At 71.1% G+C, this 55,493-nt stretch carries 51 protein-coding genes and 1 pseudogene; 26 read left to right on the forward strand and 26 right to left on the reverse strand.

From position 1 onward, the window contains the following. Positions 1-104: 104 nt before the first annotated feature. Positions 105-1,085 carry an ornithine carbamoyltransferase gene (argF, locus tag MKK67_RS04515; RefSeq protein WP_243962469.1) on the reverse strand — a complete coding sequence of 327 codons (981 nt, stop codon included), beginning with the start codon at positions 1,083-1,085 and terminating at the stop codon, positions 105-107. Positions 1,086-1,263: 178 nt separating this feature from the next. Continuing rightward, positions 1,264-2,454, reverse strand: a complete 1,191-nt coding sequence (locus tag MKK67_RS04520; protein ID WP_243962470.1) for an aspartate aminotransferase family protein — start codon at positions 2,452-2,454, stop codon at positions 1,264-1,266. 373 nt (positions 2,455-2,827) lie between these two features. On the opposite strand from MKK67_RS04520, the gene MKK67_RS04525 reads away from it, so the two are divergent. Both MKK67_RS04525 and MKK67_RS04530 read left to right on the forward strand, forming a co-directional pair. Continuing rightward, a complete protein-coding gene (locus MKK67_RS04525; protein ID WP_243962471.1) occupies positions 2,828-3,301 on the forward strand; it encodes a RidA family protein in 474 nt (157 codons plus the stop codon). Between the two features lie 2 nt (positions 3,302-3,303). After that, positions 3,304-4,053, forward strand: coding sequence for a glycerophosphodiester phosphodiesterase family protein (locus MKK67_RS04530; RefSeq protein WP_243962472.1), 750 nt, complete (start codon positions 3,304-3,306; stop codon positions 4,051-4,053). A gap of 54 nt (positions 4,054-4,107) precedes the next feature. On the opposite strand, the gene MKK67_RS04535 is transcribed toward MKK67_RS04530, so the two are convergent. The 5 genes from MKK67_RS04535 to MKK67_RS04555 all read right to left on the reverse strand — a co-directional run bounded on the left by MKK67_RS04535 (position 4,108) and on the right by MKK67_RS04555 (position 12,030). Then, on the reverse strand, positions 4,108-5,151 hold the full coding sequence (locus MKK67_RS04535) for a cytochrome-c peroxidase (RefSeq protein WP_409568365.1): 1,044 nt from the start codon (positions 5,149-5,151) through the stop codon (positions 4,108-4,110). A 143-nt stretch (positions 5,152-5,294) separates the two neighbouring features. Further along, positions 5,295-7,439 (reverse strand): penicillin-binding protein 1C, encoded by a 2,145-nt coding sequence (gene pbpC, locus MKK67_RS04540; RefSeq protein WP_243962474.1) that lies wholly within the window; start codon positions 7,437-7,439, stop codon positions 5,295-5,297. Positions 7,440-7,518: 79 nt separating this feature from the next. After that, positions 7,519-7,731: a hypothetical protein gene (locus MKK67_RS04545; protein WP_243962475.1), complete on the reverse strand. Its 213-nt coding sequence runs from the start codon at positions 7,729-7,731 to the stop codon at positions 7,519-7,521. Between the two features lie 163 nt (positions 7,732-7,894). Then, positions 7,895-11,308, reverse strand: coding sequence for an acyl-[ACP]--phospholipid O-acyltransferase (locus MKK67_RS04550; RefSeq protein ID WP_243962476.1), 3,414 nt, complete (start codon positions 11,306-11,308; stop codon positions 7,895-7,897). 461 nt (positions 11,309-11,769) lie between these two features. Beyond that, positions 11,770-12,030 carry a hypothetical protein gene (locus MKK67_RS04555; RefSeq protein WP_243962477.1) on the reverse strand — a complete coding sequence of 87 codons (261 nt, stop codon included), beginning with the start codon at positions 12,028-12,030 and terminating at the stop codon, positions 11,770-11,772. A 189-nt stretch (positions 12,031-12,219) separates the two neighbouring features. Between MKK67_RS04555 and MKK67_RS04560 the strand changes: the two genes are divergently transcribed. Next, entirely contained in the window at positions 12,220-13,239 is a 1,020-nt protein-coding gene (locus MKK67_RS04560) for an SDR family oxidoreductase (RefSeq protein WP_243962478.1), read from the forward strand. A 142-nt stretch (positions 13,240-13,381) separates the two neighbouring features. Beyond that, positions 13,382-14,257, forward strand: coding sequence for an MBL fold metallo-hydrolase (locus tag MKK67_RS04565; RefSeq protein WP_243962479.1), 876 nt, complete (start codon positions 13,382-13,384; stop codon positions 14,255-14,257). Here MKK67_RS04565 and MKK67_RS04570 read toward each other — a convergent pair. Genes MKK67_RS04570 through nthA form a run of 3 tightly spaced genes read right to left on the reverse strand, consistent with a single transcriptional unit; the run spans position 14,245 to position 15,880 of the window. Next, the gene (locus tag MKK67_RS04570; protein ID WP_243962480.1) at positions 14,245-14,568 is read right to left on the reverse strand and encodes a nitrile hydratase accessory protein; all 324 of its coding nucleotides are present in this window, start codon (positions 14,566-14,568) and stop codon (positions 14,245-14,247) included. The genes MKK67_RS04565 and MKK67_RS04570 overlap by 13 nt on opposite strands. Then, on the reverse strand, positions 14,565-15,224 hold the full coding sequence (gene nthB, locus MKK67_RS04575) for a nitrile hydratase subunit beta (protein WP_243962481.1): 660 nt from the start codon (positions 15,222-15,224) through the stop codon (positions 14,565-14,567). The genes MKK67_RS04570 and nthB overlap by 4 nt, the downstream gene beginning before the upstream one ends. Further along, entirely contained in the window at positions 15,221-15,880 is a 660-nt protein-coding gene (nthA, locus tag MKK67_RS04580) for a nitrile hydratase subunit alpha (RefSeq protein WP_243962482.1), read from the reverse strand. Before nthA ends, nthB begins: the two co-directional genes overlap by 4 nt. 196 nt (positions 15,881-16,076) lie before the next feature. Here nthA and MKK67_RS04585 point away from each other — a divergent pair, with 196 nt between their 5' ends. Beyond that, positions 16,077-16,778: a sigma-70 family RNA polymerase sigma factor gene (locus MKK67_RS04585; protein ID WP_243962483.1), complete on the forward strand. Its 702-nt coding sequence runs from the start codon at positions 16,077-16,079 to the stop codon at positions 16,776-16,778. Positions 16,779-16,900: 122 nt separating this feature from the next. On the opposite strand, the gene MKK67_RS04590 is transcribed toward MKK67_RS04585, so the two are convergent. Both MKK67_RS04590 and MKK67_RS04595 read right to left on the reverse strand, forming a co-directional pair. Further along, positions 16,901-18,292 (reverse strand): amidase, encoded by a 1,392-nt coding sequence (locus tag MKK67_RS04590; RefSeq protein WP_243962484.1) that lies wholly within the window; start codon positions 18,290-18,292, stop codon positions 16,901-16,903. A gap of 5 nt (positions 18,293-18,297) precedes the next feature. After that, positions 18,298-19,899: an ABC transporter substrate-binding protein gene (locus MKK67_RS04595; protein WP_243962485.1), complete on the reverse strand. Its 1,602-nt coding sequence runs from the start codon at positions 19,897-19,899 to the stop codon at positions 18,298-18,300. A gap of 208 nt (positions 19,900-20,107) precedes the next feature. On the opposite strand from MKK67_RS04595, the gene MKK67_RS04600 reads away from it, so the two are divergent. The 5 genes from MKK67_RS04600 to MKK67_RS04620 are packed head-to-tail and all read left to right on the forward strand — an operon-like array spanning position 20,108 to position 27,568. Continuing rightward, positions 20,108-21,652 carry an acetolactate synthase large subunit gene (locus tag MKK67_RS04600; protein ID WP_243962524.1) on the forward strand — a complete coding sequence of 515 codons (1,545 nt, stop codon included), beginning with the start codon at positions 20,108-20,110 and terminating at the stop codon, positions 21,650-21,652. Beyond that, positions 21,649-24,006: a penicillin acylase family protein gene (locus MKK67_RS04605; RefSeq protein WP_243962486.1), complete on the forward strand. Its 2,358-nt coding sequence runs from the start codon at positions 21,649-21,651 to the stop codon at positions 24,004-24,006. The genes MKK67_RS04600 and MKK67_RS04605 overlap by 4 nt, the downstream gene beginning before the upstream one ends. A gap of 33 nt (positions 24,007-24,039) precedes the next feature. Continuing rightward, on the forward strand, positions 24,040-25,521 hold the full coding sequence (locus MKK67_RS04610) for a M81 family metallopeptidase (protein WP_243962487.1): 1,482 nt from the start codon (positions 24,040-24,042) through the stop codon (positions 25,519-25,521). Next, positions 25,518-26,660 (forward strand): M20/M25/M40 family metallo-hydrolase, encoded by a 1,143-nt coding sequence (locus MKK67_RS04615; RefSeq protein WP_243962488.1) that lies wholly within the window; start codon positions 25,518-25,520, stop codon positions 26,658-26,660. Before MKK67_RS04610 ends, MKK67_RS04615 begins: the two co-directional genes overlap by 4 nt. Positions 26,661-26,671: 11 nt before the next feature. Then, positions 26,672-27,568: an NmrA family NAD(P)-binding protein gene (locus MKK67_RS04620; protein ID WP_243962489.1), complete on the forward strand. Its 897-nt coding sequence runs from the start codon at positions 26,672-26,674 to the stop codon at positions 27,566-27,568. A gap of 2 nt (positions 27,569-27,570) precedes the next feature. Here the strand turns inward: MKK67_RS04620 and MKK67_RS04625 are convergent, their stop codons facing one another. Continuing rightward, complete coding sequence (locus MKK67_RS04625; RefSeq protein WP_243962490.1) at positions 27,571-27,735, reverse strand: hypothetical protein; 165 nt, start codon at positions 27,733-27,735, stop codon at positions 27,571-27,573. 75 nt (positions 27,736-27,810) lie between these two features. Further along, positions 27,811-29,208 carry an amidase family protein gene (locus tag MKK67_RS04630; protein ID WP_243962525.1) on the reverse strand — a complete coding sequence of 466 codons (1,398 nt, stop codon included), beginning with the start codon at positions 29,206-29,208 and terminating at the stop codon, positions 27,811-27,813. 317 nt (positions 29,209-29,525) lie between these two features. Here MKK67_RS04630 and MKK67_RS04635 point away from each other — a divergent pair, with 317 nt between their 5' ends. Beyond that, entirely contained in the window at positions 29,526-29,687 is a 162-nt protein-coding gene (locus tag MKK67_RS04635) for a hypothetical protein (protein ID WP_243962491.1), read from the forward strand. A 73-nt stretch (positions 29,688-29,760) separates the two neighbouring features. Here the strand turns inward: MKK67_RS04635 and MKK67_RS04640 are convergent, their stop codons facing one another. Together MKK67_RS04640 and MKK67_RS04645 are read right to left on the reverse strand one after the other, a co-directional pair. Next, positions 29,761-30,669, reverse strand: a complete 909-nt coding sequence (locus MKK67_RS04640; protein WP_243962492.1) for a metallophosphoesterase family protein — start codon at positions 30,667-30,669, stop codon at positions 29,761-29,763. Between the two features lie 65 nt (positions 30,670-30,734). Further along, a pseudogene (locus MKK67_RS04645) lies at positions 30,735-31,229 on the reverse strand (VIT1/CCC1 transporter family protein); the annotation flags it as partial. 288 nt (positions 31,230-31,517) lie between these two features. On the opposite strand from MKK67_RS04645, the gene MKK67_RS04650 reads away from it, so the two are divergent. From MKK67_RS04650 to lpxK, 3 genes are read left to right on the forward strand one after another with little or no spacing between them, the layout of a single operon-like run. After that, positions 31,518-32,300 (forward strand): lysophospholipid acyltransferase family protein, encoded by a 783-nt coding sequence (locus MKK67_RS04650; RefSeq protein ID WP_243962493.1) that lies wholly within the window; start codon positions 31,518-31,520, stop codon positions 32,298-32,300. After that, positions 32,297-33,628 carry a 3-deoxy-D-manno-octulosonic acid transferase gene (locus MKK67_RS04655; protein ID WP_243962494.1) on the forward strand — a complete coding sequence of 444 codons (1,332 nt, stop codon included), beginning with the start codon at positions 32,297-32,299 and terminating at the stop codon, positions 33,626-33,628. Before MKK67_RS04650 ends, MKK67_RS04655 begins: the two co-directional genes overlap by 4 nt. After that, a complete protein-coding gene (gene lpxK / locus MKK67_RS04660; RefSeq protein WP_243962495.1) occupies positions 33,628-34,626 on the forward strand; it encodes a tetraacyldisaccharide 4'-kinase in 999 nt (332 codons plus the stop codon). The genes MKK67_RS04655 and lpxK overlap by 1 nt, the downstream gene beginning before the upstream one ends. Here the strand turns inward: lpxK and MKK67_RS04665 are convergent. Then, a complete protein-coding gene (locus MKK67_RS04665; protein ID WP_243962496.1) occupies positions 34,604-34,822 on the reverse strand; it encodes a DUF2093 domain-containing protein in 219 nt (72 codons plus the stop codon). The two genes, lpxK and MKK67_RS04665, sit on opposite strands and share 23 nt — an antisense overlap. 52 nt (positions 34,823-34,874) lie before the next feature. Further along, positions 34,875-35,861 carry a bifunctional riboflavin kinase/FAD synthetase gene (locus MKK67_RS04670; RefSeq protein ID WP_243962497.1) on the reverse strand — a complete coding sequence of 329 codons (987 nt, stop codon included), beginning with the start codon at positions 35,859-35,861 and terminating at the stop codon, positions 34,875-34,877. A gap of 292 nt (positions 35,862-36,153) precedes the next feature. On the opposite strand from MKK67_RS04670, the gene MKK67_RS04675 reads away from it, so the two are divergent. From MKK67_RS04675 to MKK67_RS04700, 6 genes are all read left to right on the forward strand, one after another. Continuing rightward, positions 36,154-36,537, forward strand: a complete 384-nt coding sequence (locus MKK67_RS04675) for a response regulator (RefSeq protein ID WP_007560016.1) — start codon at positions 36,154-36,156, stop codon at positions 36,535-36,537. Positions 36,538-36,662: 125 nt separating this feature from the next. After that, positions 36,663-37,196 carry a protein phosphatase CheZ gene (locus MKK67_RS04680; protein ID WP_243962498.1) on the forward strand — a complete coding sequence of 178 codons (534 nt, stop codon included), beginning with the start codon at positions 36,663-36,665 and terminating at the stop codon, positions 37,194-37,196. Positions 37,197-37,607: 411 nt separating this feature from the next. Continuing rightward, positions 37,608-38,402, forward strand: a complete 795-nt coding sequence (locus MKK67_RS04685; protein WP_243962499.1) for a creatininase family protein — start codon at positions 37,608-37,610, stop codon at positions 38,400-38,402. A 70-nt stretch (positions 38,403-38,472) separates the two neighbouring features. After that, a complete protein-coding gene (locus tag MKK67_RS04690; protein ID WP_243962500.1) occupies positions 38,473-39,189 on the forward strand; it encodes a DUF1223 domain-containing protein in 717 nt (238 codons plus the stop codon). A gap of 110 nt (positions 39,190-39,299) precedes the next feature. Beyond that, on the forward strand, positions 39,300-39,857 hold the full coding sequence (locus MKK67_RS04695; RefSeq protein WP_243962501.1) for a sigma-70 family RNA polymerase sigma factor: 558 nt from the start codon (positions 39,300-39,302) through the stop codon (positions 39,855-39,857). Next, complete coding sequence (locus MKK67_RS04700; protein ID WP_243962502.1) at positions 39,857-40,513, forward strand: NrsF family protein; 657 nt, start codon at positions 39,857-39,859, stop codon at positions 40,511-40,513. The genes MKK67_RS04695 and MKK67_RS04700 overlap by 1 nt, the downstream gene beginning before the upstream one ends. A gap of 69 nt (positions 40,514-40,582) precedes the next feature. On the opposite strand, the gene MKK67_RS04705 is transcribed toward MKK67_RS04700, so the two are convergent. Then, positions 40,583-41,074 (reverse strand): YcgN family cysteine cluster protein, encoded by a 492-nt coding sequence (locus MKK67_RS04705; RefSeq protein WP_243962503.1) that lies wholly within the window; start codon positions 41,072-41,074, stop codon positions 40,583-40,585. A gap of 170 nt (positions 41,075-41,244) precedes the next feature. Here MKK67_RS04705 and MKK67_RS04710 point away from each other — a divergent pair, with 170 nt between their 5' ends. Genes MKK67_RS04710 through MKK67_RS04720 form a run of 3 tightly spaced genes read left to right on the forward strand, consistent with a single transcriptional unit; the run spans position 41,245 to position 44,868 of the window. Continuing rightward, positions 41,245-43,545, forward strand: coding sequence for a transglycosylase domain-containing protein (locus MKK67_RS04710; protein ID WP_243962504.1), 2,301 nt, complete (start codon positions 41,245-41,247; stop codon positions 43,543-43,545). A 4-nt stretch (positions 43,546-43,549) separates the two neighbouring features. Continuing rightward, positions 43,550-44,254 (forward strand): DUF1214 domain-containing protein, encoded by a 705-nt coding sequence (locus MKK67_RS04715; RefSeq protein ID WP_243962505.1) that lies wholly within the window; start codon positions 43,550-43,552, stop codon positions 44,252-44,254. Then, the gene (locus tag MKK67_RS04720; RefSeq protein WP_243962506.1) at positions 44,242-44,868 is read left to right on the forward strand and encodes a hypothetical protein; all 627 of its coding nucleotides are present in this window, start codon (positions 44,242-44,244) and stop codon (positions 44,866-44,868) included. Before MKK67_RS04715 ends, MKK67_RS04720 begins: the two co-directional genes overlap by 13 nt. Positions 44,869-44,875: 7 nt before the next feature. Here the strand turns inward: MKK67_RS04720 and MKK67_RS04725 are convergent, their stop codons facing one another. Together MKK67_RS04725 and MKK67_RS04730 are read right to left on the reverse strand one after the other, a co-directional pair. Further along, complete coding sequence (locus MKK67_RS04725; RefSeq protein WP_243962507.1) at positions 44,876-45,721, reverse strand: hypothetical protein; 846 nt, start codon at positions 45,719-45,721, stop codon at positions 44,876-44,878. A 43-nt stretch (positions 45,722-45,764) separates the two neighbouring features. Continuing rightward, on the reverse strand, positions 45,765-45,965 hold the full coding sequence (locus MKK67_RS04730) for a hypothetical protein (protein WP_243962508.1): 201 nt from the start codon (positions 45,963-45,965) through the stop codon (positions 45,765-45,767). A 401-nt stretch (positions 45,966-46,366) separates the two neighbouring features. Between MKK67_RS04730 and MKK67_RS04735 the strand changes: the two genes are divergently transcribed. Together MKK67_RS04735 and gshB are read left to right on the forward strand one after the other, a co-directional pair. After that, positions 46,367-46,660 (forward strand): hypothetical protein, encoded by a 294-nt coding sequence (locus tag MKK67_RS04735; protein ID WP_243962509.1) that lies wholly within the window; start codon positions 46,367-46,369, stop codon positions 46,658-46,660. Positions 46,661-46,706: 46 nt separating this feature from the next. Then, positions 46,707-47,663, forward strand: a complete 957-nt coding sequence (gshB, locus tag MKK67_RS04740; RefSeq protein WP_243962510.1) for a glutathione synthase — start codon at positions 46,707-46,709, stop codon at positions 47,661-47,663. A 217-nt stretch (positions 47,664-47,880) separates the two neighbouring features. Here the strand turns inward: gshB and MKK67_RS04745 are convergent, their stop codons facing one another. Together MKK67_RS04745 and MKK67_RS04750 are read right to left on the reverse strand one after the other, a co-directional pair. Further along, positions 47,881-49,416 carry a cation:proton antiporter gene (locus MKK67_RS04745; RefSeq protein ID WP_243962511.1) on the reverse strand — a complete coding sequence of 512 codons (1,536 nt, stop codon included), beginning with the start codon at positions 49,414-49,416 and terminating at the stop codon, positions 47,881-47,883. 46 nt (positions 49,417-49,462) lie between these two features. After that, on the reverse strand, positions 49,463-50,914 hold the full coding sequence (locus tag MKK67_RS04750; protein WP_243962512.1) for a carbohydrate porin: 1,452 nt from the start codon (positions 50,912-50,914) through the stop codon (positions 49,463-49,465). A 121-nt stretch (positions 50,915-51,035) separates the two neighbouring features. Here MKK67_RS04750 and MKK67_RS04755 point away from each other — a divergent pair, with 121 nt between their 5' ends. After that, a complete protein-coding gene (locus tag MKK67_RS04755; protein WP_243962513.1) occupies positions 51,036-52,631 on the forward strand; it encodes a gamma-glutamyltransferase family protein in 1,596 nt (531 codons plus the stop codon). 12 nt (positions 52,632-52,643) lie between these two features. On the opposite strand, the gene MKK67_RS04760 is transcribed toward MKK67_RS04755, so the two are convergent. The 3 genes from MKK67_RS04760 to MKK67_RS04770 form a co-directional block, all read right to left on the reverse strand. After that, positions 52,644-53,498 carry a class I SAM-dependent methyltransferase gene (locus MKK67_RS04760; protein ID WP_243962514.1) on the reverse strand — a complete coding sequence of 285 codons (855 nt, stop codon included), beginning with the start codon at positions 53,496-53,498 and terminating at the stop codon, positions 52,644-52,646. A 13-nt stretch (positions 53,499-53,511) separates the two neighbouring features. Next, positions 53,512-54,021 carry an OsmC family protein gene (locus MKK67_RS04765; protein WP_243962515.1) on the reverse strand — a complete coding sequence of 170 codons (510 nt, stop codon included), beginning with the start codon at positions 54,019-54,021 and terminating at the stop codon, positions 53,512-53,514. Positions 54,022-54,093: 72 nt separating this feature from the next. After that, positions 54,094-55,227 (reverse strand): aminotransferase class I/II-fold pyridoxal phosphate-dependent enzyme, encoded by a 1,134-nt coding sequence (locus tag MKK67_RS04770; protein ID WP_243962516.1) that lies wholly within the window; start codon positions 55,225-55,227, stop codon positions 54,094-54,096. Positions 55,228-55,493 lie beyond the last annotated feature (266 nt).

Raw genomic sequence — 55,493 nt, forward strand, 5'->3', positions numbered from 1 at the left:
CCCTCCCCCGCAGAGGGGGGAGGGAGAGGGCGCGCAAAGCCGGCCACAGAAGTGGCCCGCCGCCGCCTATATGGGGCGCAGTCCAGAAAAGCGCGAGCCCGGGATCAGGACTCGCCCGCGCCCAGGCAAAACGCCAAAATCCCCTTCTGCGCATGCAGGCGGTTCTCGGCCTCGTCGAACACCACCGAGCGCGGCCCGTCCATGACCTCGGCCGTGACCTCCTCGCCGCGATGGGCCGGCAGGCAATGCATGAAGATCGCGTCCGGGTTGGCGGCCGCCATCAGCGCGGCGTTCACCTGGTAGGGGCTCAGCAAGTTGTGGCGGTGACCCTCGTCGTCGTCGCCCATCGAGACCCAGCAATCCGTCACCACGGCATCCGCGCCCTTCACCGCCGCGAAGGCGTCGGTGGTGACGGTGATGTTCGCGCCCTCCCCCTTCGCCCAGGCGATCAGGCCCGGGGGCGGCGCGAGCTCGGGGGGGCTGGCGATGTTCAGGCCGAAGTCGAGCCGCGCGGCCGCGTGGACCCAGCTCGCCAAGACGTTGTTGGAATCGCCCGACCAGGCCACGGTGCGGCCCTTGATCGGCCCGCGATGCTCCTCGAAGGTCATCACGTCGGCCATGATCTGGCAGGGATGCGAGACCTTGGTCAGCGCGTTGATCACCGGCACGGTGGCGTGCTCGGCCAGCTCCAGCATCTGCCCGTGGTCGAGGATGCGGATCATGATCGCGTCGACGAAGCGCGACAGCACCTGAGCGGTGTCGCCGATGGTCTCGCCGCGGCCGAGCTGCATCTCGGAGCCGGTGAGCATCAGGGTCTCGCCGCCGAGTTCGCGCATCGCCACGTCAAACGAGACGCGGGTGCGGGTCGAGGGCCGGTCGAACACCATCGCCAGGGTCTTGCCCACGAGCGGACGCTCGGCGGCGCGCTCGCCCTTGCGGCGGCGCGCCTTCATGGCGGCGCTCGCGTCGAGCACCCCGCGCAGGTCCGCCCCGGAGAAGTCCTTGAGGTCGAGAAAGTGGCGGGGGCCGGCACCGTTCAGGTGCGGGACTGGGGCACGCGCCCGGCCGTCAATCTGGGCTTTCATCGCGTCACGTTCGCTAGAGCCTGCTCCACGATCACCTGATCATGAACGACACTCTATCTCCTGGTGGGGGCATTCTCATCACGCGCGGCGGGGATCGACCGCACCCGAAAATGCTTCGCACCGCCCTGCGCCGGAACGCGGCGCAGGGCGGTGATTCGTGTAGAGCGGGATCGGCCTGCTATTCGGCGGCCCCGCGCAGGGCTTCGAAGGAGGAGGCGGCCTGATCGAGCCGCCGCACCGCCTCGTCGATCTCGCTGTCGCCGACGATCAGGGGCGGCAGCAGGCGGACGATGTTGTCGCCGGCCGGGATCACCAACAGGTGGGCGGCCCGGGCGGCGGCGGCGAAATCGGTATTGGGCACGCCGAGCTTGAGGCCGAGCATCAGGCCCTCGCCGCGGATCTCCTGGAACACGTGCGGGTGGCGGTCGCGCAAGGCCGCGAGCTTCTGCTTGAGCAGCAGCCCGGCATGGGCGACGCGGTCGAGGAAGCCGTCCGCCAGCACCACGTCGAGCACGGCGTTGCCCACCGCCATGGCCAGCGGGTTGCCGCCGAAGGTGGTGCCGTGGCTGCCGGCGGTCATGCCGCGCGCTGCCTCGCGGGTGGCGAGGCAGGCGCCCATCGGGAAGCCGCCGCCGATGCCCTTGGCCACGCTCATGATGTCCGGGGTGATGCCGGACCATTCATGGGCGAACAGCTTGCCGGTGCGCCCGACGCCGGTCTGGACCTCGTCCATGATCAGCAGCAGGCCGTTCGCGTCGCAGATCTCGCGCAGGCGGCGCAGGTCCGCGTGCGGGATGACGCGCACGCCGCCCTCGCCCTGGATCGGCTCGATCATCAGGGCGGCCGTCTCCGGCCCGATCGCCGCCTCCAGCGCGTCGTAATCGCCGGCCGGGACCTGGTCGAATCCGTCGACCTTCGGCCCGAAACCCTCAATGTATTTCTGTTGGCCGCCGGCCGCGAGCGTCGCCAGGGTCCGCCCGTGGAAGGCGCCCGCGAAGGTGACGATCCGGTAGCGCTCCGGGTTGCCGCCGGCCGCGTGGTACTTCCGGGCGATCTTGATCGCCGCCTCGTTGGCCTCAGCCCCCGAGTTGCAGAAGAACACCACGTCCGCGAAGGTCGCCTCCACGAGGCGCCGGCCGAAGCGCTCGCCGCCCGGGATCTCGAACAGGTTCGACGTGTGCCAGATCCGGTTCGCCTGCTCGGTGAGCGCGCCGACGAGGTGCGGATGGGCGTGGCCGAGACCGTTGACCGCGATGCCGGCGCCGAAATCGAGGTATCGCTCCCCGGCCTCCGTCACGAGCCAGGCGCCCTCGCCGCGCTCGAAAGCGAGCGGCGCGCGGACGTAGGTCGGCAGAAGGGCTGACGTCACGGATCCCGTCTCCGTATCTCAGAAGGCGCGGAGCAAGCGTTGTGCCGGCTCCAAATGAAAGTGCCGCCTCGTCATGGGCGGCACGCGCGCGATTACTATGAAACGACCGGCTCCTGTCAACGTTGCGGGGTCGATTCCGGGCGCGCGGCTGCTCTGCACGATGCTTGCGCGCGCCGGATTTCAGAGCCGCATTGCTGGGTTGGAGCCGTTCCCGATCAGAACGCGACCGGGAACGGCTCTCGGTCCTTGATGTGACGCGCTCGCTTGCGCCGAACCGGCATCCTCGTTGGCGGCGAGCGCGCAAGTCCCCTTGCGCGGCGGGGCGCGGTCATGCTCCTGCTCCCGCCGAGTCGAGTCAGCGCGGGAGAATCCCATGAGCACGATCAAGGAACGCCTCGAGAAGCTGGGCCTCACCCTGCCAAAGGCGGCGGCACCGGTGGCGAACTATGTGCCGTTCGTGCGCACCGGCAACCTCGTGGTGATCTCCGGCCAGGTCTGCTTCGGCGCGGACGGGACCATCGCCCCCGAGCACAAGGGCAAGGTCGGCGGCAGCGTCTCGCCCGAGGCCGGCAAGTCGGCCGCCCGGCTCTGCGCCCTCAACGTCCTGGCCCAGCTCGAGGCCGCGGTGGGCGATCTCGATCGCGCGCTGGAGCAATGCGTGCGGCTGGGCGGCTTCATCAACGCCGCGCCGGGCTTCTCGGCGGTGGCCGGGGTGATGAACGGCGCCTCCGACCTGATGGTCGAGCTTTTGGGCGATAGCGGGCGCCATGCCCGCTCCACGGTCGGCGTCGCCGAATTGCCCCTCGACGCCGCGGTCGAGGTCGAGGCGATCTTCGAGGTCCGCTAGGCGTGGCTGCGCCCGACTGGCTGACCGCGCGGCCGATCGCCCATCGCGGGCTGCATGACCGGACGGCGGGCCGGCCGGAAAACACCCTGGCCGCCGCCCGCGCCGCGGTGGCCGGCGGCTTTGCCATCGAGTGCGACGTTCAGCTGAGCGCCGACGGCGAGGCGATGGTGTTCCACGACGCCGCCCTCGGCCGGCTGACCGGGGCGAGCGAGGCGATCGGCACCAAGTCGGCGGCCGAGCTCGGGGCGCTCGCCGTCGCCGGGACCTCGGAGACGATCCCGACGCTCACGGATTTCCTGGCCGCGGTGGCCGGGGCGGTGCCGGTCGTGATCGAGGTCAAATCCCGTTACGACGGCGATCCGCGGCTGGCGACCCGGGCGGCCGAGATCGCCGCCGCCTATGCCGGCCCGGTGGCGCTGAAATCCTTCGATCCGCAGGTGGTCGCGGCGCTCCGCGACCTGTGCCCGCCGGCAATCCCCCGGGGCATCGTCGCCGAGACCACCCAGGACGACCCGGCCTATGCCGGCATGCCCTGGGCGACGCGCCGGGCCCTGTCCAACCTGCTGCATTTCTCAGACTCGCGGCCGGACTTCCTGTCCTGGCGGGTCGACGACCTGCCCTGTGCCCCGACCTACCTGTGCCGGCTCCTTAGCCGCATTCCGGTCATGGCCTGGACGGTGCGGACCGAGGATCAGCGCGCCCGCGCGGGCGCGCACGCGGACCAGATGGTGTTCGAGGGGTTCGTCCCCTGATCGGGACGAGCCGCCGGATTGCCGGGCTTTGAGTGGCGTCCCGAACAACCCGGCTTACGGCGCCGGAACCGCCGTCGTGAACGACGCCGTCGTCAGGTCGCGGCCCGTCCCGGTGGAGAGGGTCGCTAGGAACGCCAGCAGGTCGGCCCGCTCCGTTGCGCTGAGGTGGAGCGGCTTGATCGATCGGGACCGGCTCGGGCGATCGATCCCGCCGCGGTCGTAGAGGTCGATCACCGCCTCCAGGGTCGCCACCGAGCCGTCATGCATGTAGGGGCCGCGCTTGCCGATCTCCCGGAGCGTCGGGGTCTTGAAGGCGTAGCGCAGGGCGGCCGAGGTCGGCTTGAGGCGGCCGCGGCCGATATCGGTGCCGGTGCCGACGCCGATGTCCTGGAACGAGTTGTCCGTGAACGACCAGCCGGAATGGCAGCTGGCGCAATCGGCCCGGCCGTTGAACAGGTCGAAGCCGCGCTTGGCCGGCTCGGCGATGGCGGCCTCGTCGCCGGCGATCCAGCGGTCGAACGGGGTGGTCCCGCTGACGATCAGGCGCTCGAACGTCGCCAGCGCCGCTTCCAGCCGGTCCCGGGTGATGGCGGAATCGTTGAACGCGGCGGTGAAGGCTGCGGCGTAGCTCGAATCGGCGGAGAGCCGGGCAAGCGCGTCGGCCATCGACAGGTTCATGTTGGTCGGCGACGTCATCGGCATCGCGGCGACGGCTTCGAGGGTCTTGAACTTCCCGTCCCAGCCCATCGGGCCGTCCTGCCAGGCGACGTTGATCAGGGTCGGCGTGCGCAGGTCCATGTCGCCCTGCATGCGCGTCGCGGCGCGGGCGCGCCCGTCGCCCCAGGCGAGATCCGGGACGTGGCAGGTCGCGCAGGCGCGGCTGCCGTCGCCGGACAGGATCGGATCGAAGAACAGGCGTCGACCGAGCTCGGCCTTGGCGGCGGAATAGGGATTCTCGCTGGGGAACGGGATCTCGGCGGGCGGACGATAGGCATCGCGCCAGCCGGCGCGGCGCGGATCACCACCGCTTCCGACTTCGGCTGCCATGCCGACCAATCCGAGAAGCCCCGCGATTGCGGCGCCGACCTTCCAAGCCATCACCGACCTCACCGGTGAGCTTTAGGCCGGTATTCGTTGACGACCGATGAATCCGAATAGAAAGATCGGTCTTCGCGAGCGTATTGGCGGGTACAGAGTGCCGCACCCAGGCATTTTCGTCGTAAAATCTCTGATCCGCGACGTCACTCCAGCCGGATGGAGACGCTGTCGCTCGCGCCCGTGGCATCGAGAACCGAGATCCGCGCAAAACCGGCTCCGCCCGGAACCCACTCGGCCCGGCGCCGCGGCGTCTGCGCCACGGGCTGACCATCGACCAGCCAGGTCAGCGGCGGCACCCCGCCGAGCGCCTTGAGGGCTAGGCCCGGGCCTGCCGCGTCGCGATCGTCCCCATGCCCGGCCGCGAGACCGAGATCGATTCGCGCCCCGTCCGGGGGATAGGCGATCTTGAGCGTCGGACCCTGCGCATCCGGCCCATCGCGATGCAGGCGGCGCAGCGGCGGCGGCAGGCTGCCGGACTCGGCCGCGCTCAGCGCGTCGCGGGGCTGCGGGACCGGCTCCGGCTCGGTGCCGAGGCGCGCGAAGGCGTCGAACAGGATCGGGGCGGCGGCCACGCGGCCGACGAGGCCGGGCACCGGGGCGCCGTCGGGGCGCCCGATCCAGGCCGCCACCGTGACGTGCCGGTCGAAGCCCGCCGCCCAGGCGTCGCGGTAGCCGAACGACGTGCCGGTCTTGTAGGCGATGCGGTTCGGCAGGGCGTTCTCCGGCGGCGGCGTCCCGCGCAGGATGTCGGCGACGTACCACGCCGCCACCGGCTCGGTAACCCGGTGCTCCGCGCCGGTGGCGGCTGAAACCCCGGCCCGGCGCAGAATGTCCGGCACCGTGCCGCCGCGGGCCAGCCCGGCATAGAGCCGCGCGAGGTCGGTGAGCGTGATGCCGAGACCGCCGAGCGCCACCGGCAGGCCCGGGGCCGCCTCACGGGGGAGCTGGATCCCGGCGCCGGCCGCCCGCAGCCGGGCGATGAAGCGCGCCGGTCCCACCGCCTCCATCAGCGCCACCGCGGGCACGTTGAGCGAGAGCTGCAGGGCGCGCCTTGCGGTGACCGTCCCCTGGAAGGTCAGGTCGAAATTCTCCGGCGCGTAGCTCGCCGAGAACCGCGCCGGGCGGTCCTCCAGCAGCGTCTCGGGATGGGCGAGCCCGTTCTCGAAGGCCAGGGCGTAGACGAACGGCTTCAGGGCCGAGCCCGGCGAGCGCACGGCCAGGGTCATGTCGATCGCCCCGCGCCGGCTCGGATCGAGATAGCCGGGGCTGCCGACCTGGGCGAGGACGCGGCCGTCGCGATTGTCGAGTACCAGGATCGCGGCTGAGAGGGCCGGCCCCGTCGCTGCGGCGCGCTCGGCCGCCAGGGCCTCCAGCCGCGCTTGCAGCCGCCCGTCGATGGACAGGCGAATCACCGGCGCCCCGGGCTCGGCCGCCACCGCCTCCTCGGCGGCGTGGGCGGCCAGCATCGGGAACGGCTTGCGTTCGGTCGGCACCGGCTCCGCCTTGGCGGCTTCGGCCTCCGCCAGGGTGAGAAGGCCCCGGCGCGCCGCCAGATCGAGCACGCGGTCGCGGGCGGCTTGGGCGCTGGCCGGGAACCGGTCCGGCCTGCGGGTCTCGGGGGATTGCGGCAGGGCGACCAGCAGCGCCGCCTGCGCCGCCGTGAGCCGCACCGGCTCCCGCCCGAAATACGCGAGGCTCGCCGCCCGCACGCCCTCGAGCGGGCCGCCATAGGGGGCGAGTGCCAGGTACAGGTCGAGAAGCGCCACCTTGCCAAGCCGCCGCTCAAGCGCCACCGCCCGCACCATCTGGCGGAGCTTGGCTTCCAGTGAGCGCCCGTGCCGCGGCTCGACCAGGCGGGCGACCTGCATCGACAGGGTCGAGCCCCCCGACAGGATCCGGCCATGCCCCAGCCATTGCCCGGCGGCGCGCAGGATCGCCACCGGGTCGATGCCGGGATGCGATTGGAAGCGCCGATCCTCGTAGGCGAGCAGCATCGCCCGGTAGCGTGGGTCGACGGTCGCCGCGGAGACCGGCAGACGCCAGCGGCCGTCCGCGGTGGCGAAGGGGCGCAGCAACGTGTCGGATCGGTCGAGCACCACCGTCGAGCGCGCCGCGGCCGCCGCCAGATCGAGGGGCGGCAGCGAAACGGCGTAGCGCCAGACCAGCCCAACGCCCGCCGCGACGAGCCCAACGAAGAGGGCCGCGATCCCGAAGCCCACGCGCGCCGCGCGGCGACGCCGGGTTTCGGGCGGTGCGGCCGCGCTGGGATCAGGCCCGTCGTGCGGCACGCATCCTCCAGGTCCCGGGATTGCCGGCGCGCACAGATTCAACGAACTGCAGCGGCAGGCAAGTCCCGGGGGAGCCGGCTCAGCCGACGCCGCGCAGATCCGGGAAGGCCGGTCGGCCCGCCTGCCCCAAGCGGAAGGGGAAGGGCACGACGTTGCTGGGCATGATGTCGGGCTCGGCTTCGAGGATCTGCGGCGCGGATTTGCGCGCCTTCCCGGGCTTCGCCCAGCGTTCGAGCCGCTTGAAATAGGCCCGCCGGGTCAGCCAGATCGGAAATCGCCTGCTTTTGTGCATGTTCAACCCCTCGTCGACACGCGCGCGAATCGCGAATTCCAGTCCACGAAGCTCGATCGCTGAGTGCTGATCGAATCATGACTGTATTCGTGATACCATGCTAACGCGACAACGCTTGCATCCCCTGTTTGGGTGATGCGGGCCGGCAGGACGGGACGGCCGCTCACGCAGCGGCGGATTCCTTGGCCCGCTCCAGGGCGAGCTTGACGACGGAGACCTGGTCGACCTTGCCGGTGCCGAGCATCGGGATCGCGTCCAGCACCACCACCTCGGCGGGGATCGCCACGTCGGAGGCGCCGCGCTCCTTAGCGAAGCTCTGGTAGGCGGCCCGGGTCGCGCCCGTCTCCTGCGTGAACAGCACCAGCCGCTCGCCCTTGCGCGGATCCGGCACCGCGGCGACCGCGCTCGGCTGGTTCGGCCAGAGTTCGGCGGCCAGCGCCTCGATCCCGGCGAGCGAGACCATTTCGCCGGCGACCTTGGCGAAGCGCTTGGCCCGGCCCTTGATCGTCACGAAGCCCATGGCGTCGATCGCCACGATGTCGCCGGTGTCGTGCCAGCCCTCCGGCGGCGGCTCCAGCACGCCGGGTTTTTCCGACCGCAGGTAGCCCAGCATGATGTTCGGGCCGCGCACCGAGAGGCGGCCGGCGTCGTCGATCCCGGGCACCGGCTCCAGGCGGGTCTCGATCCCGGGCAGGATCCGGCCGACCGTGCCGAAGCGGTTGAACATCGGCGTGTTCAGCGCGACCACCGGCCCGCATTCGGTGACGCCGTAGCCCTCCAGGATCCGCAGCCCGAACTTCTCCCCCCAGGTCTTGCGGGTCGAGTCCTTCACGGCCTCGGCGCCGGCCACCACGTAGCGGAGGGAGCGCAGGTCGTAGGCATGCGCAGACCGGGCGTAGCCGGTCAGGAACGTGTCGGTGCCGAACAGGACCGTGCTGTTCGAGCCGTAGATCAGCTCCGGGACGATCCGGTAGTGCAGCGGTGATGGGTAGAGATAGACCGGCACCCCGGAGACCAGGGGCAGGACCAGCCCGGCGGTCAGCCCGAAGGCGTGGAACACCGGCAGCACGTTGAACACCTTGTCGGTGGGCCCGAAATCGATCCGGGCCGCGACCTGGGCGACATTGGCGAGCATGCAGCGGTTGGCCAGCACCACGCCCTTCGGCGTGCCCTCGCTGCCCGAGGTGAACAGCACCGCGGCCGGATCCTCGCCATTGCGCTTCACCAGGGGGCGACGGCCGGCCAGCAGCGCGCGGATCTTGTCCGGCGTCGTGATCGTGGCGCGCACGTCCTCCAGGTAGACCAGCTCGACCGTCCCCTTGATCGCCTCGACGAGAGTCCCGAGCCGGCCCTTCTCGATGAAGGCCCGGGAAGTGAGGATCCTGTCGACCTGCGCCGCCCGGCACGCCGAGAGCACGTTGGCCGGCCCGGCCGAAAAATTGATCATCGCCGGCACCCGGCCCGCCGACGCCAGGGCGAACAGGGTCACGGCCGCGCCGTTGGCGTTGGGCAGCATCACGCCGATCCGGCCACCCTCGGGGGCGAGCGGCATCAGCTTGCGGCCGAGCACGTTGGCGCCCAGCACCAGCCGGCTGTAGGTCAGGCGGCCGGTGACCGGGTCCTCGACGGCGGTGCGGCGCCAGCCGTGGCGGTCCGCGGCATCGATCAGCGCCGCCATCAGGCCGCGGTCGGTGTCGGCGGTGCGGAACAGCAGGTCGGACATGATGCCGTAGAGCGCCGCCCCGGCGGCCTGCCGCCGTGCCTTGCCCCGCAGGGTGTCGTCCACGGTCAGCCGCACCGGCGGCAGCACCGTCACGGTCACCTTCGGCCACCAGCGGCGGCGGACTTGCCCGCGGGACAGGCGCGAGAACGCGGTGCGCTCCAGCCCGTCGATCTTCACGGGCACGACCATGGCCCCGGACTTGTCGGCGATCAGCCCGGCGCCGTCATAGACCTTCATCAGGCTGCCGGTGACCGTGAGCCGGCCTTCGGGGAAGATGATCAGCGTCTCACCGCTCTTGACCGCGTTGATCAGCGTCCGGGTGGCGAGCGGCCGGGTCGGGTCGAGCGGCATAGCCTTGGTGACCCGCAGGAACGGCCGGACCCACCAGCGCTGCGCGATCCCGCTATCGACCGCGAAGACCGGTTCCTGGTCGAGCAGCGACAGGGCCAAAGGCGCGTCGAGGAAGGAGACGTGGTTGAGCGCCAGGATGCAATTCGGCCCGGCCGCCGCGACGTTGTCGAGCCCGCGGACCTCCAGGCGGTAGAAGGCCCGGAACAGGATCGACAGCGCGTCGCGGAACGGGCTGGTCGGCAGGGTCGCGAACACGACGGCGCCGACGATCAGGTTCAGCACCCCGACCAGAGCGAGCAGGCTGGCGTTCGACAGGCCCGCGCCCTGCAAGGCGGCAAGCGCCAGGGTGCCGGCGACCATGAAGGCGGCGGTCACGACGTTGACCGCCCCGATGATGCGGGCGCGCATCGCCTTCTCGGTCCAGGCCTGCACGGCCGCAAACGACGGGACGATGTAGAGGCCGCCGGAGACGGCGAGGCCGAGGAAGCCGATGGCGGTGCGCAGGCCCTCTCCGGTCTGCAGGAAGTCGAGCGGGCCGATCGCCTCCGCGGGCGGCGGCGGCACATGGCCGATGGTCCAGGCGAGGTCGAGGCCGAACAGGCCCATCAGCACAGCCCCAACCGGGGTCGGCAGCAGCACGATCCGGCCGCTGGCGAGCCACGAGGCCAGACCCGAGCCCACGGCGATGCCGATGGAGAACAAAGCCAGCAGCAGGGTGATCACGGTCTCGGTGCCGTGGAAGACATCGCGCACCAGAACCGGCAGGAGCGACAGCACCACCACGCCGACCAGCCAGAACCAGCTCACCGTCAGCGAGCCGCGCCACAGCCGCGTATCGGCCCAGAGGTCGCGCAGCAGAGAGGCGGTGGAGCGCGCCACATTGCGGTCGACATGGAGGTCGGGCGCCCCCTCCCCGGTCGGCGGGATCATCCGCGCCGAGAGCCAGCACAGGACCGCGAAGCCCATCACCAGGACGCCGAACACCAGGCCCGAGCCGCCCAGCGCCGAGGCCGCGCCCGCCGCGATCGTGCCGAGCAGGATCGCCAGGAAGGTCGCGGCCTCGACCAGCGCGTTGCCGGCGGGCAGCTCCTCACGGCGCAGATGATCCGGCAGGATCCCGTACTTGATCGGGCCGAACAGGGCCGCGATCGTCCCGAACAGGCCGAGCGCCACGAACAGAACCGGCACCGAATGCAGCAGGAAGCCGAGCACGGCGGTGCCGGCGGCGAAGATCTCGGCGAACTTGAGCCGGCGCGCCATCAGCGCCTTGTCGTAGCGGTCGGCCCATTGGCCGCCCAGGCCCGACAGGATGAAGAACGGCCCTATGAACACGGCGCTTGCCAGGGTGACGAGCACGCCCGCATGCGCATCCGCCTGCCCGCCGATCCCGAACAGGATCAGGAAGGCCAGGGCGTTCTTCAGGAAATTGTCGTTGAACGCCGAGAAGAACTGGCACCAGAACAGCGGCGCGAAGCGCCGGGCACTCATCAGGGAACGGAACATGGCGATCTCTCGGTTCCGAACCTGACTGGCCCAGCCGATGCGTCGAGGTCAAATCGGCCCTGCGCCGGGCGGCGGTTGCGGGGCCGCAATACACCGGTTTGGCCCGCATCCCGACGACGCCGTCATTGCGAGCGCAGCGAAGCAACCCAGTGCGGCGCGCGATCTCCGGACGTGGCGGTTCCCTGGGTTGCTTCGCTGCGCTCGCAATGACGGTTCGGCGATTGCCAAGTCTGCCAGCGGATATCCCGATCTCCCCCCTTATCTTGTGGTGCTGCGCAGCAGCCTCGAGGGAGCCTCCAGGGATCGCGTGGCTGGCCGGAGGGCTCCTTCGAGGCCTCCGCTGCGCTCCGTCGCCTCAAGATGAGGGCGGGGACGGGACTCCTGGGATAGAGAGCCGTCTCTCGTTCTCGAATACGATTTAAAGAGTTGCGTCCCGATCCGGCCTGGACGCGAGACGCCCCTTAAACCTTCCGGACCGCGCGCCTGTGTCCGCTCGCCATCCTGCCGATCTGACGCTCGATGGCGATCCGCACGGAGGCGCCGAGATCGTAGGACCAGGCGACGTAGGCCCCCACAGCCGCGCAGACGACCATCACGGCGCTGGCGGCGCAGAGCGGCACCGCGAGCAGCAGGGTCAGGACCAGCCCGACCGACATCCGCTCGCCGAGCGAGGCTTGCGGCCAGGGATCGATCGGCAGGGAAAACCGTCGGCCGTAGCGCATGGCTGCGATCCTTGAGACCGGCCGCGCTCCGATGGCGCGCGACTACGCAGGATCAACAGCGCTCGTCGGCGGACGTTGCGCGCCGGGTTCCAAAAAGACCGGTGGCCGTGACGTTCCGGCACGGTGCTGCTGCGCAACCGGGGGCGGCGATACCCGTTGCCGCAGCGGTTCTTTCACAGGGTGGGCAGGATGGCACGGGTTGCAGTCGTCACCGGAGGGACCGCCGGAATCGGCCTCGCAACCGCGCATCGCTTCGCCGCCGGCGGCTGGTCGGTGGCCGTGGTCGCACGTGATCCCGGGCGGCTGGCCGCCGCCGAGCGGGCGCTCGCCGCCTACGGCCAGCCGGTCCTGGCGATCGCGGCCGACGTCGCCGATCCGCAGGCCGTGGACGACGCCGCCGCCCGGATCGAGACCGAGCTCGGCCCGATCCGCACCTGGGTGAACAACGCCATGTCCACCGTTGTGAACCCGGCCGACCAGATCACCCCCGATGAGTACCGGCGGGTCACCGAGACCACCTATCTCAGCCAGGTCTACGGCACCCTGGCGGCCTTGCGTTACATGAAGCGGCGCAACCGCGGCGCCATCATCCAAGTCTCCTCCGGCCTCGCGATCCGGGCGGCACCGCTCCAGGCGCCCTATTGCGCGGCCAAGTTCGCCGTCTCCGGCTTCACCGACGCGCTTCGCTGCGAGCTGCTCCACGACAAGGTCGCCGTCAGCCTCAGCGTGGTCTACCTGCCGGCGGTGAACACGCCGCAATTTAACTGGGCGCGCAACCGCACCGGCCATCGCCAATACGCCCCGGACCCGGTCTTCGACCCACGCCTCTGCGCCGAGGCGATCGTCTACACGGTCGAGCACCCGCGCCGGGAGGTCTGGGTCGGGCGCTCGTCGATGATGATGGCCGCCGCGCAGGCGCTCGCCCCCGCGCTCGCAGACCGCAAGGCCGCCTCGATGTGGTCGGCCCAGCTGTCCGACACGACGATCCCCGACATGCAAGGCAACCTCTACGACCCGGTGCCGGGCGAGGTCGGCATCGACGGGCGGTTCACCGACCGGATGAAGACCACCCGGGGCGAGTTCGTCACGAGCCGGACGCGCGACCTGGCGGTCGGCGGCCTCGCGGGGCTGGCGCTTCTCGGGCTCGCCGCCGCGGCCGTGGCGGCCACCCGGCCCCGGCGGGCTGCGCTGCGTGGTCGGATCCGCTAGACAGTCCTGGTTTCAAAAGGTCTGAGACCTTTTGCGGGTCCAGGGCAGAGCCCTGGTGTTTCGGGGGTTCCACCCCCGAACCCCGCCAAAAGGCTGAGCCCTTTGGAAACCCGGGACCATTCGCCAGGAGAGGCCCGAGACGATGCCCGGCTATCTGCCCTTCGCGGGCGCCCTGAAGCTACCCGCCTATACCTGCGACAATTGCGGGTTCTGGCAGCGCCATTTCGAGGCACCGCCGTCCTGCCCGCTCTGCCTCGACGCCCGCCACGTGGTGCCGCAGGACGGCTGGCGCTTCCGAACCGCACGGGAAGCGCAGGACGCCTTCCCGTGCCATTGGCAGGAGCTGGAACCGGGCGTCTGGCGGTTCTGGAACGAGCCGGTCTCCGGCATCGGCCCCTCGGCCTACCTGATCCAGACCGAGAACGGGAATATGGGTTTCGAGGGCTGCCCGGTCTTCAGCGAGGCCGCCCTCGACCAGATCGAGACGCTCGGCGGCATGCAGGTCCTCTCGGCCTCGCACCCGCATGCTTACGGGGCGTTTACGCAGCTCCAGGACCGGTTCGACCCGGAATTGTGCCTGCCGGCTGCCGATTTCATCTGGAGTGCCGCGCTTCAGGTGAGCTGGCCGTATGACGATTTCCTCGAGCCCCTGCCGGGTCTGGAGCTGCATCGCACCGCGGGGCATTTCGACGGCCACGCCGTCCTGTACGACCGGACGCGAAAGATCTGCTTCTGCGGCGACGCCCTGAAGTTCGAGCTGGATCCGGCCGATCCGCGCCGAGCCAAGACGATCTCGGCCCACAAGGCGTTCGTGCGCGGGGTGCCGCTCACGCCGGGCGAGCTGCGCCGCTACCGCGACGTGTTCGAGCGCCTCGACTTCACCCAGACGTGGACGCCGTTCGAGCCCGCGCGCAATTGCGGCCGGCGCGAGGTTCTGGCGCTGCTGGATCAGTTGCTGAGCGGCCGCGCGCATGCCGCGCCGGTACCGCTCGACAGCCTGCCGGTTCAGGACCGGTAGAGCGGATCGTTCTCCAGGCGGATTGGCCGCCCGTGCGGCGTCGCTGCGGCAGCGCGCAGGAACGCTTCGGTGCGAACGGCCACGCTGTCGGGGGCCGCGATCCCGCGCTCGGCCAGGATCGTTTCCAGGGTGGCGAGCCAAGCCCCGTAATCGGCGGCCTGCTCGGGACCATCGGCCGGCCGGATCTCCCGGCCGAGGCGGTCGGCCCATTCGGCCCAGGTGAACAGGCCGGCCTCCTGCAGGGACACCACCAGGGCGAAGACCTGCGCCTCCCAGGGGGCCGCAAAGGTTTTTGGAACCGGTTCGCTCATGCCGGGTCCAGATACGGTTCGAAAGCAGCCCCCGTGACGATCCCGCCCGGATCGCCGCTCTCGCCCCACAGCTCCAGCGCCGTGAAACTGACGGTGTACAGCCAGGTCGGGTTCTCGCCCGCCCCGTAGGCGTTGGTATCGGGATACACGAAGGCGCCGTCGATGCACTCGACCCGGCCGCGCTTCCCGCGGACGTAGCGCGGCAGGCGGGTATGCCCGGTCGGGTGGATATTTCGGGCGATGACGGCATCGCCCACCGCGAAGCGGGCGGGTGCGCTGGCCTCGCGGCTGCTCGGGAAGCCGGCCCGGAAGCGCGCCTCCAGGCCGTCGCGGGCGAGCACCCGCGCCACCGGCTTGGCGGGCTCGGAGGCCCGGCCCGCCGCGATCTCCTCGGGTGTCGCGAGGCCCGTCGCGGCGACCTGCTTCTCCAGGGCCGCCAGCCAGATCTCGTAGTAGCTCGACGCGAGATACTGGGCTGGCGGCAGCGATTCCCGGTTGGCGCGGCTGCCGTCGAGGTTCCAGGCGCCGGTGTAGCCCATGGCCATCGCCATCGCGAAGACCCGGCGTTCCCAGTCGGCATGGAACACCGGCTCGTCCGGCTCCGGCACCACCGGCCCGAAGCCGTGCGCGCCGCCGAGGTCCTGGGCACCGTTCATACCGGCATCTCCGGCGGGCTCGGCGGGACCGAACCGGGCAGGCCGGTGCCGATCATCGCGTCGCGGGTGACGAGGGCGGCCAGGGCCTCCTCGGAAAAGCCTTCGGTGTTCGCGGGCCGCATCGGCAGGACCATGTACCGGGTCTCGGCGGTCGAATCCCAGACGGTGATCCGGGTGGTCTCGGGGATCGTCACGCCGAACTCGGCCAGCACGCCACGCGGGTCGATCACCGCCCGGGCGCGGTAGGGCGGCGCCTTGTACCAGACCGGCGGCAGGCCGAGCACCGGCCAGGGGTAGCAGGAGCAGAGCGTGCACACGACGAGGTTGTGGGTCTCGGGCGTATTGGCCACCACCACCATGTGCTCGCCGCCTCGGCCGCCGATGCCGAGCTCGGCGATCGTCGGCGTGGCGTCGGCCAGGAGCCGCGCCCGGTAATCCGGATCGACCCAGGCCCGGGCCACCACCCGGGCGCCGGCATGCGGCCCGACCTTGTTTTCGTAAAGGTCCACGAGGGTGTCGAGGGCCGCCGGGTCGATATAGCCCTTCTCGGTCAGCAGGGATTCCAGCGCCCGCACCCGCGCCTCGACGGGCGAAAGATCGCTGCCGTGCGGGTGGTCATGCGCGTGCAAGTGGTCGTGCGCGTGGTCGTGGCTCATCCGTCCTCCTGGCCATCGGTATTCTGCACCGGCGCCTCGCCCACGGCCACTGCCGTTGCGATGTATCAATCATGATCGCGACGGATTGCGCGATCCTCCGGTTTTTCCGGGAGCGTTTGGTATCGGTTCAGATTTGGGACGCTACCGACGTTAGAGCAGTTCCAGTATACAAGACGATCGGGACCAGGATACGCGTATGACCGATGACATCGCGACCCAGTCGGACGGGACAGAGCGCGGCGGCGCGACCGGCTACGCCGCGATCATCGGCCAGCATCTCGCCCTACCGATCCGGGATTATTTCCAGATCGTCGAGCAGGAGCCGCTGCCGGCGCAGCTCGCTGGCCTCCTAGCGCGCTTCGAGGCCGCTGTGGCGGCGCGCGGCCAAGTCGTGGCGTTCGATTTCCGCAGCGACATCATCAAGGCGCTCCCGGCCCTGCGCACCTTCGCGCTGTCCCTCGCCGGCGACGTGAGCCGGGCCGACGACCTCGTCCAGGAGACCTTCGTGAAGGCTTGGGCCAACCAGACGCGGTTCCGGCCCGGGACGAACTTCACCGCCTGGCTGTTCACGATCCTGCGCAACCAGTTCTACTCGGAGCTGCGCAAGAACCGGCGCGAGGTCGAGGACGTGGATGGCACGCATGCCAGCCAGATGACCAGCCTGTCCGACCAGGAGGATGCCAGCACCCTCAAGGTCGTGTGGAAGCAGCTCGGGACCCTCCCGGCCGCCCAGCGGCAGGCGCTGCTGCTGGTTGGCGCGGAGGGGCACACCTACGAGGAGGCGGCGAGCAAGCTCGGCTGCCAGGTCGGCACTGTGAAGAGCCGGGTCAGCCGGGCGCGCTCCTCGCTGCTCGATACCCTGGGCGTGGTGGTCGCGGGACAGGCCCCTGCGGTGTGAGGGGGCCGCACCACGCCGTTTTCGGAACGCGCCCGTCTCAAACCCTGCCCGTTTCAACGGCGGGGCGTGGACACGCGCTCCGGATGCCCCGGATGCTGAGATGACGGGAAGACCGAGCCTGCTCAGACCGGAGCCCGCCGCCGGTGCCAGTCGGTCGCCCGCTGGTAGGCCTGGCCGATCCGCAGGGCCATCGCCTCGTCGTAGCCCCGGCAGGTGATTTGCAGCGAGAGCGGCAGCCCGGCGGCTGTGAACCCGTCGGGCAGCGCCAGGGCGCAGAGGTCCAACAGGTTGCCGAAGCGGGTGAACCGCGACGGCAGATGCGCCTCGTCGACTTCGGCGAGCGCCACGGCGGCGCATTCGGTCGTCGGCGTCAGCAGGGCGTCGATCCCCTCCAGGGCGGCGGCATAGGCGACCTTCATGGCAGCGCGGCGCTGGAGCGTGCCGAGATACTCCTGGGCCGAGACCTTCGCGCCGGCCAGGATCCGGGCCCGCACGGCGTCGCCGAGCTGCGAGGCCGGGTCCTCGGCAAGGGCGCCGTTGACGAAATAGGCCTCGGCGTTGGTGATCCCGCTCATCGCGACGCAGTCGCTGAACCGGAACGGCAGGGCGACGTCGACGATCTCGGCCCCCTGCTGGGCCAGGAGGTCGAGGGCCGCGTCGTAGGCCGCCAGCATGTCAGCGGCGACGCCCTCGCGCTCGGCTTCCGGCATCCGCCCGAGCCGCAGGCCGCGCACGCCGCGGTTCAGGGTCGACCAGGGCGCGTCCGGGGCGATCCCCCGGGTGGTGGGATCGAGCGGGTCGGGGCCGGAGATCGCCTCGTAGAGGAGCGCTGTATCCTCGACCGTGCGCGCCAGCGGGCCGGGCGTGTCCAGCGTCGTCGAGAGCGGCACGATCCCCCAGGTCGAGACGCGCCCGACCGTGACCTTCAGCCCGGTCAGCCCGCAGAAGGAGGCGGGCAGGCGCACGGAGCCGCCGGTATCGGTGCCGATGCCCCAGGGCGCCATCCGGGCCGCCACCGCGACCCCGGTGCCGCTGCTCGATCCGCCCGGCGTGCGCGGCGTCTCGGGATCCCAGGGGTTCCAGGGCGTGCCGAGATGCTGGTTGGTACCCCAGCCGCCATAGGCGAACTCCACCGTATGGGTCTTGCCGAGCACGATCATGCCCTGGGCGATCAGCCGCCGGGCGATGGTCGCGGTGCGCTCGGCCCGGCGCGCCCGGTGGGCGGCCGAGCCGCCCATGGTGATCCGGCCCTCCAGGTCGATCAGGTCTTTCAGCACCACCGGCACGCCGTGCAGCGGCCCGACCGCGTGGCCGGAGCGGATCGCCCGGTCGGCGCCCTCGGCGGCCAGGCGCGCATCGGCGGCGAACACCTCCGTGAAGGCCTGGAGCTTCGGCTCCAGCTGCTCGACCCGGCCGAGCAGCGCGTCGACCGCGTCCACCGGCGAGAGTGTCTTCGATCCGATCGCCCGTGCGAGTTCGGCCGCGGACGCGTCGACGAGATCAAAATCAGCCATCGGGATCACTGCACGCTGACGAGGGTGAGGTCGACGAACCAGGATTGCGGGGAGACGAAGCCGTGGATCTTCTTCGACATCCCGCGCGGGTTGAGGTCGTGCACGATGAACAGCCACGGCGGGTTGTCCACCAGCCGCTCGTGGGCGAGCGCCGTCTGTGCGTCGATGACCTTCGTGTCGCTGGTCTCGGCGAGCGCCTTGAGGGCGGCGTCGAATTGATCGTCCTTCCAGTTCGGGAAGTTGAAGCCGCCGGGTGGGAACCGGTCCCCCGCGAAGTAGCGCGCCATCACGCTGGGATCGGACGAGGGCGAGGAGACGTTGAGCGCCATCGAGCCCTGGAGGCTCTGCGCGTCCGGCAGCGCCCGGCTGGAATTCAGCAGCACCTGCCATTCGACCACGTTGAAGCTCAGCTCGACGTTGCAGGCCTGCTTCAGGTTCTCCTGCAGGTACTCGTTCATCGGCATCGGCAGCATCTGCCCCGAGCCCGAGGACGAGATCATCACCTTGAGGCTGAGCGGTTTTTTTTCGGAATAACCCGCCTCGGCGAGCAGCGCCTTGCCCTTGGCGGCGTCGAACCCATAGCGGTTCTTCGGCGAACCGAAATTCGGGTCCTTGTCGTTGAGCCAGCCCGAGGCCGGCTCGGCCGTGCCGTTAAGCAGCTCGACGATACCGGCCCGGTCGACGCAATAGTTCAGCGCCTGGCGGACGCGCACGTCCTTCAGCGGGCTGTCCTTGGCGCCGATGTTGAAGATGTACGGCCAGACATGCGGGTAGGAGCCCATGGTGATGGCGAAGCCCGCCTGCTTCAGGGACGGGATCGCGTCGGGCGCCGGCACCTCGATCCAGTCGACCTGCCCCGACCGCAGGGCCGCGACCCGGGCATTCGCCTCCGGGATCGGCATCAGCCGGACCCTGTCGACCTTGGCCATCCGGCCCGGATCCCAGTAGCCGTCGAACTTGGCGAGATCGACCGATTCCCGCGGGGCGACCCGGGTGATCTTGAACGGGCCGGTGCCGGCCGCCGGTAGTGCTGCGACCTTGGCCCAGTCGCGCCCCGCCGTCTCGAAGGATTTCGGCGAGGTGAACAGCAGGTAGACCACCATGTCGGGGAAATACGACGCGACCTGCGTGGTCGTAATCTGAACGGTGGCATCGTCGATCTTCTTGTAGCCCCCGACCAGCGGCGCTCGGGCGCGGGAGATGCCGGCCCCCTGCGGCTCGAATTGGGGACTGTCGTTCTTGAAGTAGCGGTCGAGGTTCCAGATCACCGCGTCGGCGTTGAACGGGCTGCCGTCATGGAAGCTGACGCCCTGGCGCAGGTGGAAGGTCCAAAGTTTCTTGTCGTTCGGGTCCTGCTCCCAGCGCTCGGCCAGGGCCGGGACGATGCCGGCGAGCTTGTCGTTGTGCTTCAGGTCCCACTGCACCAGACCCTCGAAGATCGGGTAGCCGAGGAAGCGCATGCCCTCGAAGCCGTTATTGGGCATCCCCGTGGCGGTGGGGATGTCGGAGGCGGTCATGGCGATGCGCAGCACGCTCTCGGCGTGGGCCGCGGGGGCGAGGCCAAGGGAACCGGCGACGGCAGCGGCAAGCAGGCGGCGAAGTTTCATCGGATCCCGTTCGTCGAGGTTGCGGGCCGCCACCGGCAAATCCCGCGCCAGATCATGCGATAGTCCGGGCGTCCGATGACCGGGTGATGGCGCGTTTCGGCCCTTGCGCTCGGCGCGGGCTGCGCCACGATAATAAAGAATGCGCGTTGCCGGCCGCCTGAGCCGGACCGAGAGGGAGCCGCCCGTGACTGATGGGACGCCAACCACGATGAACGGGGCCGAGAGCCTCGTCCGGACCCTCGTCGCCGGCGGGGTCGAGGTCTGCTTCACCAATCCCGGCACCTCCGAGATGCACTTCGTCGCCGCCCTCGACCGGGTCGAGGGGATGCGCTGCGTCCTGTTCCTGTTCGAGGGCGGGGCCACCGGCGCCGCGGACGGCTATGCCCGCATGGCCGACAAGCCGGCCTCGACCCTGCTGCATCTCGGGCCGGGCCTCGCCAACGGGCTCGCCAACCTGCACAACGCCAAGAAGGCGCGCACCCCCGTCGTCAACATCGTCGGCGAGCACGCCACCTATCACCGGGAGTACAACGCGCCGCTGACCTCGGATATCGAGGGGCTGGCCCGCCCGATGTCGTCGTGGGTGCACACCGGCCTGAGCGCCGCCGAGATCGGCTCCGACGGCGCCGCCGCCATCGCGGCCGCCCGCACCGCGCCGGGCCAGGTCGCGACCCTGATCCTGCCGGCCAACACCGCCTGGGACCCGGGCAACGGCATCGCGCCGGTGCCGCCGATCCCCGAGCGGACCAAGGCGGGAGATTCGGCCATCTCGGCAGCCGTGGCGGCGCTCTCCAGCGGCGAGCCGGTGCTGCTGCATCTCGGCGACCGGGCGGTGCAGGGCGAGGGCCGGGTGATCGCCGACCGGATCGCGCGCAAGACCGGCGCGATGCTGATGGCCATGACCTCCAACGCCCGGATCGACCGGGGCGCCGGCACGGTGCCGATCGAGCGCTTGCCCTACCCGATCGACCAAGCGATCGAGGCCCTGAAAGGTTTTCGCCATATCATCCTGATCGGCGCGACCCAGCCGGTGGGGTTCTTCGCCTATCCGGGCAAACCGAGCCTGCTCGCCCCCGAGGATTCTTCGACCATCACCCTCGCCACCCCCGAGGAGGACCAGATCGACGCGTTGGAGCGGCTCGCCGAGGCCGTCGCCGCGCCGCCGGCCGAACCCCTCGCGGTGGAGCCGCGGCCGAGCCTGCCCGGTTCGGGCGCCCTGGACCAGGACAATATCGGCCGGGTCCTCGGCGCGCTGATCCCGGAGGGCGCGGTGATCTGCGACGAGTCGATCACCACCGGCCGCAACTTTTTCGCCCTGACCCGGGATGCGGCGCCGCATTCCTGGCTGCAGCTCAGCGGCGGCTCGATCGGCCTCGGCATCCCGATGGCCACCGGCGCGGCCATCGCCTGCCCCGGCCGCAAGGTCATCAACCTCCAGGCCGATGGCAGCGGGCTCTACACCGCCCAGGCGCTCTGGACCCAGGCCCGCGAGCGCCTCGACGTGGTGACGCTGATCTGGTCGAACCGCTCCTACGCGATCCTCCGGGCGGAACTCGCCAATGTCGGCGCGCACAATCCCGGCCCGAAGGCGCTGGGCATGTTGAGCCTCGACGATCCGGCGATCGATTGGGTCAGCCTCGCCCGCGGCTTCGGGGTCGAGGGCCGGCGGGTCGAGACGCTGGAGGATTTCATCGCGGCGTTCCGGCACGGGTTGGATAATCCCGGCCCGTATCTCATCGAAGTCGCCCTGTGAGCGGAGCTGCCTACGCGCTTCCTGGGCTCGAAGGCCCGGCCGAGATCCGGATCGACCGCTGGGGCTTGGCCCATATCCGCGCCGCCACCGCGCTCGACGCCTTCCGGGTCCAGGGCTTCAACGCCGCCCGGGACCGGCTGTGGCAGCTCGACCTCTGGCGCAAGCGCGGCCTCGGCCTGCTGGCGGCGGATTTCGGGCCGGGCTATCTCGCCCAGGACCGGGCCGCCCGGCTGTTCCTGTATCGCGGGGATATAGCGGCCGAGTGGGCCGCCTACGGGCCGCAGGATACGAAGGCCATCGTCACGGCTTTCGTGAACGGGATCAACGCTTTCGTCGAATTGACCGAGACGCGGCCGGACTTGCGGCCGCCCGAATTCGCCCTGACGGAGACGCGCCCGGCCCGGTGGTTGCCGGAGGATGTCGTCCGGATCCGCAGCCACGGGCTCGTGCGCAACGTCCTGTCCGAGGTCGCCCGCGCCCGGGTGCTGGCCCGGGCCGAGACCCGCGAGGCCGGCCTTACCGCCGACGACCTGCGCAAGCGCATCAGCCCGCCGCACGAACCGGTGGTGCCGAACGGGCTCGACGCCGCCGACTGGCCGGACGATCTCCTGGACGATTTTCGCCTCGCCACCGCGCCGGTCGGGTTCACCCCCGAGCGGATGGCCGTACGGCGCGACGAGGCCTGGGATTGGACCAAGGTCGACGCCCACGGCGCGGTCACGCGGGAGACGCGCGCCGCCTCGAAGGAGCCGGTCGAGGGCTCGAACAACTGGGTTGTGGGACCCGCCCGCACCGAGACCGGCCGCCCGATCCTGGCGAGTGACCCGCACCGGATCTACCTGCAGCCGTCGCTGCGCTACGCGGTCCACCTCACCGCCCCGGGCCTCGACGTGATTGGCGCGGGCGAACCGGCGCTCCCCGGCATCTCCATCGGCCATAACGGGCAGGCCGCCTTCAGCCTGACCATCGCGCCGATGGACCAGGAGGATCTTTTCGTCTGTGAGACCGACCCGGCCGATCCGGATCGCTACCGCTACGGCGACGGCTGGCAGCCGATCGAGCGCATCGTGGAAAAAATCCCGGTGCGCGGCGGGCCGGACGAGACCGTGGTGCTGGCCTTCACCCGGCACGGTCCGGTGATCCGCGAGACGGCTGGCCGTGCCTTCGCGCTGCGCACGGTCTGGTCCGAGCCGGGCGCTGCCGCCTATCTCGGCAGCCTCGCTTATCTCGGCGCCACGAGCCCGGAGGCGTTCGGACAGGCCCTGCGCCACTGGTCGGCGCCTTCGGTCAACCAGCTCTATGCCGACGTGACCGGGCGGATCGCGTGGTTCATGGCCGGCAAGGCGCCGGTGCGCCCGGCCCATGACGGGCTGCTGCCGGTGCCGGGCGACGGCCGCTACGACTGGGCTGGGTTCCACGATCCCGACGCCCTGCCCCGCCGCATCGACCCGCCGGAGGGCTACCTCGCCACCGCCAACGAGATGAACCTGCCGCCGGATTTTCCCGCCGAGACCCGCAAGGTCGGTTTCGAATGGGCCGAGCCCTGGCGCGCCCGGCGCATCCGCGCGGTGCTCGATGGCCAGAGCCGGCACAGCCTGGCGGACTCCCGGGCGCTCCAGGGCGACGACGTTTCCGAGCCGGCCCGGCGTCTCGCGGAACTCGTTCGAGCGCTGCCGGCGGTGGCGGATCCCGATGTTGCGGCGGCCCACGCCCTGCTGGCGCCCTTCGACGGGTCGCTGCACGAGGCCTCCGCCGGCGCCGCCCTGATCGAGCTGTTATGGGTCCGCCACCTGCGCCCGGCTTTGCTCGAGGCGCTGGTGGCGGATGCCCGGACCCGTCGCCTGCTGCCGCCCGGTGATACCCAGAGCCTGATCGAGCGGCTGGAAAGCGGCCTCGATCCGGCCGTGCGAACAACCCTTCTGACCGAGACCTTGGGTGCCGCGTTCCGGGCGTGCTGCGCGCGGATGGGTCCGGATCCCGAAACCTGGTCTTGGGGCCGGCTGCACCACGCCCTGTTCGCCCATCCGCTCTCAAGCCTGCGGCTGGATTCGGGCTGGGATGTCGGCCCGTTGGCCGTCGGGGGCGCCGCGGCATCGGTCATGCACGCGGAGTACCGGACCGACACGTTCCAGCTGACCCACGGCGCCTCGTTCCGCATGGTCGTGGATGTGGGCGACTGGGACCGGTCGGTGTTCATCAACGTGCCCGGCCAGTCGGGTGAGCCGGGCAGCCCGCATTACGCCGACCTGGCCCCGATCTGGGGCCGCCGGGACCATGTGCCGATGCTCTACGGCCGCGCCGCCGTGGAAGCGGCCACCGAGACGATCATCACGCTGAGCCCGGCCTCCGACTGACCGGCGGCCGACCGAAGACGGGGACTTGAGACCTTGAAGATCTTCATCGCCGGATTGGCCACCGAGACCAACACCTTCGCGCCCCTGCCCACCGGCCGCGCGGCCTTTCTGGCCGACTATGCCCGCCGGGACGGCAGCCAAAATCCACCCCGCCTCAGCAACATCGCCCTCAAGGCCTGGCGCGAGCAGGCCGAGGCGGAGGGGCACAACGTGGTCGAGAGCCTCTCGACCTTCGCGCAGCCGGGCGGCATCACCCTGCGGGCGGTCTACGAGGAGCTGCGCGATGCGCTGCTCGACGATCTCCGGGCGGCCATGCCTTTCGACGCGGTGCTGCTGTTCATGCACGGCGCCATGGTCGCCGAGGGCTATGACGATTGCGAGGGCGACACCCTGGAGCGGGTCCGCGCCATCGTCGGGCCGGACGCCACGATCGGCGTCGAGCTCGACCTGCATTGCCACCTCACCGAGACGATGCGGCAGAGCGCCGACGTGATCGTGATCTACAAGGAATACCCCCACACCGACATCGTCGACCGCGCCCGCGACCTTTATCCCCTCGTGGTGCGGACAGTCTCGAAGGAGATCCGGCCGGTGATGGCCTATGCCGATTGCCGGATGATCAATATGTGGCGCACCACCCGCGAGCCGGTCTCAAGCTTCGTGCGCCGGATGGAGGCGCTGGAGGGCCGGGACGGCATCCTGTCGGTTTCCTTTGGGCACGGGTTCCCCTGGGGCGACGTGCCGGATGTCGGCGCCAAGATGCTGGTGGTCGCCGACGGCGATGCCGCCAAGGCGCAGGCGCTCGCGGACGAACTCGCCCGGGAGGTCTGGGCGATGCGCGAGGAGGCCGCGAGCCGCTGCGAGAGCATCGATGCCGCCCTCGACGCGGCTTTGGCCTCGGACGACCCGCGCCCGATGGTGCTGGCCGATTTCGCCGACAATGCCGGGGCGGGTGCCCCCTCCGACAACACCGCGATCCTGGCGCGCCTCGCCGAGCGCGGCTTCACGGATGTGGCGCTCGGTCTGATCTGGGATCCCGGCGCGGTCGGGATCTGCCACGAGGCCGGGCTGGGCGCCTCGTTCGTGCTGCGCATCGGCGGCAAGTGCGGCGTCACCTCGGGCGATCCCGTGGACCTGCGCATCACCGTGCGGGGCCTCTCCGAGGATCATAGCCAGGGCGGCCTCAGCGGCGGCCGGGCTCGTCTCGGCCCCGCCGCCTGGGTCGAGGCCGAGGGGATCCACGTGGTCCTGACGCATATCCGCCAGCAGGCCTTCGCGCCCGACGCCTTTACGGGGCTCGGGCTGACCCTCGACGACAAGCGGATCGTGGTGGTGAAGTCGATGCAGCATTTCTACGCCGCCTTCGCGCCGATCGCGAGCGAGGTCCGCTACGTCGCGGCGCCGGGCGCGGTCCCGCCGGATTACGGCGCGATCCCCTACACCAAGCGCTCGGGCCGGTACTGGCCCAAGGTCGCCGATCCCTTCGCCGATCCTTTCGCCGAGAGCGCCCGATGATCCCGGACCTGCATGTCGACGCCGATTCCATCCTGGCGACGCTCCGTCCCTGGGTGGAGTGCGAGAGCCCGACTCACGACGCGGCGGCGGTCAACCGGATGATGGGCTTGGCCGCCCGCGACCTCGCCGTCGCGGGGGCCGCGGTCGAGACCATTCCCGGGCGGATGAGCCTGAGCGATTGCGTGCGTGCGCGCTTTCCGCACCGGCACCGCGATCGGCCCGGCATCCTCGTGCTCGGGCATCTCGACACCGTGCATCCGGTCGGCACCCTGGCGAGCCTGCCCTGGCGGATCGCGGGCGACCGCGCCTACGGGCCGGGCATCCTCGACATGAAGGGCGGCAACGTCATCGCGCTCGCGGCGATCCGTGCCCTGGTGGCCTCCGGGATCGAGACGCCGCTGCCGGTGACCTTCCTGTTCACCGGCGACGAGGAGGTCGGAAGCCCCTCGACCCGGGACCTGATCGAGGCCGAGGCCGCCCGCCACGCCTTCGTGCTGGTGCCCGAGCCGGGCCAGGCCGACAACGGCGTCGTCACCGGCCGCTACGCCATCGCGCGCTTCGACCTGGAGGCCGTGGGCCGCCCGAGCCATGCCGGCGCCTCGCCCCATGAAGGCCGCTCGGCGATCCGCGCCATGGCGCGCATGATCCTGGCGATCGACGGCATGTCGGATGCGGATTGCACCTTCTCCACCGGGATCGTCTCGGGCGGGCAATGGGTCAATTGCGTCCCGACCCTGTGCCGCGGCCAGGCCCTCAGCATGGCCAAGCGCCAGGCCGATCTCGACCGCGGCGTCGACAGGATGCTGGCCCTGTCAGGCGTGCAGGACGGCGTCCGCTTCTCGGTCACCCGGGGCGTCACCCGGCCGGTCTGGGAGCCCGATGCCGGCTGCATGGCCCTCTACGACCAAGCACGGACCGTGAGCGAGGCGCTCGGCCAGCCCCTGCCCCATCGCAGCGCCGGCGGCGGTTCGGACGGCAACTTCACCGGCGCCAACGGCATCCCGACCCTCGACGGCCTCGGGCCGCTGGGCCAGGGCTTCCACACCCTCGACGAGCACGTGCTGATCGAGACGCTGCCCCAGCGGGCGCGGCTGTTCGCGGCTCTGCTCGCCAATCTCGGCACCGCGGGCCGATCGTGAGCCCGGACCCCGTGACGGTCGCAGTCGCCGGCGCCACCGGCGATCTCGGCCTGCGGATCGTGCGGGCACTCCAGCGCGAGGGCGCGGCGGTCACCGCCCTCGTCCGGCCCGGGACGGATCGAGACCGGCTCGCTCCGCTGGCGGCTTTGGGCGCGCGCGTGGTCGAGGCCGGCCCGGGCCGTCCCGGAAGCTGGCAATTGGCCTGCGCGGGCGCAGCCTGCGTGGTCTCGGCCTTCAATGGCCTGAGCGGGACGGTGATCGACGCGCAGACCGCCCTGCTGGAGGGCGCCGTCCGGGCCGGCGTGCCGCGCTTCATCCCGTCGGACTACTCGATCGACTATGCCAAGACCGTGCCCGGCGGGAACCGCAACCTCGACCTGCGCCGCGCCTTCCGCGACCGTCTCGACGCCGCCTCGATCCAGGCCACCTCGGTGCTCAACGGCGCCTTCATGGAACTGCTCGACGGGCAGGCGCCGCTGATCCTCAACCGCCCGCGCCTTGTGCTCCATTGGGGCAGCGCCGACCAGATCCTCGACTTCACCACCAAGGACGACACCGCCGCCTTCACGGCCCGGGCCGCCCTGGATCCCGGGACGCCGCGGTGGCTCCGCATCGCCGGCGACAGCCTGAGCGCCCGCGACTTGGCCGAGGCAACGAGTGCGGCCCGAGGCACACGCTATCGGGTGCTGCGCGCCGGCAGCCTCGGCTCTCTGGGTTTGATGATCCGCGTCGCCCGCACCCTCGCGCCGGGGCGCGGGGCGGTGTTTCCACCCTGGCAGGGCATGCAGTACCTGGGCGACATGTTCGAGGGTCGTGCCCGGCTCACGCCCCTCGACAATGACCGCTACCCGGATCTGCCCTGGACCCGGGTCCAGACCTTCTTGGCGGAGACCAAAGGCCGACAATGAGATCAGGCGCGGCCCCAGCCGAGGGCTGCCACCGCCAAGGCGCCGATCATCCCCCCGATCGTGCCGCCGCCGAAGAACCCGGCCATGGCCAGCATCGGGCCCGAGGATGCAGCCAGGGTACAGACCAGGGCGCTTCCGACGCAGCCTGCGGTGGCGATCACGGACATTGGTGCCTCACACAACTGTCGGTTGTATAAGCGAGGCCGTTGCAATCCGGTTCCCGGGCTGCGGGTGGGATTGGGTCAGACTGGATCGATCGGCATCTCCGGCACGCCGGACGCCTCGATCGCCGCGCCCGCCGCGAGGCACAGGTCCTCCCGGTATCGGGCGGCGACGAGCTGCACACCGACAGGGGTGCGTCCGACGAGGCCGGTGGTGACGGTGAGCGCCGGGACGCCGAGCGGCGCCAGGCCGACCTGCAGCAGATTCGCCTCGAAGGCCCGCTCGATTCCGGCCTCGCCGGTCCGGTCGAGCCCGTCCGGGAACGGCAGCTCGGCCGAGACAGGCACCAGCAGCACCGGATGCTCGGTCAGGAACAGCGACCATTCTCGAGCCAAAGTCGCGCGCCGGATCAGCGCCTTGGCGATGGCGTCGGGCGGCATCGCTTCCGCCGGCTCGCGGAAATACTCCAGCAGGTCGATGGCCGCTGGGTCGCCCTCGCGCTCGGCCGCGGCCCGGGTCGCTTCGTAGCCGTCGCCGAGCCAGAGCTGCAGCTGCAACGCGCTCGCCTCTCGGATCGGCGGGGTGTCGGCGATCTCCTCGACCACCCAGCCCGCCTTGGTCAGCCGCCGCGCCGCCTCGCGCAACGCGGCCTCGACCTCCGGCACCACCGCCAGGCCCCCGGGCCGCACGCACAGAGCCGCCCGGCGCGGCACCGCCGGGCCTTCCAGCGGGGCCGGAACCCACCACGGGTCGCGCGGGTCGGCGGCCGCCATCGCGTGGAGGCCGAGACGCAGATCCGCGATGCTGCGCGCCAGCGGCCCCGACACCGCCATGAGCTGCGGCCCGATCCCGCGTTCGGGCGACGACGCGTTCCAGGCCGGGATCCGGCCGAGGCTCGGGCGCAAGCCATGCACGCCGCAGGCATAGGCCGGGTAGCGCACCGAGCCGGCGATGTCGGTCCCATGGGCGATCGCCCCGATCCCGGCCGCCACTGCGGCGCCGGCCCCGCCGGACGAGCCCCCGGGGGTCAGCGCCGGATCGCGCGGGTTCTTGGTCTCCCCATGCAGCTGGTTGGTGGTGAACCAGCGCAGCGAGAAGGCGGGGGTGTTGGTCCGGCCGAGCAGCACCGCCCCGGCCCGCCGGAAATTGGCCACCACGGGATTGTCGTCGGACGCCACGAGGTCGCGCTGGAAGCGCAGCCCGTTCGTGGTCACGAAGCCGCGCTGGTCGACATTCACCTTGATCGTCACCGGCACGCCCGCCAGCGGCCCGAGGGCATCGCCCCGGGCGCGGGCGGCGTCGACCGCGTCGGCCTGCGCCAGCACCTCCTCCGGGCGATGCGCGACCACGGCGTTGATCCGGCCGTTGACCGCATCGAGCCGTCCGAGGGCCGCCTGAGCCACCTCCCGGGCCGACACCTGACCGGTGCGGATCAAATTCGCGAGATCGGTCGCGGTCAGACGCCAAAGCTGCATCATAGGTCCCTTCGCCGAGCCCCGCGGGGCCGAGATTCGCTCCGGATCCGTGCCGCGCGGCAGCCCGCCACGGTCCGTCATGGCCTTATTCTTTATGCAAGTGCCCGGCCGCTTTTTTGAGCACAAGACGATTGCGAACGGCGGCAACGGCTTGCCGCGCTGCAGCAGAGAGAACTAAGCATTTCGCCGTAGTCGGCCCTTGCCAGACACAGAGTGATTGATAACCTCTTCACCGTTCGGGCGTTCGACCGGCCAGATCAACAAAAAGGATCGCTCTCCTCCGACGAAGACAGGCAACCTCCAGAACAAGGCAGGCTTCCATGGCAGAGATGATTCGCGTCAAGCCGACTCACGACGGCACCTATACAGTCTATCGCGGGACTCTCGCGTTGATCAGCGGCCTGACCCGCCTGCAGGCCGAGCGCTACGAAGCCAGCATCAGCCAGCAGCAACGGACCGAACTCGCCTCCGCGGGCCATTGAAGGTCGGCTCCGAGGCCGGCCCCCGGATGGGCGCGGTCGGCCTCGGAACAGACGAAACCGCGCGCCGCTCCCTTCAATCGAGGGCGATTGGTCCGAGGTCGAAGACGATTCCGGCCGTGTCGAGACCGCGCCGCCGCGCGCTGACAGCGTAGCCGTCTCCCGACCGGGCGATCTCGTACAGCAGGTAGGAGGCCCGGCGCGCCGCCATCCCGCCATGCCCGTCCGGCCGCGCCGAGGCCGAGGGCGCGCCGATCACCGGCACGGAGCGACCGTCCGGTCCCGGCACCAGGGCGCTGGTGGTGGTGTGGTTGTGGCCGTGCAGGATCAGGTCCGCACCGGCCCGGGCGATCATCGCCGTGAAGGCGGCAGCATCTTTGAGTTCCCGCCCCGCCGAGGCACCCCCCGGCTGCGGCGGATGGTGGATCATCACCACCCGGAACGGCCTGCCCGGCTCGGTGGCCAGCGCCCGCAACAGGGCCTCGGCGGCGGCGAGCTGCGGCGGTCCGAGGCGCCCGGTCGCCACGAACGGCTTGGTCGGGATCGCGCTCGAAAGGCCGATCAGCGCCACGGGGCCGCGCCGGCGCAGATAGGGAAACCGGCCGGACGAGCCGGAATCGTCGCTCGTATAGCCCCGGCAGGTCGCCAGCAGGCCCTCCAGCGAGCCGCGGACATAGGCGTCGTGATTGCCCGGCACGAAGCTTACCGTCTCGGGCGAGCCCAGAGCCTCCAGGAAGGTGCGCGCGGTCTCCCACTCGCTCGGCAGGCCGATGTTGCACAGGTCGCCCGTGCAGGCGACGTGCGAAGCCCCCTGCTCCTTCAGGTCCGCCACCAGGGTTTCGAGCACCGTCATGTCGTGGCTGCGCGAGCGGCCGCGCCGCCAGTTGGCGTAGCCGGTGGCGCGCTTGCCGATAAGCTGGTGCAGGCGCACGCGGCCCAGCGGGCCGACATGCGGGTCGCTCAGATGGGCGAGGCGGAAGGTCAAGGCCGAGGATCAACGCTCGCGAGGGGCACGGGACGCGCCCCGCATCGCGGTCACGAGCCCGCGCGTCAAGCGCTGCCGATCAGCATGCCCGTCGCGAGCACCAGCGCGCCGCCGAGCATCACCTGGATCGCCGCGCGCCAGAACGGCGTCGCCATGAAGCGGGTGCGGATCGCCGCGATCGCGACCAGCTCGACGATCACCACCAAGACGGCGAGGCTGGTGGCGAGGAGGAACGGGTTCGGCCAGCCGGGCGGGAGCCGATCGGGAATCGCGTAGGGCAGCGTGTGCCCGAGGCCGCCCAGCGTCGTCATCACCCCGCAGACCAGGCCGCGCAGCCACGGATCGCCGCGCCCGGTGATGCTGCCATCGTCGGACAGCGCCTCCGTGAAGCCCATGCTGATGCCGGCCCCCACGGAGGCCGCGAGACCGACCAGGAAGGTCGCGCCGTTATGGCCGGTGGCGAAGGCTGCCGCGAAGATCGGCGCCAGGGTCGAGACCGATCCGTCGATCAGACCGGCCAGGCCCGGCTGCACGTAGCGCAAGGCGAAGGCCTTCCGGGCCTCCGCGGCGGCGTCGGCCAGATCCTCGAGGACGGCTGCCATGGGTTTGCGCTCCTGTTTAGATGAATTCCAATCTATAATTTAGAACAGATCTAAACAAGGCCGCAGCCGGTATTTTCTCTGCGTTTGGTGAGCCTTCGCCCGGGCTGGGGCGTCGCGGGTAGGCGGTCCCGGCTGACCGACCGGCGACCGAGTTGCGTCGGTTCGGGCGGGGGGACTAGACCATGGGCGGACGAAACCGCGCCCGGTCGATTCGGGCTGCGCCGTTCCGATTGCCACAAGCGTCTCATGAATCTCGGCAAGCGTATCCTTCGCCATCCCGTCGTTCAGCGCATCCTCGGGCGCGCGGCGGCCGGGTATCTGCGCCTGGTGCGGGCGACCAACCGGTTCGAGGTCCAGGCCGGCACGGCCGGCACCGGCGACGCCGACGGGTGGATCGGTGCGCAGGTGCCGCTCATCGCCGGCATGTGGCACGGCCAGCACATCATGATGCCGTTCATGCGCCGGCCGCGGGACCGGGTCGCGACGATCATCTCGAAGAACCCGGACGGCAACATCAACACCATCGCGTTGGAGCATCTCGGCGTGCGCGTGATCCGGGCCTCCGGCGCCCGCGGCCGGGACCGGGCGACCGATGCCCGCGCCAAGGGCGGCGCCGAGGGCTTGCGGGCGATGCTGCGGGCGCTGAAGGCCGGCGAGTCGGTGGCCTTCAGCGCGGATGTGCCGAAGGTCTCGCGCCGCTGCGATGCCGGGATCCTGACGCTGGCGCGTTTCTCGGGCCGCCCGATCGTCCCGGCCGCCGTGGTGACCAGCCGGCACCTGCGCTTCAAGTCCTGGGACCGGGCCTGTCTCGGCCTGCCCTTCGGCCGGGGCGCGGTGGTGCTGGGCGACCCGATCTACGTCGCCCGCGACTGCGCGGGCGAGGAGTTCGAGGCGCTCCGGCGCCACCTCGAAGCCGAGATGAACCGGGTTCATGCCCGCGCCTACGCGCTGGTCGGGCGGGCCGACCGCGCAGCGCTCTATCGCAGTGCGCCCGTGGCGGCGGCCGCCCCGGTGGGAGACCCCGCGTGAAGCTTCCGCCCGTGACCCTGCCGCTGCTGGCCTACCGGACCGGCCTGCGCGTCGGCGAGCCCGCTCTGGCCGGGCTCCTCGCCTGGCGCGCCCATCACGGCAAGGAGGACCCGCTGCGGCTGCCCGAGCGGCGCGGCCTGCCCGGCCGGGCGCGCCCGGTCGGTCCGCTCGCCTGGATGCACGGCGCGAGCGTCGGCGAGGTCCTGTCGCTGATCGGGCTCGTGGAGGGCATGATCGCCCGCGGCTTCTCGGTGCTGGTGACGACGGGGACGCGCTCGGCCGCGGAGCTGATCGGCTCCCGCCTGCCGCCCGGCGCCGTGCACCAGTACGTGCCGCTCGACGCGCCGCGCTGGGTGGCGCGGTTCCTCCGGCACTGGCAGCCGAACCTCGCCATCGTGGCGGAGTCGGAGATCTGGCCGAGCACCATCCTGGAGCTGGACGCCCGCGAGATCCCGCTGATCCTGGTCAACGGCCGGATGTCGGAGCGGTCGTTCAAGGGCTGGGAGCGCTGCCCGCGCACCGCCAAGGCGCTGCTGTCGCGGATCGCGGTCTGCCTGACGCAGACCCAGGAGGACGGCGCGCGCTACGCCAAGCTCGGGGCCCCCCGCGTGAGCGTCACCGGCAACCTGAAATTCGACGCCCAGGTGCCGCCGGTCGACCTGCAGCAGCTGGACTATCTCGGCGGCATGATCGCCGACCGGCCGGTCTGGGTTGCCGCGAGCACCCATGAGGGCGAGGACAGCATCGTCGCCTACGCCCATGCGGTCCTGAAGGCGCAGTTCCCGAGGCTCCTGACGATCCTCGCGCCCCGGCATCCGAGCCGCGGCGGTGAGGCGGCCGAAAGCGCGGCCTCCTACGGCCTGCGCAGCGCGCGGCGCTCCAGCGGCGGGCGGCCCCACCCATCCGTCGAGGTGTACGTCGCGGACACGATCGGCGAGTTGGGCCTGTTCTACCGGCTCGCTCCGCTGGCGTTCCTCGGCGGCTCCCTGGTCCCGCATGGCGGCCAGAACCCGATCGAGCCGGTGCGCCTCGATACGGCGATCCTGCATGGGCCGCACACCACGAATTTCGACGTGGTCTATCGCGCTCTCGACCGAGCCGGCGCGGCCCTGCTGGTCCGGGACGGCGTCGACCTGGCCGCCATGGTCGGCGAACTCCTGGGGGATCCCGCGCGTCTCACAGGCATGGTCCAGGCCGGGCCGCAGGCGCTGCAGCCTTTCGAGGGCGCGGTCGGGCGCACGCTCGCGGTGCTCGAACCCTTCGTCGCGCAGATGAAGCTCCAGCGCCTCGACCGGGGCGACATCGCCCGTCCGCTCGCGCGGGCCTGATGCGGCCACCGCGCTTCTGGGCTGCGGGCGCCGACCACCCGGTCGCGCGCGCCCTCGCGCCGGTCGGCGCGGCCTACGGCGCACTCACCGCCCGGCGCATGGATCGTCCCGGCGCCCGGGCGGGCTGCCCGGTCCTGTGCCTGGGCAACTTCACCCTCGGCGGGGCCGGCAAGACGCCGGCCGCGATGGCGGTCGCCGAACTCCTGGTCGAGCTGGGCCGGAGGCCGGCCTTCCTGTCCCGCGGCTATGGAGGGCGCCTGGCTGGACCGGTCCGGGTCGATCCGGACAGCCACGCGGCCGCGGATGTCGGCGACGAGCCGCTGCTCCTCGCCCGTCACGCGCCGACGATCGTATCCCGGGACCGTCCGGCCGGGGCGGCCCTGTGCCGGGCGCTCGGCGCCGACGTCATCGTGATGGATGACGGGTTGCAGAACCCGACGCTCGCCAAGGATCTCGCCTGGGCGGTGGTCGATGGCGGCGCCGGCATCGGCAACGGCCGGCCGTTTCCGGCGGGTCCCCTGCGGGCGCTGCTCGATCGGCAATGGCCCCACGTCTCCGGCCTGATCCTGGTCGGCGACGGCCCGCCGGGCGCATCGGTGGCGGAGAGCGCGGAGCGGCGCGGATTGCCGGTCCACCGGGCGCGGCTGGTCCCGGATGGATTCGATCTGGCCGGGGGGCGCTGCCTCGCCTTCGCGGGGATCGGCCGTCCTGAAAAATTCTTCGCGACCCTGCGCGGGACCGGAGCCGCCATCGTGGCTGCCCGCCCGTTCCCGGATCACCACCCCTACGGTGCCGCCGATCTCACGGCCCTGGCCGCGGAGGCGGACAGGCTCGGCGCGGAGCTTGTGACGACCGAGAAGGACGCCGTGCGGCTTCCCGCCGCCTTCGCGGCCCGGGTTCGCGTGCTGCGCGTGCGCCTCGTGCCGGACGATCCGGAGGCTCTGCGGCGGCAGATCCGGCAGGCGCTCGAGAGTTCTACGGCCGACCGGTTTCCTTGAGCCGCTTCAGGATCGCCTCCGGCGACACGTACGCCTCCTGCCGGGTGGCGCTCCAGTAGCGCAGCTCGTCCAGCGGGATCGACTCGCCGGTCACCGCACAGCGCACGAAGCCGCCCGGTTTGACCACCCGCATGGTGCCGTCCCCATACTGGACGACCGCCTCGCCATTCTGTCCACGCTCGTAGCGACCCAGCACGTCCGCCTCCTGATCGATACCGCCTTCTACACAATCCGAAGCGTTCGCAGAATCAAGCGAGCATCGACGGCGTCGCCTCGGCGGCCAGCAGAGCCCGCGCCGTCTCGGCATCGACATGCATGCGCGCGATCAGCGCGTCGGCGCTGGCGAACCGCTCTTCGCCGCGAATGTAGCCGACGCATTCCACGGCGATCTCCCGCCCGTAGAGGTCCCCAGAAAAATCGAACAGGTAGACCTCCAGGAGCGGCGCGCCGTCGTCGAAGGTCGGGCGGCGGCCGTAGCTCGCGACGCCGTCGCGGATCTCGCCGGGCCCGAGGCGCACCCGCACCGCGTAGATGCCATGCGCCAGCCCGCAATCGGGCAGCATCACGTTGGCGGTCGGGAAGCCGAGCTGGCGGCCGCGCTTGTCCCCGTGGCGGACCTGGCCGAGCACGAACCAGCGATAGCCGAGGAGCGCGTTGGCCCGGGCGATGTCGCCCGACGCCAGGGCCGCCCGGATCGCGCTCGACGAGACCGGCTCGGTCTCGCCCGCCAGGGCGACCGGCTCCACGATCCGGCAGCCCAGCCCGGCCTCGCGGCAGAGGTCGGCCAGGATCGCCGGCGTGCCCTCGCGGCCACGGCCGAAATGGAAATCGTGGCCGACCACGACGCCGGACAGGCCGAGCGACCCTTTCAGGAAGTCGAGCACGAAGGCGCGGGCGCCGGTGGCAGCGAGCGCTCCGTCGAAGCGGCGCACGATCAGCCCGTCGAGGCCGAGATGGGCGAACACGATCTCCTTCGCGGCCAACGACGTGAGCCGGAACATCGGTGCGTCGGGCGCGAAATAGGCGCGCGGATGCGGCTCGAAGGTCAGCACCGCGGCCGGCCAACCGGCTTCGCGCGCCGCCGCGCGCACGTTCTCCACCAGCACCCGATGCCCGCGATGGACGCCGTCGAAATTGCCGATCGCCGCGACCGCTCCGGCCAGGGCCGGCGGCACCGGCGCGTCCGCGCCGCAAATCGTAAAGGGCCGCATGGCCGGTTCGTCGCCTGAGGCCATCGATTCGGGATCGGAGACTCGAAAAGGGTCGGATGGAAGCGCCTGCGCGGTCCGCGCTAGGCCCGACGGAGCCGGACCCTGCCGAAACGCGCCCGGAGGGTCAAGGGAACCGGCCCTCCTGCGACATCGCAGGGGTCGGCGGCGAATGCCACACCTGCAGATTAACGCCTTCGCAATGCGCGTGCCCTATTTTAAATGCTGTGCAGCGCGGCTATTTTGCGGCGCTAGTGAAACGTTCATCTTTTCGGGAGCCGCCTTGGCCTCCCGCCGGGCAATACGGAGCAGTTGGTCTATGGCTCTCGATCTGAGCATGCCGATCCTCGTTGTCGACGATTACCAGACGATGGTCCGAATCATTCGGAATCTACTGAAGCAGCTCGGCTTTGAAGAGGTCGATGACGCTTCGGATGGTACGGCAGCACTGGCGCGCCTCAAGGACCGCAAGTACGGCCTGGTCATCTCGGACTGGAACATGGAGCCGATGACCGGCTACGAGCTGCTGCGGCACGTGCGCGCCGATGAGAATCTTCGGACGACGCCGTTCATCATGGTGACCGCCGAGTCGAAGACCGAGAACGTCATCGCCGCCAAGAAGGCCGGCGTGAACAATTATATCGTCAAGCCGTTCAACGCGGCGACGCTCAAGTCCAAGATCGAGGCTGTCTGCGGGAATTGATGAGTCCCGTGGCCCATCCCACGCGCACTCCAGTGAAGCCCCCGGCACGCCGGAAGGCGCCCAAGAGCGATGCCGCCAAGAGCGATGCCGCCGGCATCGCTGGTCACCGATCCCAGGAGGAGAGCATGGCGTCACTCGCCGCGCGACAGCCCGATATGCGGTTCCGCGAACCGCACGCCGTGATCTCCGAGTTGATCGAGATCGCGGATTACATCGCCCATCTGCGCGAGGAGATCGGCGCGCTCCGGGCGAACGAGATGAGTCGCGACCGGATTCCCATGGCCCATGAGGAGCTCGGGAGCGTGGTCGCGGCCACGGCCGGGGCGACCAACACGATCATGGAGGCCGCGGAGGCGATGCTCAGCCTCCCGGACGGCCCGGGCTACCGGGACGCGGTTGAGGAGCGGATCAACACGATCTTCGAGGCCTGCGCCTTTCAGGACATCACCGGCCAGCGCATCGCCAAGGTGGTCGAGGCCCTGCGGCTGTTCGAGCAGCGGCTCGCCCGCTTCGTCGGCGCCGTGAAGGCCCGGGATGCCACCTCCACCGATCCGGTCGAGATGGCCCGCCGCGCCCGCGCCGAGGACCTGCTCCTCAACGGCCCCCAGGCCGTCGAGGAAACCCCGTCCCAGAACGACATCGACGCCATGTTCGCCTGACCGGACCTGAATTGGTCCTGGGGAACAGAGCGCCCTCGGTAACCCGATGCCAGAAGGCGCCGTGGCAGGAAAATCTCAGCATCCGCGCGTTGGCGGGCCGACGCGCGGATGCTGAGAGCCTGTTTGACAGGTCTTTCCCATTCTCGCCCTCATCCTGAGGTGGCGTAGCGGAGCGGAGCCCTCGAAGGAGCCCTCCAGCCTGCCGCGCGATCCCTGGAGGGCTCCTTCGAGGCCCAGCGATCTACGATCGCCGGGCACCTCAGGATGAGGGGAGAGATTGGGATCTCCATCGGCAGAACCATCATTCGACTGCGAGCGTGCGGTCAAACAGGCTCTGAGAGTCTTGATGGATCGCAGGTTTTCGACGCAAAACCGCCGGCGACTTTTGCGAAACCTGCTGAGGCCCAGATCATGGTGGCGCGGCTCTGGTCCGATCTGACCACGGACGACTTCACGCGGCGCGACTTGCGGCGGGCCGTGGCGGTGCTGCCGGTGGCCGCCATCGAGCAGCACGGCCCGCACCTGCCGCTCGGCACCGACGCGATCATCGCCGAGGGCTACCTCGCCCGTGTCCGCGCACGCGTGCTGGACGATCTCGACGTGCTGCTGCTGCCGGTGCAACCCATCGGCAAGTCCGATGAGCACGACGCGTTTCCGGGCACGCTGTCCCTGGACACCGGGACGGCGCTCGCCGCCTGGACCGGGATCGGGGCCGCGATCCATCGCGCCGGCTGCCGCAAGCTGGTGATCGTCACGAGCCACGGCGGCAACAGCGCCCTCATCGATCTCGTGGCCGGCGAGCTGCGGGCGCGGTTCGGCCTGGTCGCGGTCACGACCGCCTGGGCCCGGTTCGGCTATCCGGATGGCCTGTTCCCCCCGGAAGAAATCGCCCACGGCATCCATGCCGGCGGCGTCGAGACCGCGCTGATGCTGGCCCTGCGGCCGGATCTGGTGCGGGCCGACCAGATCGCTAATTTCCCGCCGCGCAGCCTCACGATGGTCCGGGACTTCACCCATCTGCGCGCCGGCCGTCCCGCCGCCTTCGCCTGGAAGGCCGGCGACCTGCATCCCTCCGGGGCGATGGGCGATGCCCGGCTCGGCTCCGCGGAGGCCGGGCAGGCGGCGCTCGATCACGGTGCCGTCGCCTTCGTGGCATTGTTGCGGGACGTGGACCGCTTCGAGCTCGACAGGCCGGATCCGGCGTAACCGGCGCGGCTTTGCAGCCGAAAGGTCGGTCACGCGCCGGCATTCCTCGCTGGTGTCGGGAGGCCCGGCCATGAAAATCGTCGCGTTGATCTCCGCAGCCCTGATGCTCGCCGCCGTGCGTCCGGCCGCAGCCCTGGAGCGCCCCGTCGTCGTCGAGCTGTTCACCTCGCAGAGCTGCTCCTCCTGCCCACCCGCGGAGGCGCTAATCGGCCGGCTCGCCCATGAAGGCGCGGACGTGCTGCCGCTCGCCTTCCACGTCACCTACTGGAACCATCTCGACTGGCGCGACCCCTATTCCCTGCCGGCCGCCACCGCCCGCCAGAACGACTACGCCGCCCGGTTCGGCGGCCCGACCTACACGCCGCAGGCGGTGATCGACGGGCAGGCCGGCTTGGTCGGCTCCGACGAGGCCGGGTTGCGGGCGGCGATCGCGCAGGCGCGGGGCATCGGGACGGCCGTCCGGGTGACGCTGGCCCGTGACGGCAACCACCTCTCCGCCAAGGTCGGGGCGGGGAGCGGCACCGGCCGGGTCCTGCTGATCGGGTTCGATCCGAGCCACACCAGCCGGGTCCTGCGCGGCGAGAATGCCGGGCGCACCCTCGAGCAGGCCAACGTCGTCCGCGCGATCCAGGATCTCGGCTCCTGGTCCGGCTCTGCGGCGACCTTCGAGGCCGCCGCGCCGACGGGTGAGACTGCCGCCCTCCTCCTGCAGGCCGAGGACGGCCGCATCCTGGGCGCGGCCCGGTTGGGCGACCGCCTCGCCACGGCCGAGGGGAGCCCGCGATGATGCTGGCCATGCCGGGCTGTGTCGCGGGGCGCGGATGGGTGCTGGCGCCGGACTCCAACCCCGCGCTAGACTCAGCCCAGGCGGGAGAACGGATCGGCGGCGGAGCCCGGATGGCGCTCGAAGGGGAACTGGCCGCTCTGATGGCGGCCGCACAGGGCGGTGACGCTGGCGCGTATCGCGCCCTGCTGAAGGCGTGCCTGCCCCTCGTCTCGGCGATCGCCCGGGCGCAGGGCGTGCGCGGCGAGGCGGTGGACGACGTCGTGCAGGACACGCTGATGACCGTGCATCGGGCGCGCGCCAGCTACGATCCGGCGCGGCCGTTCCTGCCGTGGCTGCGGGCCATCACCCAGCGCCGGGCGATCGACCGCCTGCGCCGGGCTGGCCGCCGGCCCCGGGAGGTCCACGATCCCCTCGCCTACGAGGCCGAAACCGATCCCGGTCCCGAGCCCGGCCAGGGTCTGGAGGCGCGCGACCGGGCCGCGGCGCTGGCCCGCGCCGTCGCGTCCCTGCCGGACGGGCAGCGGCAGGCGGTGGAGCATCTCGGCCTGCGCGAGCTGTCGCTGGACGAGACCGCGGCCCTCACCGGGCGCAGCAAGGGCGCGCTCAAGGTCAACCTGCATCGGGCCCTGAAGGCCCTGCGCGCCAACCTGATGCAGGAGCGGCGCTGATGGCCGATCTCGCCCGCCACGAGCGGCTCGTCGAGGATCTCGCCGGCAGCCTGGAGCCGGTCCGGCCGCTGCATGCGCCGGTCCTGAGGGCCGCGCTTTGGCTCGGTGCAGCTCTGCTCATCGGGCTGGTCCTGGCGAGCCGGATCGACACCAGCGGCTTCCTGCTGCGCATGCGCGTGCCGGATCTCGCCCTGGCGGCGCTCGGCGCGGTGCTGACGGCCATGGGCGCCGCCTTCGCGGCTTTCGCCACCAGCGTGCCGGGCCGCTCCCGGGCCTGGGCGCTGCTGCCGCTGCCGCCCCTGGCCCTCTGGATCGGGGCGAGCGGGTTCGGCTGCCTGCGCGACTGGATCGCCCCCGGCACCGGACCGCTGCACCCGCAAGAGGTCGCCGGCTGTTTCAGCTTCCTGGTCTGCGTCTCGGTGCCGCTCTCGGCGCTGATCGTCGTGATGCTCCGCCGGGCTTGCCCGCTGCGGCCGAACCTGACGGCCGCCCTGGGCGGGCTGGCCGCCGCCGCCGCGGCCGCCGCGCTGCTGATGCCGTTTCACCCGCACGACGCCACCGCGTCGGATCTGCTGATCCACGCCGTCGCGGTGCTCGGGGTGATCGGACTCAACGGCCTCGCGGGCGGTCGGCTGCTCGGCAGCCGCGTGGATTAGAGCGCGCGCCGCCGAAGTGGATGCTGGTTCGGCGCGAGCGAGCGCGTCAGAGGAAGGACGGCGCTGAGCTCAGCGCTCGTCCGGGTCCGAACCAGGCCAGGCCACGATCCGGTCCGGCAGCTCGTCGTCCGAAAACTCTTCCTCGTTGCCGGATAGCCGGCCGCGGACGGAGATGCCGGCCTCGTGGACACTCGAAGCCCGGCCCGAGATCAGCGGGTGCCACGGATAGAGCGGCTCGCCGTCGCGCACGAGGCGATAGGCGCAGGTCGGCGGCAGCCACGGGATCGTGCGCACCGCCTCCGGGGTCAGGCGGACACAATCGGGCACGCGCTTCTGGCGGCGGGCATAGTCGCGGCAGCGGCAGGTCAGGCCGTCGAGCAGGGTGCAGCCGATATCGGTGTGGTGGACCTCGCCGGTCTCGTCGTCCTCGAGCTTGATCAGGCAGCACCGGCCGCACCCGTCGCAGAGGCTCTCCCACTCGGACGGCGTCATGGCTTCGAGGGTCTTGGTCCGCCAGAACGGCTCGGCGACCCCGCGGCGCAGCGCCTCGGGCTTGGACATCGGTCAATCTCGCGATCGGGAAGAGCGTGTCTCTGCCCGAGCCGGCGCCGCGGGGCAAGCGGGGCCGGGGCGCGACGAATCGCGAGACTGCGCAGAGCCTCGCCCACCGTTCCGGATCCTGCTAAGGATGGGCACGCCGCGCAGGCGCTCGACAAGCCGGGTCCGACATCGTGCGCCTGCCGACGCTCACCGAGATCAAGATCCGCATCGAGCGCGCCGCTCTGGCGTTCGATGCCTGGGTCAATGCCGGCCTCTACGACAGCGGCCGGTCCACCGGCGCGGCCTACGAGCGCTTCCAGCGGGTCATGAGCCGGTTCGCCGTGCATGGCTGGAAGCGGTTCGCCCTCGACCTGACCAGCGAGGCCGTCACCCTCGGGGCCGGCGGCGCGGTGCTGCTGCTCGCCTTCGCGCAGCCCGCCTTCCAGCTGACCAGCGACAACTGGCTGAAGCAGCAGGACCTCGCGGTCACGTTCCTCGACCGCTACGGCACGGAGGTCGGCCGGCGCGGCATCAAGCACGACGACTCGCTCAAGCTCGACGAGTTTCCCGACATCATGATCAAGGCGCTGGTCTCCACGGAGGACCGGCGCTTCTACGAGCATTGGGGCATCGACCCGATCGGCACCCTGCGGGCGCTGGTCAACAATTCGCGCGGCGGCGGCGGCACGCAGGGCGGCTCATCGATCACCCAGCAGCTCGCCAAGAATCTCTTTTTGACGAACGAGCGGTCACTCGAAAGAAAAATCAACGAGGCGTTCCTGGCCCTGTGGCTGGAGAGCCATCTGACCAAGAACGAGATCCTGAAGCTCTATCTCGACCGGGCCTATATGGGCGGCGGCACCTTCGGCGCCGTGGCGGCGGCGGATTACTATTTCGGCAAGCCGCTTAAGGACATCAGCCTCGCAGAGGCCGCCATGCTGGCGGGCCTGTTCAAGGCGCCGACGAAATACGCGCCCCACGTCAACCTGCCCGCCGCCCGCGCCCGCGCGGCCGACGTGCTGCACAACATGGTCGAGGCCGGCTTCGTCACCGAAGGTCAGATCCAGACCGCCCTGCGCAATCCGGCGACGCCGGTGACCCGCACCCGGGACATCACCGCCGACTACTACCTCGATTGGGCTTTCGGCGAGATCAAGGCCATGGCCGATGCGGGCAAGCTCCGCAGCGACCGGGTGCTCACCGTGAAGACGCCCCTCGACCTGGCGATCCAGAAGCGGGCCGACGACGTGGTCGCCGACATCCTGCGCAAGTCCGGCGACGCCTTCGACGTGGACGAGGCCGCCATGGTGATCCTCGATCCGGACGGAGCGCTGCGTGCCATGGTCGGTGGCGCCGATTACGGCGAGAGCCAGTTCAACCGCGCCACCGACGCGCTGCGCCAGCCCGGCTCCTCGTTCAAGCCCTACGTCTATTCCGCCGCCCTCGCCTCGGGCCTGTTCAAGCCCGAGACCGTGGTGGTCGACAGCCCGGTCTGCATCGGCAACTGGTGCCCGCAGAATTACGGCCGGTCCTATGCCGGCCGGGTGCCGATGTGGCTCGCCGTGGCGAAGTCGATCAACACGATCCCGATCAAGATCTCGATCGCGCTCGGCAAGGCCATGGGCATCAGCCACGAGGCCCGGGCCGCCAAGGCCGGCCGCGCCAAGATCATCGAGACCGCCCACCGGATGGGCATCACCTCGAACCTGATCGACACGGTCTCGATGCCGATCGGCTCCGACGAGGTGACGGTGATCGACCAGGCCGCCGGCTACGCGGTGTTCGCCAATGGCGGCTTCAAGGCCAAGCCCTACGCGGCCATGGAGGTCAAGAACTCGTCCGGCGAGGTGATCTACCGCCACGCCGACGAGCCGCCGGATCGGGTGTTGTCGCCCCAGGTAGTGGCCGACATGAACTTCATGCTCAACAAGGTCGTCGAGGAGGGCACCGGCAAGCGCGCCCAGCTCGAAGGCGTGAAGGTCGCCGGCAAGTCCGGCACCACCAATGCCTACCGGGATGCCTGGTTCGTCGGCTACACCGGCAATTACGTCGGCGCGGTCTGGTTCGGGAACGACGACCACACCTCGACCAACAAGCTCACCGGCGGCTCGCTCCCGGCCCAGCTCTGGCACGACGTGATGGAGCCGGCCCACCAGGGCATCGAGATCAAAGGCCTGCCCGGCCTGAAGGACAGCCCGCGCGCCGCCCAGCAGCAGGCGTCGGGCGGCCCCACCGCCCCGATCGACCCCAACGCCAGCGCTTATGGCAAGCTCTCGCGCCGCTCCTTCGAGGTGATCGGCGGCCTCAACGGCCTGTTCCGCACCGTCGAGCGCGCGCCTGCCGGCGAGGCGGGGCCGGATGCCGGCGGCGGCGACAAGGCCACGCAGAAGACCGACCGGAAACCCGGCGACCGGGCCGCGGGCCCCCCGGCCCAGCCGCGCGAGATGGCCGAGGGCGCCCGGTCCGTCGGCGGCCGCATCGAGCTGCGATGATCCGATGAGGCTCGCGATCCCTGGAAACCCCGGCCGCAGATCCGCGGCCGGAGACGATCGACCCGCGCCGCAGCCGCGCTCCCTCGGCCGCGCGGGCCGGCTCGTCGCCCGTGTCTGGCGCAAGAGTTCGATCGCCGGTCTCGCGGTCTACGCCTTGGCGCTCGGCGGGGTCGTCGGCCTCGCCAGCGCCGATTGGGCGACGCGGGGCGGCTACCCGTTCGGGGGCGTGCAGGTCGGCGCCTGGACGGCCTGGCCCCGGGCCGGCGCGGCCAATGCCGATCCCTATACCCGCGCCGTCAACGCCCGCCGCGGCGAGATCCCCCTGGCGGTGGGCGAGGGCCTGCTGCTGACCGCCGCGGTCGACGACCAGGGCCGGGCGCTCGACGCCACCTGTACGTATCGCATCGGCGGCGGGACGCCGCCGGCCCGGGCCTGGACCCTCACGGTCGCGGGTCGCGGCGCCCGCGAGCCCGGGCGACCGGCCGTGCGCGAGGGCTTCACCTCCACCGAGATCCTGCGCGCGGCCGACGGGCGGTTCTCGGTGGTGCTCGCCCCCGAGGTCCAGCCCGGCAACTGGCTGCCGAGCCCCCGGGAGAGCGGCCCGGTGCGCTTGGCGCTGCGCCTCTACGACACGCCGGCCGCCGCCAGTGTCGGCTCGCTCGATCGGGATTCGGTACCGGCCATAACCCGCCTGGGATGCGCGTCGTGAACCTGCGCTTCGTCTACGCCACGCTGATCGGGCTGGTGCTCGCCGGGATCGTGCACATCGCCGCGGTGCTGGCGATCCCGCGCCTGTCCGAGACGGATGCCGTCTCGCGCGCCCGGACCAGCGAGAACCTGGATCACCCGCAGCCGATCTACACCGTGGCCACCGGCGACGACCCCTCCCCGCCCGAGGCGTGGCTGCCGATCCCGGACCCGGCCGTGGCGGTCGGCGTCTGCGCCTACGATCTCGCCGACGGGCCGATGCGCGTCTCGGCCCGGACCGGGCCGCTCTCGCTGTCGCTGGCCGCCCATGCCCGGCGCGGCGCCTTCTACGCGGTGACCGATCAGGCCGCGGTGCGCGGCGCCCTCGACCTCGTGATCCTGACCCGCGCCCAGTACGACGAGGCGCTGGCCGACGACGACGAGAACGACCCGAGCCGCGACGTGCGCATCGTCGCGCCCGACAATCGCGGCGTCGTGGTCGTGCGGGTGATCGCCGGCCTGCCGAGCCAGCGGCCCGGCGCCAACGCCGCGGTCCAGGCCGTCTCCTGCACCACCGACACGCAGACGGACGAGCCCGCGGGCAAGGATCCGACCAATAAGGGTGCCGGACGGTAGCGCCGTCTCAGTATTTGACGACGAGCGGCGGGGCCTCGGCCACCGGCGCGATGGCAGCTTCGAGGCCGCAGCGCGCCGCCGCATCCGGCGGCAGCAGCGGAACCAGCAGGTTGCGGCGGGCGGCGAGCATGGCCAGGGACCGCTCGGCCGAGACCGATTCCGGCGCCGGCGCCTGGGCGAAGAGGTGCTCCAGGGCGTAGCGATAGCGCGCGAGGCGCAGGCCGGTCTCGATCCGCACCCAGGCGATCAGGCACCGGTTCTCGGCCACGCGCTGGGCGGCCAGGCGGATGTCGGCATCGTCCAGGGTCTTGGCATAGGGAAGGCTGCGCAGCCGCGCGGCATCCGCGTCGATGACCCGGGCGGCGAGCGCCGTGAAGATCGGGATCAGGCGGGCATCGGCCGTGGCGTCGTCGGCGAGCTGCCGATAGCGGGAGACCGGCGAGCGCGATGGTTCCGCGGTCAGCGTGTCGTAATAGGCGCCGACTTCGTCGAACCGCCAGGTCGGGGTGGCGTGCGCGCTCGCCAGCCCGAGCAGCGCCTCCTGGAAGGCCGAGAAGGTGCTGGCCGGCTGTACGAACCGCCAGGCGCGGTCGCGCAGGGCCTGCTCGTCGTCGGTGAGGCCGGAATCGAGGATCAGGCGGCCGCGATCCCGCGCGGAGAAGCTGCCGGTGGTGTCGATCAGGCCGTTCCACACACCGGTCCGGGGCCGGCCGAAATCGCCGCTCTGGGTGCAGGCGGCGAGCAGCGCCAGAGCCGCGCCGGCGGGCAGGAGGCGGGAGGCCTTGCGGGTGCGGTTCGTGCGCGTCCCGGCTTTGGGCGGGACATTCGGCCGAGGGCGGTCCGGGACAGGCATGATCAAACCGTCGGAAACATCGCGGCCGGGCCGGTCGCCGTGCTCAGGAGGCGAGGCGCTCGTAGCGCACGCCGAGGAAGAACAGGATCTCGCCGCGCTGTTCGTCGGCGCGCGGCAGGCGGCGCGTCCGGCGTGCCTCGGCGCTGGGAAACGGGATCAGGAGCGCGGACGCATCCTGCCGCGCGTCGTTGGCGGGCATCGGCGGTCGGAGCGCGCGCGTCACCCGCGGCTTGAATGGGGTCATGGTCTCCGGCTCCTGTCGGCGGCTCGAGCGGCAATGCCCGGGCCCTGCAGAGGGGGTCGGCAAGGGCTACAGAAACCATTCAGCATGACGTGGTTAACGGAGTCTTGCCGGCCATCCGGCGGATGTGGCGCGCGAATTGCGACGCCGCGTTTGCCCATGGCGGGCGTTTCCTCCCTTTGACTGAGGCCCTGTCCGATCGCGGACGGGGCCTTTTTTCTTGCCGGCTCGTGCGGCCTCGGGGCCACACCCGGGCGAGGCGTTGGCGCGGCGTTCGGCGCGGGGAACCCATGCGGAGCTGCGGCGCTTGCCTACCGCCCTGCGCGACCGATATGCCGGACCCAAGCGGACGGGATACCGCCGCATCGATTTTCCGCGCGATCGAGATTTGAGGACACCGCTGAATGCGACTCGTTCCGGAACGCACCCTGCACGCCTACCGCCGTCGCAGCCTCGCCGCGGCAGCGCTCACCCTCGTCACGCTCGCCGCCGGCCCCGCCTATGCCCAGCGCGAGGACCAGGGGCTGCAGCTCGGCTGCGCGAACGACTATTTCCGTCTCTGCGCTGGTGTCGATCCGAACAGCCAGGACGCGGACAAGTGCATGATGCGCAACCGCAAGCGTCTCTCGCCCGAGTGCCGCTCGGCGATCGGCGATTACGACAAGCGCACCGGCAGCAAGTCGATGTCCGACGATTGAGCTTGCCTCCGGTTCCGACACGCGCCGCTGGCGAGGGGCATTTTCGATGGGCCTGACCGTCGCCGTCCAGATGGACCCGATTCAGAATATCCGGATCGCCGGGGACACCACGTTCGCCCTGCTGCTGGAAGCCCAGCGGCGGGGGCACAGTCTGATCTACTACACGCCGGACCGGCTCTCGATGCAGGGCCGGCGCGTGACCGCACGGGTCGAGGGGCTGACGGTCCAGGACGTCGAGGGCGCGCATTTCACGCTCACGCCGCCGGAGCGGATCGACCTCGCCGAGGCGGACGTGGTGCTGATGCGCCAGGATCCGCCCTTCGACATGGCCTACATCACGGCCACCCACATGCTGCAGCGGATCCATCCGGAGACGCTGGTGGTCAACGACCCCTTCGAGGTGCGCAACGCGCCCGAGAAGCTGTTCGTGCTCGACTTCCCCGAGCTGATGCCCCCGACCCTGATCAGCCGCGACAAGGCGGAGATCGAGGCGTTCCGGCTGGAGCACGGCACCGTGGCGATGAAGCCGCTGCACGGGCATGGCGGCGCGGCCGTCTTCAAGGTGACCGAGACGGATCCGAATTTCGGCTCGATGTTCGATCTGTTCGCCGCCACCTTCCGGGAGGCCTGGGTGATCCAGCGCTACCTCGACCGGGTGACCGAGGGGGACAAGCGCATCATCCTTGTCGACGGCGTGGCGATGGGCGCGGTCAACCGCGTGCCTGCGGCCAACGACATCCGCTCGAACATGGTCCGCGGCGGTGCAGCGTCTGCTTCGGAGCTGACCGAGCGCGAGCGTGAGATCTGCGCCACGATCGGCCCGGAACTCGCCCGGCGCGGCCTGATCCTGGTCGGGATCGACGTGATCGACGGCCATTTGACCGAGATCAACGTCACCTCCCCCACCGGCATCCGAGCGATCCAGCGACTCGGCGGCCCCGACCTCTCGGTGGCGGTCTGGGACGCAATCGAGGCCCGGGTCGCGGCGCGTAAAGGTGTCTGAGAGGCTGTTTGGTCAGTCTTTCCCATCCTCGACCTCATCCTGAGGTGCTTCCGCAGAGCGGAAGCCTCGAAGGAGCCCTCCAGGGATCGCCGAGACTTCTGGAGGGCTCCTTCGAGGCTGCTGCGCAGCACCTCAGGATGAGGGGGAGATTTGGATAGGCGTCGGTCAGAACCGCCATTCGACTGAGCGCACGCGGTCAGACAGGTTCTGACCCGTCTCATGTCTCGGCCTTCGGCGTCGCGTTGAGCTCGGCCCAGTCGAACTCCTCCTCCAGCAAAAAATAGGCGTCGTCGCCGATCCGGCCCTGGCGGCGCAGGGACAGGACCGCGTTGCGGGCGGCCTCCACCGAGCGGCGGCGGGCGGCGTCCGAGGGCAGGCTCTCGGGGGCGCGACCCTCGTCATGGGCCTCGGCCTCCTCAAGCGCCGAGCGGAACTCCGCGCGCAACGAATCGATCGCCGGCTCGTCCCCGGATTCGGACAGGCTCTCGAGGGCGGCCTTGTAGGCGGCGGCCCGCGCCCAGCCGACCTCGCGCCCGACCGGATCGTCATCCTCCAGCTTCAGGTAGGCGAGCAGTGGCCGCAGGGTCAGTCCCTGGACGATCAGCGTGCCGAGCACCGTGAAGAAGGCGGTGAACACCACGAGGTCCCGGTGAGGAAACTCCATCGGCAGCGCCAGGGCGGCCGCGACCGTGACGATGCCGCGCATCCCGGCCCAGGACAAAGCGAGCCCCGGCCCGTACCGCGCCCGGGAGCCCGCCTGACGCAGGCCGAGGCCCTTGAGGCCGGTCGTCGGCAGGACCCAGGCGATCCGCGTCACCACCACGGTGGCGAAGATCGCCGCCGCCAGGAACATCGCCTGCCAGGCATCCGCGCCGGTCAGCCGGTCCTGGATCGGGTCGATCTGGATGCCGATCAGGATGAAGGCCAGGACGTTAAGCACGAACACCGCCGTGTCCCAGACCGCGTAGGAGATCACCCGGGTCCGCGGCGCGGTGATGCCCGGCGCCCGGCGGGCGACCGTGACCGCGAAGGTCACGATGGTCAGCACCCCCGACATCTCCAGCTTCTCGGCGGCCAGCCAGATGCCGAAGGCGGCGACGAACTGCATCACGATCGTGCTCGCCGGGTCGGTGACGCGGCGGGTCAGGGCGACGAAGGCCAGGCCCAGGCAGGGGCCGGCTGCCAGGCTCGCCACCACGCCGAGCAGGAAGGCGGGGGCCACCTCGGCCGGATGGAAGCCGTCGGCCATCGCGGCCGCCACCGCCAGCCGGTAGATGATCAGCGAGGCGGCGTCGTTGAGCAGGCTCTCGCCGCGCAGGATCGTAGCGAGCCGATGGGGCATCGGCGCATGCTTCAGCACTGCCAGGGCCGCCACGGCATCGGGCGGCGCGACCACGGCGCCGAGCACGATGCAGGCCGCGATCGGCATGTCGGGCACAATGAGATGCGCCACGAACGCGACGGCGAGCGTCGTCACCGCCACGGCGCCGACCGCGAGGCCGAACACAGCGCGCCAATTGTCCCTCATGTCCCGCACGGAGGCGTCGAAGCCGGCATCAAGCAGGACGGGGGCGAGGAACAGGGCAAGCGCCAGCTCGGGATCGAGCCGCAGGTTCGGCACGCCGGGCACGAAGGCGAGGCCGACGCCGCCGAGCGCCAGGAACGCCGGGTACGGCGCGCCCAGCCGTCGCGCCAACGCAGCCAACAGGACGGCGCCGAACAGGACGCCGACAACCCACTCGAAGATCACCATGAGTCTGAAAGAGGGCGGGCACCGCCACCGTTCCAGGGCGCCCGGCTCAGTACTGCACGGTCGCGCGCACCCCGAGCACCGCCGCGTTGCGCAGGCGGCGCCCATCCGGGCCGGCCACCCCGGCGCCCGGGTGGAACACGTATTGGACATCGGGCTGTACCGTGAAGCCCGGAACCACGACCGCCTGGTAGGTCGCCTCCAGCACCGTCTCGGCCCGCCGCCGCGGCATCGGGACGCCGGTATAGAGGATCGTGTCCCGGTCGGCTCGGCGGGCGTCGTCGCTGATCCGGGCATGGGCGAGGCTCACGCCGATCGTGTCATCGTCGCGGCCGTCGAACAGGCCCTTATAGGCGAGGCCGGTATCGACATAGGCGTCGACCAGGCTGGAGCGGGTCGGCGAATAGGCGGCGCGCACGAAGAAGCCGAGGCCCTCGTCGTCCTTGCCGGATTCCCGGTACAGGGTCTGGTCGTAGATCGCGTAGAGGCCGGCATTGCCCCGGAGCGGGCGGCCGATGCCGGTGGCGTTCGGGTCGGCCAGCGGCACGCCGGTGATGTCGTACCGCAGGCTGTCGAACCGGCCGAAATGCTGCCAGCCGCCTAGCGTGATGTCGCCGGGCAGGCCCTTGGCTCCCGGCTCGATGTTGAACGCGTAGGTCGCCTCGGCGACGATCAGGGCCGGATCGTTGGTGCGGAAATTCGTGCCGGTGCGGTTGAGCCGCTGCGCCTCCGGGTCCTGGCCCGGCCGGTTCGCCCCGGCCGGGTCGCCGTCATAGAGCCCGACCTGGAGCGAGAAGCCGTTGCCGGGCACGTATTTGGCGCGGATCGCCGGGGCCGAGAGCGGATAGGCCGGGCCGCCGCTCGGCAGGTCGAGCCCGGTGATCGCCGGCCAGCCGAAGGTCGAGTTCACGAACAGGGTCGCGGTCTGGCTGACGAAGAACTCGGTGTCGGCGGCCTGCTGGCCGATCCGGAGACCGAGCTGCCCGTCCATCAGGCTCTGGTCGAACCACAGCACGTAGAGGCGGCTCGACGGCAGCGCTTCGATCACGCTCGTGGTCAGCAGGTCGCCGACATAATAGCGCGACAGGCCGGTGCCGTGGATGAAATAGGCGTTGGCGTGGATGGTCGCGCCTTCCCAGCCGGCAAGCCGGTCGAGATCGAGGTTGAGCCGCAGGTTCAGGCGATCCTCGACGATCGCCCCCTGGCGGAGGCCGCCGGTCGGGTTGCCCAGCACGTCTGCGATGTAGGTCAGGCTGTACTCGATGCCGCGCGCCTTCAGCACCGGGCGGAGGCCGAAGGGATCGCCGAGGGGACCCAGCGAAGGCTCGATCGACCGCACGTAGCCGCCGGAGGCCTGGCTGGTGCTCTCCGGCTGCGAGACCGAGATGCGCGGATCGGCGCCCGCACCCTCGAAGACCGTCTTCACATGCTGCTGGGCCGCCGCCGGCGTCGCGGCGAGGGCAAGGCCCATCGCGAACCGGGGCAGATTCTTGAACGACATCGGCCGCTTCCGCGCGACGGGCATCGCGCTGTCTAGCACGCCGCCGCCCCGGCGGAGCGCGGGACCTTGCGGCGGCCGCGCTCTTGCCTAACGCTGCGACCGGAACACCACAGGACACACGATGCCCGAGACTCCCGTCTTCTCCGACAGCGCCGTCGCCGCCCCCCACCACCTCGCCGCCTCGGCCGGCCGGACCGTGCTGGCGCAGGGCGGCAACGCCATCGAGGCGATGGTGGCGATGGCGGCCTCGATCGCCGTGGTCTACCCGCACATGAACAGCATCGGCGGCGACGGCTTCTGGCTGGTGCGCGAGCGCGGCGGCCGGGTGCGCGGCATCGAGGCCTGCGGGCCGGCCGGGCGCCTCGCCACGATCCAGCGCTACCGGGAGAAGGGCTACGACACGATTCCCGCGCGCGGCCCCGACGCCATGGTGACGGTGGCGGGCGCGGTCGGCGGCTGGGAACTGGCGCTGGCGCTGTCCAAAGCGCTGGGCGGTCGCCTGCCCCTCGACGTGCTGCTCGCCGACGCGATCACCCAGGCCCGCGACGGCGTGCCGGTCTCGCCCAGCGAGGAGCGCTACAAGCCGCAAGCGGGCGACACCCTGTACGAGGCCCCGAACTTCGCTGCGACCTTCCTCAAGGACGGCAAGCCCTACCCGGCGGGCGAGATCCGCAAGCTCTCGGCCCTCGGGGCGACCCTGGAGCAGCTCGCCCATGCCGGGCTCGGGGATTTCTACCGGGGCGACATCGCCCACGAGATCGGCGCCGACCTGGAGCGCCTCGATGCGCCGGTGACCCGGGCCGACCTCAAGGCCTACCAGCCGGCCGAGCGCAGGCCGCTGACCCTGCGCCGGCGCGACGCCACCCTGTTCAACTTCCCGCCCCCGACTCAGGGGCTGGCGGCCTTGATCATCCTCGGCCTGTTCGACCGCCTGAATGTCGCCGCCCCGGAGAGCGTGGCGCATTATCACGGGCTGATCGAGGCGACGAAGCGGGCCTTCGCGGTCCGCGACCGGGTGGTGACCGATTTCGGCCAGCTGCGCCATGACCCGGAGGAGTTCCTGGCGCCGGCCTTCCTCGCCACGGAAGCCGCCCGCATCGACATGAAGCGCGCAGCTTCCGTGCCCCTGCGCGACTCCCCCGGCGACACGGTCTGGATGGGGGCGATCGACCGGGATGGCCTGGCGGTCTCCTACATCCAGTCGGTCTACTGGGAATACGGCTCCGGGGTGGTGCTGCCGCGGACCGGGATCGACTGGCTCAACCGCGGCGTCTCGTTCTCGCTCGACCCGGCTTCCGTGAACCCGCTGGAGCCGGGCCGGCGCCCGTTCCACACCCTGATCCCGGCGCTCGCCGCCTTCGACGACGGCCGGGTCATGGCCTACGGTGCGATGGGCGGCGACGGCCAGCCGCAATTCCAGGCGCAGATCTTCTGCCGCTACGCCGATTACGGCTTTTCCGTCGCCGACGCGGTCGAGGCGCCGCGGCTGCTCTACGGCCGGACCTGGGGGGCGCCCTCGCTGAGCGTGAAGGTCGAGGATCGGTTCGACCCGGCGATCCTGTCGGCCCTGGAGCGCATGGGCCACCAGATCGAGCCGGTCGGCGTGCCCTACAGCGACACGCTGGGCCATGCCGGCATGCTCGTCCGTCGCGCCCGGGACGGGCGGATCGAGGCGATGCACGACCCGCGCTCGGATGGCGGCGCGTTGGGGTTCTGAAGGCGCGCGGCCCTAGCCCGCCTGGACCAGCCAGCAGGCGGCGCGCAGGCTGACGGTGCCGCCCTTCGCGTGCGGGCGCAGGGCCGCGGTGACCGCGGCCTCGGCCCGGGCGCGCAGATCGGGCTCGGCCTCGCGCACGAGATGCGCGGTCGGCCCGAGATTGAGCGCCACATGCGCCGCGGAATCCGCCGCCTCGGCATCGGTGGCGCCCCGGCCGAGCACCACGTCGCGGTCGACCGCGTCGCACGCCACGGTCCCGAAGCCGGCCCCGCGCAGCAGCGCGACCAACGGGTCCGCCGCGGCGAAGCGGAACGGGCCGGGCATGTCCGGCGGCGGGGGCGGCGGGATCTCGGGCAGGAGCGGCACCACCGCCTCGCGCGGCACCGTCACCCAAAGGTTTTCGGGGAGCGCCCGCCAGCACAGGAAGGTCAGCCGGCCCTCCGGACCGAGCATCCGGCGGATATTGGCGAAGGCCCGGGCCGAGTCCGGGAAGAACATCACCCCGAACCGCGACAGGGCCTGCCGGTAGGTCCCGAGATCGGCCGTCTCCACATCCGCCTCGACGAACCGGATTGGCGCGGCACCTGTCTCCGCCTCGGCGCGGCTCCGGGCGACCGCCAGCAGCGGCGCCGAGATGTCCGCGCCGGTCACCGCGCCCTGCGGCCCGACCCGGCGGGCGGCCTCCAGGGTCGTGGCGCCCGAGCCGCAGCCGATATCGAGCACGGAGTCGCCGGGGCGGAGCGCCGCCCGGGCGAACAGGGCCTCGGTCAGCGGCGCGAACACCGCGTCGAGCACCGCCTGGTTGCGGGCCCAGCGGGTGCCGACCTCGCCGTTCCAGTACTCGGCCTGGGTAATGCCGCCGGCCATCGCCGCCCTCCCCTCAGGCCGTCATGACGGCGACCGACAGGTCGGGCTTGTGGTTCAGGGTCTGGAAAACGACGCAGTAGCGCTCGGTCAGCTTCAGCAACTGCGCGAGTTTGTCTTCCGGCGCGTCGGTGTCCAATTCGAAGAACAGCCGAATGCTGCGAAAGCCCACCGGCGCCCCCTTGTCGACGCCGAGCGTTCCGCGAAAATCCAGGTCGCCCTCGGCGCTGACCGTGCCGGACCGGAGCGGGATCTCCAGCGCGGTCGCCACCGCCTTCAGGGTGACGCCGGCGCAGGCGACCAGGGCTTCGAGCAGCATGTCCCCGGAGCACAGCTCCAGCCCGGATCCGCCGCTGGCCGGGTGCAGCCCGGCCTCCGCGATGGCGCGGCCGGTCTCGACCTTGCAGGCGATCTTGGTGTCGTCCAGCGTGCCCCGGGCCTTGAGGGTGACCACCGCCGAATCCGGGGCCGAACGGTACTGGTCCTTGATCGGAGCCTGCAGGGCTCGCAAAGCGGTGGCGTCCATGGGGCGTCGTCCTCTCGGTGTCCCGGGCTCCTCTTGGGCGGGAGCCTCCGGGACGCGGTATAGGCGCCCCGCTCAGGGACGGGAAGCGCGGCCCGTCAGCGCCGCCACCGCGTCGGCCAGGGCATCGACCTGCGCCTCGTCGTGGGCCGCCGAGAACGCCACGCGCAGCCGCGCGGTCCCGGCCGGGACGGTCGGCGGCCGGATCGCCACCACCAGGAAACCGGCGGCTTCCAGCGCCGCCGAGATGGCGAGCGCCGCCTGCGCGTCGCCGACCAGCACCGGCACCACGGCGCTCTCGGCTTCGGGTAGGCCCAGGCGGGCGGTGAAGCGCCGGGCGAGCGCGAGCGGCCGCGCCCTACGCGCCGGCTCCTCCTCCAGGATCGCCAGGGCTTCGAGCGCTGCGGCGGCCGAGGCCGGCGGCAGGCCGGTGGTGTAGACGAAGCTCCGGGCGCGGCTGGTCATCAGGTCGATCACCGGCCGCGAGGCGCAGAGATAGCCGCCATAGGAGCCGAGCGCCTTCGACAGGGTGCCCATCTCCAGCGGCGCCCGCGGCCCGTCCTCGACCACGCCAATCCCGTGGGCGTCGTCCACCAGCGTCCAGGCGTCGAACTGGTCCGCGACGCCCAGGATGTCGCCCAGCGGCGCCCGGTCGCCATCCATGCTGAACACCCGCTCGGTCAGGACCAGGGCGCGGGCGTGGTGCGGACGGTGCTCCGCGAGCGTCTTTGCCAGATCGCCCGGATCGTTGTGGCGGAAGGTCAGCACCTTGGCGCCCGACAGCCGTGCCCCGGCCCACATGCAGGCATGAGACAGCGCGTCCAGCACCACGAGGTCGCCGCGCCCGGCGAGCGCCGGGGTGATCCCGAGATTGGCGAGATAGCCGCTGCCGAACACCAGGGCGGCCTCGGTGCCCTTGTGTCGCGCCAGCCGATCCTCCAGCGCCCCGAGAACCGGATGGTCGCCGGTGACCAGCCGCGACCCGCCCGCCCCGGCCCCGTAGGCCGCGACCGCTTTCTGCGCCGCGGCGACCACCCGCTTGTGGTGCGACAGGCCGAGATAATCGTTGCAGGAGAACGACACGAGCGCCCGGCCCCCGCGCGCTGCCGCGGCCCCGGAGCCGCGCTCAGTGGGCGTCAGCCGCCGCCGCAGGCTGCCGGCCTCCAGGGCGTCGAGTTTGGTGCGGGCGAAGGCGGCGAGGCTGTCCATCGGGTGGGTGATGGGGCCGTGGCGGCAGTGGATGTCAAGGTGGTGGGGCCGAGGATGGACCCAGACTGATAGCCGAGCCCTATCAAGATGTTTGCGAAGGAGGGTGGGCAGCGAACTGTCCTGCTTGCTTTGTGGCGCAGGGTCTTTGCGGAAACCGCTCCGACAACAACCCCGTCATCCCGGTGCCGCGAAGCGGAGCCCGGGATCCAGAAACACTGTCAGATCATGTGCTTGCGACGTCGGCGGCTCTGGATCCCGGGCTCGCC

Origin of the sequence: Methylobacterium sp. J-072, from assembly GCF_022829425.1 — a bacterium.
Classification (GTDB): Bacteria; Pseudomonadota; Alphaproteobacteria; order Rhizobiales; family Beijerinckiaceae; genus Methylobacterium.

What these genes read in the sequence shown, in the direction of transcription:
- MKK67_RS04695 (WP_243962501.1), top strand. Translation starts at nt 39,300, where the DNA reads ATGGCGCTCGAAGGGGAACTGGCCGCTCTGATGGCGGCCGCACAGGGC.
- MKK67_RS04535 (WP_409568365.1), bottom strand. Translation starts at nt 5,151, where the DNA reads ATGGCTTGGAAGGTCGGCGCCGCAATCGCGGGGCTTCTCGGATTGGTC.
- MKK67_RS04600 (WP_243962524.1), top strand. Translation starts at nt 20,108, where the DNA reads ATGAACGGGGCCGAGAGCCTCGTCCGGACCCTCGTCGCCGGCGGGGTC.
- MKK67_RS04525 (WP_243962471.1), top strand. Translation starts at nt 2,828, where the DNA reads ATGAGCACGATCAAGGAACGCCTCGAGAAGCTGGGCCTCACCCTGCCA.
- MKK67_RS04675 (WP_007560016.1), top strand. Translation starts at nt 36,154, where the DNA reads ATGGCTCTCGATCTGAGCATGCCGATCCTCGTTGTCGACGATTACCAG.
- MKK67_RS04735 (WP_243962509.1), top strand. Translation starts at nt 46,367, where the DNA reads ATGCGACTCGTTCCGGAACGCACCCTGCACGCCTACCGCCGTCGCAGC.
- MKK67_RS04685 (WP_243962499.1), top strand. Translation starts at nt 37,608, where the DNA reads ATGGTGGCGCGGCTCTGGTCCGATCTGACCACGGACGACTTCACGCGG.
- MKK67_RS04545 (WP_243962475.1), bottom strand. Translation starts at nt 7,731, where the DNA reads ATGCACAAAAGCAGGCGATTTCCGATCTGGCTGACCCGGCGGGCCTAT.
- MKK67_RS04615 (WP_243962488.1), top strand. Translation starts at nt 25,518, where the DNA reads ATGATCCCGGACCTGCATGTCGACGCCGATTCCATCCTGGCGACGCTC.
- MKK67_RS04555 (WP_243962477.1), bottom strand. Translation starts at nt 12,030, where the DNA reads ATGCGCTACGGCCGACGGTTTTCCCTGCCGATCGATCCCTGGCCGCAA.
- MKK67_RS04680 (WP_243962498.1), top strand. Translation starts at nt 36,663, where the DNA reads ATGGCGTCACTCGCCGCGCGACAGCCCGATATGCGGTTCCGCGAACCG.
- MKK67_RS04725 (WP_243962507.1), bottom strand. Translation starts at nt 45,721, where the DNA reads ATGCCTGTCCCGGACCGCCCTCGGCCGAATGTCCCGCCCAAAGCCGGG.
- lpxK (WP_243962495.1), top strand. Translation starts at nt 33,628, where the DNA reads ATGCGGCCACCGCGCTTCTGGGCTGCGGGCGCCGACCACCCGGTCGCG.
- nthA (WP_243962482.1), bottom strand. Translation starts at nt 15,880, where the DNA reads ATGAGCCACGACCACGCGCACGACCACTTGCACGCGCATGACCACCCG.
- gshB (WP_243962510.1), top strand. Translation starts at nt 46,707, where the DNA reads ATGGGCCTGACCGTCGCCGTCCAGATGGACCCGATTCAGAATATCCGG.
- MKK67_RS04565 (WP_243962479.1), top strand. Translation starts at nt 13,382, where the DNA reads ATGCCCGGCTATCTGCCCTTCGCGGGCGCCCTGAAGCTACCCGCCTAT.
- MKK67_RS04630 (WP_243962525.1), bottom strand. Translation starts at nt 29,208, where the DNA reads ATGATGCAGCTTTGGCGTCTGACCGCGACCGATCTCGCGAATTTGATC.
- MKK67_RS04760 (WP_243962514.1), bottom strand. Translation starts at nt 53,498, where the DNA reads ATGGCCGGCGGCATTACCCAGGCCGAGTACTGGAACGGCGAGGTCGGC.
- MKK67_RS04590 (WP_243962484.1), bottom strand. Translation starts at nt 18,292, where the DNA reads ATGGCTGATTTTGATCTCGTCGACGCGTCCGCGGCCGAACTCGCACGG.
- MKK67_RS04715 (WP_243962505.1), top strand. Translation starts at nt 43,550, where the DNA reads ATGAGGCTCGCGATCCCTGGAAACCCCGGCCGCAGATCCGCGGCCGGA.
- MKK67_RS04550 (WP_243962476.1), bottom strand. Translation starts at nt 11,308, where the DNA reads ATGTTCCGTTCCCTGATGAGTGCCCGGCGCTTCGCGCCGCTGTTCTGG.
- MKK67_RS04730 (WP_243962508.1), bottom strand. Translation starts at nt 45,965, where the DNA reads ATGACCCCATTCAAGCCGCGGGTGACGCGCGCGCTCCGACCGCCGATG.
- MKK67_RS04700 (WP_243962502.1), top strand. Translation starts at nt 39,857, where the DNA reads ATGGCCGATCTCGCCCGCCACGAGCGGCTCGTCGAGGATCTCGCCGGC.
- MKK67_RS04560 (WP_243962478.1), top strand. Translation starts at nt 12,220, where the DNA reads ATGGCACGGGTTGCAGTCGTCACCGGAGGGACCGCCGGAATCGGCCTC.
- MKK67_RS04745 (WP_243962511.1), bottom strand. Translation starts at nt 49,416, where the DNA reads ATGGTGATCTTCGAGTGGGTTGTCGGCGTCCTGTTCGGCGCCGTCCTG.
- nthB (WP_243962481.1), bottom strand. Translation starts at nt 15,224, where the DNA reads ATGAACGGTGCCCAGGACCTCGGCGGCGCGCACGGCTTCGGGCCGGTG.
- MKK67_RS04595 (WP_243962485.1), bottom strand. Translation starts at nt 19,899, where the DNA reads ATGAAACTTCGCCGCCTGCTTGCCGCTGCCGTCGCCGGTTCCCTTGGC.
- MKK67_RS04765 (WP_243962515.1), bottom strand. Translation starts at nt 54,021, where the DNA reads ATGGACGCCACCGCTTTGCGAGCCCTGCAGGCTCCGATCAAGGACCAG.
- MKK67_RS04705 (WP_243962503.1), bottom strand. Translation starts at nt 41,074, where the DNA reads ATGTCCAAGCCCGAGGCGCTGCGCCGCGGGGTCGCCGAGCCGTTCTGG.
- MKK67_RS04750 (WP_243962512.1), bottom strand. Translation starts at nt 50,914, where the DNA reads ATGTCGTTCAAGAATCTGCCCCGGTTCGCGATGGGCCTTGCCCTCGCC.
- MKK67_RS04635 (WP_243962491.1), top strand. Translation starts at nt 29,526, where the DNA reads ATGGCAGAGATGATTCGCGTCAAGCCGACTCACGACGGCACCTATACA.
- argF (WP_243962469.1), bottom strand. Translation starts at nt 1,085, where the DNA reads ATGAAAGCCCAGATTGACGGCCGGGCGCGTGCCCCAGTCCCGCACCTG.
- MKK67_RS04755 (WP_243962513.1), top strand. Translation starts at nt 51,036, where the DNA reads ATGCCCGAGACTCCCGTCTTCTCCGACAGCGCCGTCGCCGCCCCCCAC.
- MKK67_RS04650 (WP_243962493.1), top strand. Translation starts at nt 31,518, where the DNA reads ATGAATCTCGGCAAGCGTATCCTTCGCCATCCCGTCGTTCAGCGCATC.
- MKK67_RS04625 (WP_243962490.1), bottom strand. Translation starts at nt 27,735, where the DNA reads ATGTCCGTGATCGCCACCGCAGGCTGCGTCGGAAGCGCCCTGGTCTGT.
- MKK67_RS04585 (WP_243962483.1), top strand. Translation starts at nt 16,077, where the DNA reads ATGACCGATGACATCGCGACCCAGTCGGACGGGACAGAGCGCGGCGGC.
- MKK67_RS04570 (WP_243962480.1), bottom strand. Translation starts at nt 14,568, where the DNA reads ATGAGCGAACCGGTTCCAAAAACCTTTGCGGCCCCCTGGGAGGCGCAG.
- MKK67_RS04720 (WP_243962506.1), top strand. Translation starts at nt 44,242, where the DNA reads ATGCGCGTCGTGAACCTGCGCTTCGTCTACGCCACGCTGATCGGGCTG.
- MKK67_RS04670 (WP_243962497.1), bottom strand. Translation starts at nt 35,861, where the DNA reads ATGGCCTCAGGCGACGAACCGGCCATGCGGCCCTTTACGATTTGCGGC.
- MKK67_RS04770 (WP_243962516.1), bottom strand. Translation starts at nt 55,227, where the DNA reads ATGGACAGCCTCGCCGCCTTCGCCCGCACCAAACTCGACGCCCTGGAG.
- MKK67_RS04690 (WP_243962500.1), top strand. Translation starts at nt 38,473, where the DNA reads ATGAAAATCGTCGCGTTGATCTCCGCAGCCCTGATGCTCGCCGCCGTG.